45 protein-coding genes, 1 tRNA gene and 4 pseudogenes (2 of these 50 cut by a window edge) are annotated in these 57,671 nt (G+C 70.8%); 18 read left to right on the top strand and 32 right to left on the bottom strand.

Annotated elements, in window-relative coordinates; genetic code table 11:
• On the bottom strand, positions 1-245 hold the 5' portion of the coding sequence (locus tag QBL25_RS22910; protein ID WP_409058885.1) for a hypothetical protein. Its footprint begins 181 nt before the window's first position; only the first 245 of its 426 coding nucleotides appear in the window; its start codon is at positions 243-245; its stop codon lies beyond the left edge, outside the window.
• A 153-nt stretch (positions 246-398) separates the two neighbouring features.
• Here QBL25_RS22910 and QBL25_RS22905 point away from each other — a divergent pair, with 153 nt between their 5' ends.
• From QBL25_RS22905 to QBL25_RS22890, 4 genes are read left to right on the top strand one after another with little or no spacing between them, the layout of a single operon-like run.
• On the top strand, positions 399-1,499 hold the full coding sequence (locus QBL25_RS22905; protein ID WP_409058884.1) for a helix-turn-helix domain-containing protein: 1,101 nt from the start codon (positions 399-401) through the stop codon (positions 1,497-1,499).
• Positions 1,500-1,512: 13 nt separating this feature from the next.
• Positions 1,513-2,181: a YdcF family protein gene (locus QBL25_RS22900; protein WP_409058883.1), complete on the top strand. Its 669-nt coding sequence runs from the start codon at positions 1,513-1,515 to the stop codon at positions 2,179-2,181.
• Positions 2,123-2,560: a WbqC family protein gene (locus QBL25_RS22895; RefSeq protein ID WP_409058882.1), complete on the top strand. Its 438-nt coding sequence runs from the start codon at positions 2,123-2,125 to the stop codon at positions 2,558-2,560. The genes QBL25_RS22900 and QBL25_RS22895 overlap by 59 nt, the downstream gene beginning before the upstream one ends.
• A complete protein-coding gene (locus tag QBL25_RS22890; RefSeq protein ID WP_409062740.1) occupies positions 2,515-2,946 on the top strand; it encodes a WbqC family protein in 432 nt (143 codons plus the stop codon). The genes QBL25_RS22895 and QBL25_RS22890 overlap by 46 nt, the downstream gene beginning before the upstream one ends.
• 44 nt (positions 2,947-2,990) lie before the next feature.
• On the opposite strand, the gene QBL25_RS22885 is transcribed toward QBL25_RS22890, so the two are convergent.
• Positions 2,991-4,736 (bottom strand): relaxase/mobilization nuclease domain-containing protein, encoded by a 1,746-nt coding sequence (locus QBL25_RS22885; protein WP_409058881.1) that lies wholly within the window; start codon positions 4,734-4,736, stop codon positions 2,991-2,993.
• Positions 4,733-4,870, bottom strand: a pseudogene (locus QBL25_RS22880) (plasmid mobilization relaxosome protein MobC); the annotation flags it as partial. The pseudogene QBL25_RS22880 and the gene QBL25_RS22885, both read right to left, overlap by 4 nt.
• On the opposite strand from QBL25_RS22880, the pseudogene QBL25_RS22875 reads away from it, so the two are divergent.
• Positions 4,867-6,006 (top strand): annotated as a pseudogene (locus QBL25_RS22875) (tyrosine-type recombinase/integrase); the annotation flags it as partial. The pseudogenes QBL25_RS22880 and QBL25_RS22875 sit on opposite strands and share 4 nt — an antisense overlap.
• 128 nt (positions 6,007-6,134) lie before the next feature.
• On the opposite strand, the gene QBL25_RS22870 reads toward QBL25_RS22875, so the two are convergent.
• The 11 genes from QBL25_RS22870 to bldG all read right to left on the bottom strand — a co-directional run bounded on the left by QBL25_RS22870 (position 6,135) and on the right by bldG (position 22,418).
• Positions 6,135-6,208: transfer RNA gene (locus QBL25_RS22870), tRNA-Thr, on the bottom strand.
• Positions 6,209-6,311: 103 nt separating this feature from the next.
• The gene (locus QBL25_RS22865; RefSeq protein ID WP_409058880.1) at positions 6,312-7,865 is read right to left on the bottom strand and encodes an alpha/beta hydrolase; all 1,554 of its coding nucleotides are present in this window, start codon (positions 7,863-7,865) and stop codon (positions 6,312-6,314) included.
• Between the two features lie 141 nt (positions 7,866-8,006).
• On the bottom strand, positions 8,007-9,212 hold the full coding sequence (locus QBL25_RS22860; RefSeq protein WP_409058879.1) for a DNA polymerase III subunit delta': 1,206 nt from the start codon (positions 9,210-9,212) through the stop codon (positions 8,007-8,009).
• 176 nt (positions 9,213-9,388) lie between these two features.
• On the bottom strand, positions 9,389-12,658 hold the full coding sequence (gene tmk, locus QBL25_RS22855; RefSeq protein ID WP_409058878.1) for a dTMP kinase: 3,270 nt from the start codon (positions 12,656-12,658) through the stop codon (positions 9,389-9,391).
• A gap of 110 nt (positions 12,659-12,768) precedes the next feature.
• Positions 12,769-15,603: a type I DNA topoisomerase gene (gene topA / locus QBL25_RS22850; RefSeq protein WP_409058877.1), complete on the bottom strand. Its 2,835-nt coding sequence runs from the start codon at positions 15,601-15,603 to the stop codon at positions 12,769-12,771.
• Positions 15,604-15,890: 287 nt separating this feature from the next.
• The gene (locus QBL25_RS22845; RefSeq protein WP_409058876.1) at positions 15,891-16,088 is read right to left on the bottom strand and encodes a hypothetical protein; all 198 of its coding nucleotides are present in this window, start codon (positions 16,086-16,088) and stop codon (positions 15,891-15,893) included.
• Between the two features lie 284 nt (positions 16,089-16,372).
• A complete protein-coding gene (locus tag QBL25_RS22840) occupies positions 16,373-17,905 on the bottom strand; it encodes a methyltransferase (protein WP_409058875.1) in 1,533 nt (510 codons plus the stop codon).
• A 148-nt stretch (positions 17,906-18,053) separates the two neighbouring features.
• Positions 18,054-18,635 carry a small secreted protein gene (locus QBL25_RS22835; protein WP_409058874.1) on the bottom strand — a complete coding sequence of 194 codons (582 nt, stop codon included), beginning with the start codon at positions 18,633-18,635 and terminating at the stop codon, positions 18,054-18,056.
• 199 nt (positions 18,636-18,834) lie between these two features.
• Positions 18,835-21,243 (bottom strand): sodium-translocating pyrophosphatase, encoded by a 2,409-nt coding sequence (locus QBL25_RS22830; RefSeq protein WP_409058873.1) that lies wholly within the window; start codon positions 21,241-21,243, stop codon positions 18,835-18,837.
• Between the two features lie 282 nt (positions 21,244-21,525).
• Positions 21,526-21,963, bottom strand: coding sequence for an ATP-binding protein (locus QBL25_RS22825; RefSeq protein WP_409058872.1), 438 nt, complete (start codon positions 21,961-21,963; stop codon positions 21,526-21,528).
• 113 nt (positions 21,964-22,076) lie between these two features.
• Positions 22,077-22,418 (bottom strand): anti-sigma factor antagonist BldG, encoded by a 342-nt coding sequence (gene bldG, locus QBL25_RS22820; RefSeq protein ID WP_003975386.1) that lies wholly within the window; start codon positions 22,416-22,418, stop codon positions 22,077-22,079.
• Positions 22,419-22,498: 80 nt separating this feature from the next.
• On the opposite strand from bldG, the gene QBL25_RS22815 reads away from it, so the two are divergent.
• Positions 22,499-24,952: a DEAD/DEAH box helicase gene (locus tag QBL25_RS22815; protein ID WP_409058871.1), complete on the top strand. Its 2,454-nt coding sequence runs from the start codon at positions 22,499-22,501 to the stop codon at positions 24,950-24,952.
• 402 nt (positions 24,953-25,354) lie between these two features.
• On the opposite strand, the pseudogene QBL25_RS22810 reads toward QBL25_RS22815, so the two are convergent.
• The 7 genes and pseudogenes from QBL25_RS22810 to ssd form a co-directional block, all read right to left on the bottom strand.
• Positions 25,355-25,570: pseudogene (locus QBL25_RS22810) on the bottom strand (Rv3654c family TadE-like protein); the annotation flags it as partial.
• A gap of 62 nt (positions 25,571-25,632) precedes the next feature.
• Entirely contained in the window at positions 25,633-26,103 is a 471-nt protein-coding gene (locus tag QBL25_RS22805; protein WP_409058870.1) for a TadE family type IV pilus minor pilin, read from the bottom strand.
• Entirely contained in the window at positions 26,090-26,311 is a 222-nt protein-coding gene (locus tag QBL25_RS22800; protein ID WP_409058869.1) for a DUF4244 domain-containing protein, read from the bottom strand. Before QBL25_RS22800 ends, QBL25_RS22805 begins: the two co-directional genes overlap by 14 nt.
• A 77-nt stretch (positions 26,312-26,388) precedes the next feature.
• Positions 26,389-27,171, bottom strand: a complete 783-nt coding sequence (locus QBL25_RS22795) for a type II secretion system F family protein (protein ID WP_409058868.1) — start codon at positions 27,169-27,171, stop codon at positions 26,389-26,391.
• Positions 27,168-28,010 (bottom strand): type II secretion system F family protein, encoded by an 843-nt coding sequence (locus QBL25_RS22790; RefSeq protein ID WP_409058867.1) that lies wholly within the window; start codon positions 28,008-28,010, stop codon positions 27,168-27,170. Before QBL25_RS22790 ends, QBL25_RS22795 begins: the two co-directional genes overlap by 4 nt.
• Positions 28,007-29,182 carry a TadA family conjugal transfer-associated ATPase gene (locus QBL25_RS22785; RefSeq protein WP_409058866.1) on the bottom strand — a complete coding sequence of 392 codons (1,176 nt, stop codon included), beginning with the start codon at positions 29,180-29,182 and terminating at the stop codon, positions 28,007-28,009. The genes QBL25_RS22790 and QBL25_RS22785 overlap by 4 nt, the downstream gene beginning before the upstream one ends.
• Positions 29,179-30,327 carry a septum site-determining protein Ssd gene (ssd, locus tag QBL25_RS22780; RefSeq protein ID WP_409058865.1) on the bottom strand — a complete coding sequence of 383 codons (1,149 nt, stop codon included), beginning with the start codon at positions 30,325-30,327 and terminating at the stop codon, positions 29,179-29,181. The genes QBL25_RS22785 and ssd overlap by 4 nt, the downstream gene beginning before the upstream one ends.
• Positions 30,328-30,862: 535 nt before the next feature.
• Here ssd and QBL25_RS22775 point away from each other — a divergent pair.
• On the top strand, positions 30,863-31,702 hold the full coding sequence (locus QBL25_RS22775) for an HAD family hydrolase (protein WP_409058864.1): 840 nt from the start codon (positions 30,863-30,865) through the stop codon (positions 31,700-31,702).
• Between the two features lie 343 nt (positions 31,703-32,045).
• Here QBL25_RS22775 and QBL25_RS22770 read toward each other — a convergent pair whose 3' ends face one another.
• Positions 32,046-32,861, bottom strand: a complete 816-nt coding sequence (locus QBL25_RS22770) for an oxidoreductase (protein WP_409058863.1) — start codon at positions 32,859-32,861, stop codon at positions 32,046-32,048.
• Positions 32,862-32,962: 101 nt separating this feature from the next.
• Here QBL25_RS22770 and QBL25_RS22765 point away from each other — a divergent pair, with 101 nt between their 5' ends.
• On the top strand, positions 32,963-33,964 hold the full coding sequence (locus QBL25_RS22765; protein ID WP_409058862.1) for an ATP-binding protein: 1,002 nt from the start codon (positions 32,963-32,965) through the stop codon (positions 33,962-33,964).
• Between the two features lie 15 nt (positions 33,965-33,979).
• Here QBL25_RS22765 and QBL25_RS22760 read toward each other — a convergent pair whose 3' ends face one another.
• A complete protein-coding gene (locus QBL25_RS22760; RefSeq protein ID WP_409058861.1) occupies positions 33,980-35,260 on the bottom strand; it encodes a hypothetical protein in 1,281 nt (426 codons plus the stop codon).
• A 396-nt stretch (positions 35,261-35,656) separates the two neighbouring features.
• Between QBL25_RS22760 and QBL25_RS22755 the strand changes: the two genes are divergently transcribed.
• The 6 genes from QBL25_RS22755 (at position 35,657) to QBL25_RS22730 (ending at position 43,609) form a co-directional block, all read left to right on the top strand.
• Positions 35,657-38,020, top strand: a complete 2,364-nt coding sequence (locus tag QBL25_RS22755; protein WP_409058860.1) for a bifunctional SulP family inorganic anion transporter/carbonic anhydrase — start codon at positions 35,657-35,659, stop codon at positions 38,018-38,020.
• Positions 38,021-38,069: 49 nt separating this feature from the next.
• Positions 38,070-40,073 carry an acetate--CoA ligase gene (gene acs, locus QBL25_RS22750; protein WP_409058859.1) on the top strand — a complete coding sequence of 668 codons (2,004 nt, stop codon included), beginning with the start codon at positions 38,070-38,072 and terminating at the stop codon, positions 40,071-40,073.
• A 253-nt stretch (positions 40,074-40,326) separates the two neighbouring features.
• Positions 40,327-41,736, top strand: a complete 1,410-nt coding sequence (gene nhaA, locus QBL25_RS22745; RefSeq protein ID WP_409058858.1) for a Na+/H+ antiporter NhaA — start codon at positions 40,327-40,329, stop codon at positions 41,734-41,736.
• 108 nt (positions 41,737-41,844) lie between these two features.
• Positions 41,845-42,351: a phage holin family protein gene (locus QBL25_RS22740; protein WP_409058857.1), complete on the top strand. Its 507-nt coding sequence runs from the start codon at positions 41,845-41,847 to the stop codon at positions 42,349-42,351.
• On the top strand, positions 42,348-43,295 hold the full coding sequence (locus QBL25_RS22735) for an alpha/beta fold hydrolase (RefSeq protein ID WP_409058856.1): 948 nt from the start codon (positions 42,348-42,350) through the stop codon (positions 43,293-43,295). Before QBL25_RS22740 ends, QBL25_RS22735 begins: the two co-directional genes overlap by 4 nt.
• Before the next feature lie 125 nt (positions 43,296-43,420).
• Complete coding sequence (locus QBL25_RS22730; RefSeq protein ID WP_409058855.1) at positions 43,421-43,609, top strand: hypothetical protein; 189 nt, start codon at positions 43,421-43,423, stop codon at positions 43,607-43,609.
• A gap of 112 nt (positions 43,610-43,721) precedes the next feature.
• Here QBL25_RS22730 and QBL25_RS22725 read toward each other — a convergent pair whose 3' ends face one another.
• The 3 genes from QBL25_RS22725 to nth form a co-directional block, all read right to left on the bottom strand.
• Entirely contained in the window at positions 43,722-44,924 is a 1,203-nt protein-coding gene (locus QBL25_RS22725; RefSeq protein ID WP_409058854.1) for a MarP family serine protease, read from the bottom strand.
• 49 nt (positions 44,925-44,973) lie between these two features.
• Positions 44,974-45,828, bottom strand: coding sequence for an NUDIX domain-containing protein (locus QBL25_RS22720; protein ID WP_409058853.1), 855 nt, complete (start codon positions 45,826-45,828; stop codon positions 44,974-44,976).
• Positions 45,829-45,934: 106 nt separating this feature from the next.
• Complete coding sequence (gene nth / locus QBL25_RS22715; protein ID WP_409058852.1) at positions 45,935-46,990, bottom strand: endonuclease III; 1,056 nt, start codon at positions 46,988-46,990, stop codon at positions 45,935-45,937.
• Positions 46,991-47,301: 311 nt separating this feature from the next.
• Between nth and QBL25_RS22710 the strand changes: the two genes are divergently transcribed.
• Entirely contained in the window at positions 47,302-47,976 is a 675-nt protein-coding gene (locus tag QBL25_RS22710) for a Crp/Fnr family transcriptional regulator (protein ID WP_016642758.1), read from the top strand.
• Between the two features lie 233 nt (positions 47,977-48,209).
• Here QBL25_RS22710 and QBL25_RS22705 read toward each other — a convergent pair whose 3' ends face one another.
• From QBL25_RS22705 to QBL25_RS22690, 4 genes and pseudogenes are all read right to left on the bottom strand, one after another.
• Positions 48,210-49,040, bottom strand: coding sequence for an MBL fold metallo-hydrolase (locus QBL25_RS22705; protein ID WP_409058851.1), 831 nt, complete (start codon positions 49,038-49,040; stop codon positions 48,210-48,212).
• Positions 49,041-49,137: 97 nt separating this feature from the next.
• Positions 49,138-50,075, bottom strand: a pseudogene (locus QBL25_RS22700) (NUDIX hydrolase).
• 150 nt (positions 50,076-50,225) lie between these two features.
• Positions 50,226-50,696, bottom strand: a complete 471-nt coding sequence (locus QBL25_RS22695) for a RidA family protein (RefSeq protein WP_409058850.1) — start codon at positions 50,694-50,696, stop codon at positions 50,226-50,228.
• On the bottom strand, positions 50,693-50,854 hold the full coding sequence (locus QBL25_RS22690) for a DUF4177 domain-containing protein (protein WP_003975360.1): 162 nt from the start codon (positions 50,852-50,854) through the stop codon (positions 50,693-50,695). The genes QBL25_RS22695 and QBL25_RS22690 overlap by 4 nt, the downstream gene beginning before the upstream one ends.
• An 82-nt stretch (positions 50,855-50,936) precedes the next feature.
• Here QBL25_RS22690 and QBL25_RS22685 point away from each other — a divergent pair, with 82 nt between their 5' ends.
• Together QBL25_RS22685 and QBL25_RS22680 are read left to right on the top strand one after the other, a co-directional pair.
• A complete protein-coding gene (locus QBL25_RS22685; RefSeq protein ID WP_409058849.1) occupies positions 50,937-51,917 on the top strand; it encodes an ArsA-related P-loop ATPase in 981 nt (326 codons plus the stop codon).
• A gap of 182 nt (positions 51,918-52,099) precedes the next feature.
• Positions 52,100-53,581, top strand: coding sequence for an ArsA family ATPase (locus QBL25_RS22680; RefSeq protein ID WP_409058848.1), 1,482 nt, complete (start codon positions 52,100-52,102; stop codon positions 53,579-53,581).
• Positions 53,582-53,918: 337 nt separating this feature from the next.
• Here the strand turns inward: QBL25_RS22680 and QBL25_RS22675 are convergent, their stop codons facing one another.
• On the bottom strand, positions 53,919-54,263 hold the full coding sequence (locus QBL25_RS22675; protein ID WP_361829254.1) for a WhiB family transcriptional regulator: 345 nt from the start codon (positions 54,261-54,263) through the stop codon (positions 53,919-53,921).
• A 770-nt stretch (positions 54,264-55,033) separates the two neighbouring features.
• Between QBL25_RS22675 and QBL25_RS22670 the strand changes: the two genes are divergently transcribed.
• Positions 55,034-57,316, top strand: a complete 2,283-nt coding sequence (locus tag QBL25_RS22670) for a transglycosylase domain-containing protein (RefSeq protein WP_409058847.1) — start codon at positions 55,034-55,036, stop codon at positions 57,314-57,316.
• Positions 57,317-57,479: 163 nt separating this feature from the next.
• Here QBL25_RS22670 and QBL25_RS22665 read toward each other — a convergent pair whose 3' ends face one another.
• A protein-coding gene (locus QBL25_RS22665) for a GatB/YqeY domain-containing protein (protein ID WP_365825907.1) crosses the window boundary here: on the bottom strand, positions 57,480-57,671 show its final stretch. It continues 273 nt past the right edge of the window; only the last 192 of its 465 coding nucleotides appear in the window; its start codon lies beyond the right edge, outside the window; the stop codon is at positions 57,480-57,482.

Below are 57,671 nucleotides of genomic sequence, written 5' to 3'. Positions count from 1 at the left end.
GGGGCGACGACGCCGTAGACGTCCGGCAGCGCCAGCACATCGAGGAGACCGCTGAACGCCGCTGACGCCGGTCCGGCAGAGTCGCGGTCGGTGAAGAGGCCCGACAACTGCAGCTCGTGGCTACGGCAGTACTCGACCAGCGAGGCGGCCAGCGCTTCCTGCCGTGCTCGGGTTACGTGTGCCAGCCGCAGGAAGCCGTAGACGACCGGGCCGCTGACCAGGAGATGTTCCGTAAGAGGTTCCATGGTTGGGACCCTCCAAAGGCTCGACACGTGGTGACGTTCCGAGCATGGCGTCGGACCAACTCGCCTGAAATCACCGCCTGTTCTACTTACGTACCACTTCCGTCCCGCCGTCTCGTCAGGTCTGCTTCGATGGCTGGTGGAAGGGAGCGACGCGTGGCGACCGTGCACCACTGGACCGGGCTTGAGGCCAAGGCGCTACGGCTCGCCCTGCGGCTGAGCGTGCGGGCCTTTGCCGAGCGTCTGGGCCTGGCGGTCGCGACCGTGTCCAAGTGGGAGAGCAAGCTCGCCGCTACCGAGCCGAGACCCGATACCCAGGCCATCCTCGACACCGCCCTCGGACGAGCGGACGCCGCGGTCCACCTGCGCTTCGAGACGCTCCTGTCGGAGATGGCCGACACCGTGCCGACAGTCGGCAGACGTATCGTCGCGTCCGGCCCCAGGGCGTGGGAGTACGAGTCCTGGGCTGACGACCTCGACCGTGTCGTGGTCGGCCTGTCCCGGCAGAACTTCGCCTTCGCCGACAGCCTTCTCACCCGGTGGCTGAGCCGGTTTAAAGCCCATGAGCTGGACGAGAAGGGCCTGTACCTCTTTGCCCGCTCCACCGCTCTGCTCGGCGACCTCAAACGCGACCAAGGCGTCGTCCTGGGCCCGCTCTCGGCCCAGCACTCCTACGCCGGTGCCCGTACGGTCTTCAGCCAGCTCGACATCCCGCGCCGCGTCGCCCAGCTCGATCTGTCGCTCGCGGTCGTCACCGAGATGTCCGGCAAGCTAAAAGTGGCCGCCCGTAACTACGAGACCCTCGCCGTCGACGACCGGCTCTCCCGCCGCGACCGGGCTCGTGCACGGCTGTGGGTGGGGACGGCGCTGAGCAAAGACGGCGAGCACGACTACGCGACCCGCGTCATGCAGGCAGCGACCCGCGAGTTCGAAGACCTCACGGAACCGGACGACTGGTCGGTGGCCCACCAGAAGCTCGCCCTGGCCCGCCGTGGTGCCGGCGACCTTTCCCAAGCCCTGCACTTCATCGACATCGCCCGAAGCAGCGGGACAACCGACTCACCCATGCAACGCGTACGACTGGACACCGCTCACGGCCACATCCTGCTCTCCGATACGGCGACCCAGGATGATGGAATCCTCGTCCTCGACCAGGCCGCCAAGGTGGCCGCGCAGTACGGACTCGTGCACCAACTGCGCAGCATCGAGGGCGTCAAGGCCATGAGTGAGGGGCCGACCGGGCCCCGGCAACGGTGACCAGGGAGAACGCGTGCGCAACGACCATCAGGGCATCACCGAGGACCAGTGGCACCAGGCCAAGCTGATCTGGGACTACCACCAGATGCAGCACGAGCTGCGGCCCGTCGACGTGGCGATCGGACTGGGAAGCCACGATCTAGGCGTCGCAACCCGCTCCGCCGAGCTGTACCTCGCCGGACTGTTCCAGACGCTGGTGTTCACCGGCGGCAACAGCCCCACCACCGCCAAGGTCTTCCCCTGCGGGGAGGCGATCCACTTCCGTGAGCACGCCATCGAGCTCGGTGTCCCCGCCGACGCCATCCTGCTGGAGCCCCACGCGGCCAACACCGGACAGAACATCACGCTCTCCCGTGAGGTCCTTGCCGCCTCCGGTATCCACCCGACGACGGTGCTGCTGGTCTCCAAGCCGTACATGGAACGGCGATCGTTCGCGACCGCCCGCCAACTGTGGCCCGACATCGAGTTCCTCTGTGCGTCGGAGCCGCTGGAGTTCGACGACTATCTGAAGAGCATCGGGGAAGAGAAGCTCGTTCTCGACATGCTCGCCGGCGACCTTCAGCGGGTCATCGAGTATCCGAAGCTCGGATTCGCCATCGAGCAGGAAGTCCCCGAGGACGTACATGCAGCGTACGAATCTCTCATTCGCTCCGGCTTCACCAGCCGCCTCATCTCCTCGTGAGCAGCCTGCTCCCGGCGGGCTGTGCGCGATCCACCAGCCCAATCTGTTCCCGAGGCTGACAACGCTGGCCAAGCTGTTCGCGGCGGACTACTGGATCGTCCTGGACGATGTGCAGTTCACCCGCCGCGACTACCAGCACCGAGCGCGCCTCGCCGCCATCGACGCACCAGACCGCCAGCAGTGGCTCTCCATCCCCACCCATCTCCCGAGCGGGCGATCCACCCTCATCCGAGACGCGCTGATCGACGACGCCGATCTCGCCCGCCGCAGGATCGCCGGAATACGCGGCAGAACTTCGGAGCCAGCCCGCGCTGGCCCTCTCTCGCCCAGGCCCTGGAACCGGTGTTGGACGCCTTCGCCACCGGGCGGACCGCGGTGATAGCAGAGACCTCCACCCGCGTGCTGCTCGACCTGCTCGGCTGGCGCGGCCGGATCCTCAGGAGCAGCCTCCTGTCAGCCAGACCGGGCCGCTCCCTACGGCTCGCCGACCTGGCCGCCGCGACGGGTGCTCGCGCGTACCTGTGCGGGACCGGCGGCTTGACGTATCTCGACCCCGACCCGTTCGCTGCCAGGAACATCGCCGTGGCTTCCTTCCGGCCCCCGACCACCGGCATCTGGTCGACCGCACGCCGGCTCAGTGCCCTGTGGGCACTGGCGTCGCTCGGCCCGGACACCCTGGCTTCCCGTCTCCGTGCCGTTGCCGACGACCATGCCGTACTCCGGGCCACCGCGCCTGAACTGCGGTCATCGGAAACGTCTGTCTGAGGTGACAGCAGTCCGGAGCCACGAAGGGCTGCCTCCTGCGACCGCTATCGCCGCGGGCGGCTTCCTCGGCCTGGAGCGGGAACCGGCGATAGCGGATGCTGCTGGGCCGAGGCTGTAGTGCTGGTCGCTGGCATCGACCGTGTCGAGCGGATGCGTGCGGCTTCGGCTCGACTGATACGTACGGGGTTTCGGCCGGTGTGCTGGATACGCGTGATCAAGACCCGCGCCGGACGGCGGGCGGTGTCGAGTTCGCGTTGCTCGGCGGCCTCCTTGAGGAGCTGGTGCGGTTTGTGGCCACCGGCCTCCGCCTCTGCGAGGACTGCTGCGAGAGCAGGCCAGTTCTCGTCAGTAAGGATGCGTTCGGCGTGGTCGGGGACGGCAGCGCGGACGTCGCGGGCCAGGGTGCGACGGGCCTGTTCGCTCGGCTGGCGGCGCTCCAGGTCGGCGAGCGCTGGAACAAGGGCATTGTCGGCGACGGCTTGGAGGTGGCGGAGGGTCTGGCCGGCTGCGTCGGCCTGGTGAGCGTGGTTCCTCGCCTCGTGCCAACGCTGAGCGAGGATCGTTGCCCAGATCATGGCGGCGAGGAGGCCGGAGAGCGCGCTGCCGTCCGGGCCGGTGGCGGAGTGGATGATGTCGCGGGCCGCGATGCGTACCGCGTCGCCAGCGCGGTCTTCGGCACGAATCCGGGAGCGTTGGGCACGGACGAACGCCTTTGACGCCGACCGCAGTTCGGCGCGTAGATCCTCGGGGGCGTGCTGGGCGGTGGACTCGATCAGTTCGCCGAGTGCGGCTATGTGGGCTTGGATTCGCGCGTCCTTGCCGGAGTCGTCGCCGTCGCCGGTCCCGTTGGTCAGCTCGGAGTGGAGCGTGTCGAGGACGTCGGTGGCTCGGTGCCAGGGGCTGCTGGGACGGTCTCGGCGGGCGGTGGGGTGTTCCTCTGGCGCGGTGGATTCCAGGCGGGCCTTGAGCTTGGGGAGGGTGAGGTCGGAGGCGATCTTCCCGCCGGGGTGGAAGATCTGTTCGCCGTCCTTGTTGAGGTCGCCGGGGTGGCCGACGGCGTAACCGAGGAGGTCTCCGGACGGTCCGCGGCGCGGCTTGACCGCGATGCCGTTGGCTTCGAGGTAGGCGAGGAGTTCCTCGGCGCTGCCGGCGTGGGGGATGGCGGCGCGGATGTGCTCCTGGAGCCAGTCGCGGCTGGTCTGCTCCCAGCCCAGGCGTTCGGCCTTGTGCATCTCGGCCTGAGTGGGGCGGCGCCCAGCGGTGCGGTCCCCCTTCTTGAGTTGGCGCAGGCCGTAGTCGGACTCGATCTGGCGGCAGGCGTTGCCGACGCGGATACCGCTGTCGTGGAGTTTGGGGCGGCGGCCGTCTTCGCGAACGGTGGTGGCGAGGATGTGGATGTGGTCGTCCGCGTGACGTACGGCGATCCATCGGCACCCCAGATCGTCTCCAGGTGGAGCGATACCCGCTGCCTCGACGATCCGCTGGGCGATGTCGGCCCACTCGACATCGGAGAGGTGCTGGTCCTCGGGGGCCGCGCGGACGGGGCAGTGCCAGACGTGGTCGGTGGCCGTCCTTCCGAACTCGCTGTTGCGGAGCCGGACAGGCTCGTCGAGGTGGCGGGCGAGCTGGGTGAGTGTGGCATCGGGGTTCCGGCCGGGGTCTGGCATTCCGAGCATGGCGAAGCCCGCGACGATGTGCGGGTCGAGATGTTCGTCCTGACGGCCGGGACCGTAGAGGTAGGCGAGCAGACCGCGGGTGTTGGTTCCGGCCGGCTTGATGGCGGCTATCACGCGGTCTCGTCCTTCCTGGGGGCGGCGGGTTCACGCAGTGCCTCGGCGATCAGTTCCAACAGGTGGTGCAGCTCGTCGAGACGGTCACGTACGTCGGGTGGGGTCAGGTCGCTGTTCAGGGCACGGGCAAACCGAAATCCGCGACGCCAACGCCCAGATCCTGGAGGACAACGCCCAGCGGCGAGCCGCTCTCGACGAGCTGGCGACGGTGCCGTGGAAGGGCGTCGGGAACCGGGCTCGTCGCAAGGCCATGAAGGCCGCGATCGACGAGATGCCGCCCTTCCGGCGCGTCACCGGACCGGCCACGCGCCTGCACGTCAAGGCCACCCTCCAGGCCGCCCTGAACGACGCGATCGGGCAGCAGATCATCACGTTCAATCCGGCCGCTCACGTCGAGATCGACCCCGTGCGCAAGCCGAAGGCGCTCGTGTGGACCGACGAGCGGGTCGCCAAGTGGGAGCAGACCGGCGAGAAGCCATCCCCAGTGATGGTCTGGACGCCTCAACAGACTGGCGCCTTCCTGGACTTCGTCGCCGAGAACCGGCTGTACGCGATGTGGCACCTGATCGTCTTTCGTGGCCTGCGTCGCGGCGAGGCGTGCGGGCAGCCGTGGTCGGAGACAAACCCCGACACCCACTCCCTCACCGTCTCCTCCCAACTCGTCCAGGACGGGTGGGAGATCGAGACATCCGACCCCAAGACGGACAGCGGCTATCGCGTGGTCGCGCTCGACGACGACACCGTCGACGTCCTGAAGCGGCACCGCGAGCGGCAGGACGCGGCCCGCAAGGAGTGGGGATCGGCCTGGGTCGACACCGGCCACGTCTTCACGCAGGAAGACGGCTCCTGGCTCCATCCCGGCAAGGTGACCGACCTCTTCGAGCGCCTCGTCGCCGCCTCCGGCCTCCCGCCGATCCGGCTACACGATCTGCGCCACGGCGCGGCCACCCTCATGCTCGCCGACGACATCGACATCAAGATCGTGTCGGACACCCTCGGGCACAGCGACACCCGGATCACGCGTGACATCTACCAGAGCGTGCTCCCCCACGTGGGCAAGAGCGCCGCCGAGGCGACCGCGAAGCTCGTACCGCTCCAGCGCAAGGCCGAGGCCGAGAAGGCCGCGCGCAAGGCTGCGAAGAAGGAAAAGGCCAGGAAGGCTGCGGCCAAGGAGACCGGCGCTGGCAAGGGCTGCAAGCCGAAGAAGGACCAGGCGAAAGCCCAAGCCAAGGCCGCCAAGAAGGCGAAGCGCCAGAAGCCCAAGAAGTAGGTCCCCGAGCGGCTCCGCTCACGCACCGCTCACGCAAGCAAAGTCACGGCACCTGGGCCGTGTGACGCCGCATGCCCCAAGCAACAGAAAACCCCAGGTCACGGGCAATGTGACCTGGGATTTGACTGAGCCGCCTTCGGGATTCGAACCCGAGACCTACGCATTACGAGTGCGTTGCTCTGGCCATCTGAGCTAAGGCGGCGCACGCGTCCCGCACCTATGGTGCGATCAGCAGCGACGCCAAGTCTACACAGTTTCCGGGGGTGCTCCGCACACCCCCGGCGGGCGGGCCCGCGGGGCCCGGTTCACCCCTGCGAGCAGCGCTTTCCGTCGTCCGGGGCCTTGCCCTCCAGCAGGTACTCGTTGATCGCCGAGTCCACGCACGCGCTGCCGCGGCCGTACGCCGTGTGTCCGTCCCCCTCATAAGTGAGGAGCTTGCCCGAGGAGAGCTGGTCGGCCAAGGCCTCGGCCCAGCGGTAGGGGGTGGCCGGGTCGCGGGTGGTGCCGACCACGACGATCGGGTCGGCGCCGTCCGCCTCGATGCGGTGCGGCTCGCCCGTCGCCTTCACCGGCCAGTACGCGCAGTTCAGCGAGGCCCAGGCCAGGCCCTCGCCGAAGACCGGGGAGGCCTCCTCGAAGTCCGGGAGCGCCTTCTTCACGTCGTCGGCCGTGCCGAAGGCCGGGGGCAGGTCCAGGCAGTTCACGGCGGCGTTGGCGAACATCAGGTTCGCGTACGAACCGTCGGCCCCCCGCTCGTAGTAGCTGTCCGAGAGGGCGAGCAGGCCCGCGCCGTCCTTGTCCTTCATCGCGGCGGACAGCGCCGTGCGCAGTTGGGGCCAGGCCCCCTCGTCGTACATCGCCGCGATCACGCCCGTCGTGGCGAGCGCCTCGCCGAGCTTGCGGCCGTCGGAGTCGCCGGCGGGGATCGGCGTGCGGTCCAGGTCGTCGAAGAAGGACTTCAGGCGCTTGCCCGCGTCCGCCTCGCTCTCCGTGCCGAGCGGGCAGCCCGTCTGGCTCACGCAGTCCTTCGCGAACGACTGAAACGCCGTCTCGAAGCCCGCCGTCTGGTCACGGTTCATGCGGCGCGCGGGCAGCGACGGGTCCATCGCGCCGTCCAGGACGAGCCGGCCGACGCGGTCGGGATAGAGCCCGGCGTAGGTCGCCCCGAGGAACGTGCCGTACGAGGCGCCCACGTAACTCAGCTTCTCGTCACCGAGCGCCGCGCGCAGGAGGTCCATGTCGCGGGCGGCCTCGACCGTGGAGACGTGCGGCAGCACCTCGCCCGAGCGCTTCTCGCAGCCGGTCGCGAACTTTTTGAAGGAGTCCGACAGTTCGGCGGTCTCGCGCTCGTCGTCCGGCGTGATGTCCGTCTGCGTGTACGCGTCCATCTGCTTGCCGTCCAGGCAGGTGACGGGCTCGCTGCGGGCCACGCCGCGCGGGTCGACCGCCGCCATGTCGTACCGGGCGCGGACCTCCTCGGGGTAACCGAGTGCCGCGTACGACTGGAGGTAGCCGATCGCCGAGCCGCCGGGGCCGCCCGGGTTGACCAGGAGCGAGCCCAGGCGCTTGCCCGGGCCCGTGGCCTTCTTGCGGGAGACGGCGAGCTTGATCTCCTCGCCGTCCGGGTCGTCGTAATCCAGCGGTGCCTTCATCGTCGAGCACTCGAAGCCCGGGACGCCGCACTCGCGCCAGTTCAGCTTCTGCTCGTAGAACGGGGAGAGCTGCTGCGGGGTGGCGCGCGGCAGCGCGGCCATGGACGCGTCCGCCGTCGAGCTCCCGGCCGAGCATCCGACGCCGGAAATGAGCAGTCCGGCGGCCAGGAACACGGTCGCGGGGGTGCGGAGTCCTCTGATGCGCATCACGTGAGCGTAACGCCCCGTATTGAATCAGTGACGCAAGGTGCTCTTACGGGTTACTCCGTCAACCCCAGCCCACTCCCCCCAGCCACGCACCCCACCCCGACCACTGCCCCACCGCTACCCCCACCGCTGCCCCGACCACTACCCCGCCCGCAGCGCCACCGTCATCGCCTCCACCGCGAGCAGCGGCGCCACATTGCGGTCCAGTGCCGTGCGGCAGGCGCCGATCGCCTCGATGCGGCGCAGCGTGGACTCGGGCGAGGATTCGCGGGCCAGGCGCTCCAGCATGTCGAGCACCTCCGTGTTGGCCAGTGCCACGCGGGAGCCGAGCTGGAGGGTGAGCACGTCGCGGTAGACACCGGTCAGCTCGATCAGGGCGAGGTCGAGGCTGTCGCGCTGGGTGCGGGTCCTGCGGCGCTTCTGGCGGTCTTCGAGGTCCTTCATGACGCCCGCGGTCCCGCGCGGCATCCGGCCGCCCTTCTCCGCGCCGAGCGCCGCCTTCAGGTCGTCGGTCTCCTTGACGTCGACCTCCTCGGCGACCTGCTTGGCGTCGTCGCCGGCCGTGTCGATCAGCTCCTGCGCCGCCTTGAGGCAGCCGCCGATGTCCGCCACGCGCATGGGCAGCTTGAGCACGGCGGCCCGGCGCTCGCGGGCCCGCGGATCGGTCGCGAGGCGGCGGGCGCGGCCGATGTGCCCCTGGGTGGCCCGCGCGGCGGCGGCGGCGACGTCCGGCTCGATGCCGTCACGCCGGATCAGTACGTCCGCGACGGCGTCCACCGGGGGCGTGCGCAGCGTCAGGTGGCGGCAGCGCGAGCGGATGGTGGGCAGCACGTCTTCGAGCGAGGGTGCGCAGAGCAGCCACACCGTACGGGGAGCGGGCTCCTCGACGGCCTTCAGGAGGACGTTGCCCGCGCCCTCCGTGAGGCGGTCCGCGTCCTCCAGGACGATGACCTGCCAGCGGCCGCCCGCAGGGGAGAGCTGGGCCCGCCTGACGAGCTCGCGGGTCTCCTTGACGCCGATGGACAGCAGGTCCGTACGCACCACTTCCACGTCGGCGTGCGTGCCGACCAGGCTCGTGTGGCACCCGTCGCAGAAGCCGCAGCCGGGGGCGCCGCCCAGCGCGCGGTCCGGGCTGGTGCACTGGAGCGCGGCGGCGAAGGCGCGGGCGGCGGTGGACCGCCCGGAGCCGGGCGGTCCGGTGAACAGCCAGGCGTGCGTCATCTTGGACGCCTCGGGGCGCGGGGTGCCCGCGGCCACGGCGGTGACCAGCGTGTCGGCGTCCCGGGCGGCGGCACCGAGCTGCTCGCTCACCCGCTCCTGGCCCACCAGGTCATCCCATACGGTCATCGGTCACCGCCTCCGCCCTGCTCCCGCACCATCTGCGTCGCCCCATGCCGCGCGCTTCACGTCACGTGCTCCACGCGCCGTCGGTCTTCATTGTGGAGCACGCCACTGACAACGCTGACCCCCGCCCGACGGAGACGGGCTCCGTCGGACGGGGGTCAGCGGTCGTCAGGCGAGGCTCAGCGCCGCTTGCGGCCCCGGCCCCGGCCGCCGCCGTCCTCGTCCTCGTCCCGGTCGCCCAGCAACTCGTCCGCCAGGGAGGGCAGGTCGTCCAGCGGAGTCTCCTCCGCCCAGTCCGAGCGGGGCCGCTGCTTGGGCGCCCCGTGCTCGTCGACCTGGGGCAGCTCGCGGGTCCTGTCGTTCCCGCCGCCCGACGAACGCGCGGGCCCCTGCTCGGGCTCGGCCCCGGGCCGCTCGTCGCGGAAGTAGCCCGGCGGCACCTTGTCCTCCCGTACGGAAGGCAGCACGGCCGTCTCGTCGGCCGCGCCCGGCACGGGCGGCTGCGGCAGGACCTCGGTCTCCTCCGAAGCGGAGGTGTCCCGAACGGCGGGCAGCACCGCCGTCTCGTCGGCAGCTCCCGGCGCGGGCGCACCGGGCTTCACGATGGGCGTGGGCACGGTCGTCTCGTTGTCCGGCACGGCATCCGCGGGGGAGCCGGCCGGAGCGGGAGCCGGCGCCTTAGCCGGAGCCTGAGCCGGAGCCTTTTTCGAAACCGAAGCCGAGTCCGAAGCCTCCTTCGGAGCCGCAGCCGCCCCAGGTGCAGGCGAAGAAGCAGCCGCGGGCGCCGCCCCAGCCCCAGCCGCCGCCCCGGCAGGAGCCACCCCAGAAGGAGCCGCCGCAGCGGTAGTCGCCGCGGCCGCCGCCGCAGCCGCCGAAGCCGCCGCCAGCCGCCGTGCCTCCTCGGCCCGCAGCAGCGCCTCCTCGGCCTTGCGCTGCTTCTCGACGCGCCGCGCCTCGGCCTCGGCCCGCAGCCGCGCCTCTTCCTCGGCCTCCCGGCGGCGGCGCGCCTCCTCGGCGGCCCGCACCTTCTCCTCGGCGAGCAGGCGTGCCTGCTCCTCCTCGGCCCGGCGCTTGGCCTCCTCGGCGCGCTGCCTGGCCTCCTCGGCCTGGCGCTCGGCCTCGCGGCGCTGCGCCTCCTCCAGCTCGCGGCGCTTGCGCTCCTCCTCCTCGGCGCGGAGCTTGGCGAGCTGCTCCTGGCGCTCGCGCTCGATCCGCTCCTCCTCGGCCTTGCGCGCGGCTTCTTCCTCGGCCTTGCGGCGCGCCTCTTCCTCGGCGGCCTTGCGGGCCTCCTCCTGCGCCTTCACCTCGGCCTCGGAGAGCGGCAGCATCAGGTCGAGCCGGTGCCGGGCCACGGTCGTGACCGCCTCCGGCTCCTGGGCGGCGTCGATCACCAGGTAGCGCCCGGGGTCGGCCGCGGCGAGCGTCAGGAAACCGGACCGCACGCGTGCGTGGAACTCGGCGGGCTCCGACTCAAGGCGGTCGGGGGCCTCGGTGAAGCGCTCGCGGGCCGCCTCCGGGGACACGTCGAGCAGCACCGTCAGGTTCGGCACGAGCCCTGCCGTCGCCCAGCGCGAGATACGGGCGATCTCGGTCGGGGACAGGTCGCGGCCCGCGCCCTGGTAGGCCACGGACGAGTCGATGTACCGGTCGGAGATGACGACCGCGCCGCGCTCCAGGGCGGGGCGCACGACCGTGTCGACGTGCTCGGCGCGGTCGGCGGCGTACAGGAGTGCTTCGGCGCGGTGCGAGAGTCCGGCCGACGAGACGTCGAGGAGGATCGAGCGCAGCCGCTTGCCGACCGGGGTCGCGCCCGGCTCGCGCGTCACGACGACCTCGTGGCCCTTGGCCCGGATCCACTCGGCGAGCGCCTCGGCCTGCGTGGACTTGCCCGCGCCGTCGCCGCCCTCCAGGGCGATGAAGAAGCCCGTGGGGGCGATCCCCTGCTGCGGGTCGTCGCCGCCCCGCAGCGCGTCGCGCAGGTCGTGCCGCAGCGGCACGCCCTGCCGGTCGTCGATCTTGGCGAGGACCAGCGCGGCCACCGGCAGGAGCAGCGCGCCCACCAGCATCAGCGTGAAGGCGGCGCCGCCGTGGTCGAAGACGAACTTGCCGTTGACGAAGCGGTGCGGGCCGATCGCCGCCGCGACCACCGGGGCCACGAGGGCGCCGAGGGCGACGAAGAGGCGTACGACCGCCTGGAGGTGTTCCGTCGTGCGCGCCCTGCGGTACTCCTCGACCTCCTGGTCGAGCAGCGCGTGCCCGGTGTGCGCGGCGATGCCCGCGGCCACTCCGGCGAGCGCCAGGAGCAGCAGCACGGTCGTCAGGTCGGGCACGAGCCCGGCGGCGAGCAGCGCGACCCCGGTGAGGGCGATCGCGAGCGCGAGCAGCCGGCGGCGCGAGAGGGAGGGCAGCAGCGACGGCGAGGTACGGATGCCGACGACGGTGCCGCCGGTGAGGGCGAGGACGATCAGGCCGTACGTGACGGGTCCGCCATCGAGGTCCTTGGCGTGCAGCACGGCGACCGCGACGGAGGCCGCGACGGCCCCGGCGATCGCGGCGCAGGCGGCGACGAGCAGCGGGATCGCGCCGGTGCGGCCGCGGTCGGTGCCGCTGCCGGTGCGCGGCCTGCGCAGTCCTTCGAGGGGGCTACGCGCGCGTGGCGTCTGCGTGGCGGGAAGTTCGAGGAAGTAGACGATCGACAGCGAGGCGGCGAAGAGCCCGGCGGCGACGAACGAGCCGAGCCCCGCCTGGTGCACCTCGAACCAGTCGAGCCCGGCGCCGAGGAGGTTGCCGACCAGCGTGACGACGACGAGCGCGGCGGCCGCGAGGGGCAGCGCCACGAATCCCGTACGCAGCGACAGGCGCCGCAGTGCGTCCATGTGGTCCGGCAGCGGCCGCACCGTCGCGCCCTCCAGGGGCGGCGCGGGCAGCAGCGCGGGCGCCGCGCTCTCCCGGCACACCGTCCAGAAGCGCTCGGCGACGCCGATCACGAAGGCGGTGACGAGCAGCATCGCGAGCGCGTTGTCCGGGGTCCAGTCGATCCACAGCGGCGCGACGATCAGGAGTCCGGCCCGCAGACCGTCCGCCACGACCATCGTCCAGCGCCGGTCCAGCGGCCCGTCCGGTGACGTGATGGAGCTCAGCGGCCCGAGAAGGACCGCTCCGAAGAGCAGCGTCGCGAGGATGCGTGCTCCGAAGACGGCGGTGACCGCGAACGCGACCCCTCGATAGCCGCCCCCGAACGCTCCTTCGGCGATGGCCGCTTGCAGCGCAAGGACCACCAGGACAAGGAGGGCGAGGGCATCGCCGACACCGCCGACGAGCTGGGCGCTCCAGAGCCTCTTCAGCTGCGGTACCCGCAGCAAGGCGCGGACAGCACGCTCTCGGGAATCTGCGACCAGGGCGTCGTCGGGGGCCGGGTTTCCGACCGTTGGCTGCTCGGCACGCGTCATCCGTCCAGCCTATCTGGCGGGTGCGACACACCGAAGGGGCGCCCGAACAAACGGGCGCCCCTTTGGTTCACACCTTCACAGCGCCGTACACATACGACGCATACCGCCGGTCACTCGGCGTCGGACGCCTTGGCGGCCGAGGCCGCGGTCTTCTTGGCGGCGGCCGTCTTGGTGGTGGTCTTCTTCGCGGCGGTCGTCTTCTTGGCGGCCGTCGTCTTCTTGGCAGCCGTCTTCTTCGCCGCGGTCTTCTTGGCCGGAGCCTTCTTCGCCGCCTTCTTGGCGGTCTTCTTGGCCGGACCCTTGGCCCGCTTCTCGGCGAGCAGTTCGTAGCCCCGCTCGGGCGTGATGTCCTCGACGCTGTCGGCGGCCCGCAGGGTGGCGTTCGTCTCGCCGTCCGTGACGTACGCCCCGAAGCGGCCGTCCTTGACGACGACCGGCTTCCCGCTGACCGGGTCCTCGCCGAGCTCCTTGAGCGGCGGCTTGGCGGCGGCCCGCCCGCGCTGCTTGGGCTGGGCGTAGATCGCCAGGGCCTCGTCCAGCGTGATGGTGAAGAGCTGCTCCTCGGTCTCGATGGACCGCGAGTCGGTGCCCTTCTTCAGATACGGGCCGTACCGGCCGTTCTGCGCGGTGATCTCCACGCCTTCGGCGTCCGTGCCGACCACGCGCGGCAGGGACATCAGCTTGAGGGCGTCCTCGAGCGTCACCGTGTCCAGGGACATGGACTTGAAGAGCGAGGCCGTCCGCGGCTTGACCGCGTTCTTGCCGGTCTTCGGGGTGCCCTCGGGGAGCACCTCGGTGACGTACGGGCCGTAGCGGCCGTCCTTGGCGATGATCTCGTGACCCGACGTGGGGTCGGTGCCGAGCGCGAAGTCGCCGCTCGGCTTGGCGAGCAGCTCCTCGGCGTACTCGACGGTCAGCTCGTCCGGCGGCAGGTCGTCGGGCACGTCGGCGCGCTGGTGGCCCTCCGCGTCCTTCTCGCCGCGCTCGATGTACGGGCCGTACCGGCCCACGCGCAGCAGGATGCCGTCGCCGACGGGGAAGGAGGAGATCTCGCGGGCGTCGATCGCGCCCAGGTCGGTCACCAGCTCCTTGAGGCCGCCGAGGTGGTCGCCGTCGCCGTTGCCCGCGTTCGAGGCGGCCCCGGCGTCGTCGCCCTCGCCGAAGTAGAAGCGCCGCAGCCACGGCACGGCCTGGGCCTCGCCCCGCGCGATGCGGTCGAGGTCGTCCTCCATGCGCGCCGTGAAGTCGTAGTCGACGAGCCGGCCGAAGTGCTTCTCCAGGAGGTTGACCACGGCGAAGGACAAGAAGGACGGCACCAGGGCCGTGCCCTTCTTGAAGACGTAGCCGCGGTCGAGGATCGTGCCGATGATCGACGCGTACGTCGACGGGCGGCCGATCTCGCGCTCTTCGAGCTCCTTGACCAGCGAGGCCTCGGTGTAGCGGGCCGGCGGCTTGGTCGCGTGGCCGTCGACCGAGATCTCGTCGGCGGACAGCGCGTCGCCCTCGCTGACCTGCGGGAGCCTGCGCTCACGGTCGTCGAGCTCGGCATTCGGGTCGTCCGCGCCTTCGACGTAGGCCTTCATGAAGCCGTGGAAGGTGATGGTCTTGCCGGACGCGCTGAACTCGGCGTCGCGGCCGTCGGCGGCCGTGCCGCCGATCTTCACCGTGACGGAGTTTCCGACCGCGTCCTTCATCTGGGAGGCGACGGTCCGCTTCCAGATCAGCTCGTAGAGCCGGAACTGATCACCGGTCAGACCGGTCTCGGCGGGCGTGCGGAAACGATCACCCGAAGGGCGGATCGCCTCGTGCGCCTCCTGCGCGTTCTTGACCTTCCCGGCGTACGTGCGGGGCTTGTCCGGCAGGTAGTCGCTGCCGTACAGCTGCGTGACCTGCGCGCGGGCCGCGGTGACCGCGGTGTCGGACAGCGTCGTGGAGTCCGTACGCATGTAGGTGATGAAGCCGTTCTCGTACAGCTTCTGGGCCACCTGCATCGTGGCCTTCGCGCCGAAGCCGAGCTTGCGGCTGGCCTCCTGCTGCATCGTCGTCGTACGGAACGGCGCGTACGGAGAGCGGCGGTAGGGCTTGGACTCGACGGAGCGGACCGCGAACCGGGTGTTCTCCAGGGCCGCGGCGAGCGAACGGGCGTTGGCCTCGTCCAGGTGCAGCGTGTCGGACTTGAGCTGGCCGACCGAGTTGAAGTCGCGGCCCTGCGCGATGCGCTTGCCGTCGACCGCGGTGAGGCGGGCGACGAGCTGCGAGGGGTCGGACGCGTCACCGGTGCGGCCGGTGCCGAAGGTGCCCGTCAGGTCCCAGTACTCGGCGGAGCGGAAGGCGATGCGCTCGCGCTCACGCTCGACGACGAGGCGGGTCGCCACGGACTGGACGCGGCCGGCCGACAGGCGCGGCATGACCTTCTTCCACAGGACCGGCGAGACCTCGTAGCCGTAGAGGCGGTCGAGGATGCGGCGGGTCTCCTGGGCGTCGACCATGCGCTTGTTGAGCTCGCGCGGGTTGGCGACGGCGCCCTGGATCGCGGCCTTGGTGATCTCGTGGAACACCATGCGCTTGACCGGGACCTTGGGCTTCAGGACCTCCAGGAGGTGCCACGCGATGGCTTCGCCCTCGCGGTCCTCATCGGTGGCGAGGAAGAGTTCGTCGGAGTCCTTCAGCAGGTCCTTGAGCTTCTTGACCTGGGCCTTCTTGTCGGCGTTGACGACATAGATGGGCTCGAAGTCGTTCTCGACGTCCACGCCGAGCCGGCGCACCTCGCCGGTGTACTTGTCGGGGACCTCCGCGGCGCCGCTGGGGAGGTCGCGGATGTGCCCGACGCTCGCCTCGACTACGTAGCCGGGGCCGAGGTAACCCTTGATCGTCTTCGCCTTGGCAGGCGACTCGACGATGACGAGTCGGCGGCCGCCCTTTGCGGTCTCGCTGGTCGGGGACAACTTCGCTCTTCTCTCCGGTCGGTACTCGGTGGCCGTGCTGCGTGGCCTCGCTCGGTGCGCTTGAGTTGCGCTGACGCTGCGGAGTGTGACGGTACATCCCGCCCCCGTGTCAAACGGGAAAAGCCCGCAACGGCCACTCGAACGGTAACCCGACTACCGCCATTCCTGCCGCCCGGAGTGGCGACGTGCCCTTTCACCACCGGGTTCGCGACCCGGTTCACGACCGGCGCGGCACGGGCGCCGGGCCTACGGCCCGTACGCGCCCCGCGACCACCGGCAGCTTTCGGTCAGAGACGAGTGAAACACCACACTCCGAGCACCAGTGCGGCTGCTCCCGCGACCGCCGCGAGGGTCGCCGATGCGACGGGGTTCACACCCTGGGCGACCGGTGCCCGGTGCGCCACGCGTGCCCCCGTCCACAGCAGTAGCCCCGCTCCGAACAGCGCGAATACCGTGCCCGCGAAGATCGCTGGTCCGCTCTCCATGGCCTTGCCTCCCCGTACCGAGTTCCCTGGTCCTGGAAACTTGCACGCCCGGGAAGCCGGGGCGCGAACCCCGGGTAAACGGAGGGCGCACGGCCCGGATCACCACCCGCCGACCGGCCCTGGCCGACCGGATCCGGCCGCCGGGACCGTCGCGCACAGTCCACCTTCTCGATGTACGCCCGGCGGTCGCGGACGTCCATCCATCCCACCCAGAACGAGGGGCCGATGTCCCCGAAACGTACGAGACACGCCGTACGCGTACCGCCAACGGACCGGTGCGGCCCTTACGCGTCGACCGGCTCCAGGAAGCCCTGCTCGACCAGGAGCCTGATCTGCGCGGGCGTGCGGTCCCGCAGCAGGACGGGGTCGTCCCCGACCAGTTGGGCGATGGCGTCGAGGATCCGCCCGGCGCTCAGCGTGCCGTCGCACACCCCGGCGAAACCGGCGCCCACCGTGTCCACCTTGGTGGCCCGCCGCATCCCGCGGTGCTGGCGCAGCACGACGTGCTCGGGGTCCTCGGCACCGGGCAGCCCGACCTGCTCCTGCACGACCTCGTCCGCGAGCCTGAAGTGCCCCGCGAGCAGCGCGGCGTCGTCGTGCGTGCGCAGGTAGTCCTGGCGCGCGAAGAACTCCCGCACGGTCTCGCCCAGCGGCTGCTCGACGGGGTGCGGCCACTCCTCCACGGTCACCGACGGCTCGGCGGCCCCGGCACCCGCGCCGGACTTGCGCAGCGTGATCCAGCCGAACCCGACCGCGCGCGTCTTGCGGGCCTCGAACTCGTCGAGCCACGCGTCGTACCGCGCCGCGTACTCCTCCGGGTCCGTCCGGTGGTCGCCGGCGTCGCGCAGCCACAGCTCGGCGTACTGCGTGACGTCCTGCACCTCGCGCTGCACGATCCACGCGTCGCAGCCGCGCGGCACCCAGGAACGGAGCCGCTCGGTCCACTCCTCGCCCTCCACGTGCTGCCAGTTGGCGAGGAAGTGCGCGAACCCCCCTTCGTTCAACCGCTCTCCCGCCTGCTGAACGAGCGACCGGCACAGATCGTCCCCGCCCATCCCGCCGTCGCGGTAGGTGAGCCGCGCTCCGGGAGAGATCACGAAGGGTGGATTGGACACGATCAGGTCGTACATATCCTCGCCCACGGGTTCGAAGAGGGAGCCTTCCCGCAGGTCCGCCTCGGGAGCACCGGACAGGGCGAGGGTGAGCCGGGTGATGCGCAGGGCCCGGGGGTTGAGGTCGGTCGCCGTGACCCGGGTCGCGTGGTGCGCGGCGTGCAGCGCCTGGATCCCGGAGCCGGTTCCGAGGTCGAGAGCGCTGGCCACGGGCGTACGCACGGTGAGGCCGGCGAGGGTCGTCGAGGCCCCGCCGACACCGAGCACGACCCCTTCGTCGTGGCTGCCGATGCCTCCGGCGCCGCCGACCGCGCAGCCCAGGTCCGAGACGATGAACCAGTCCTCGCCGTCCGGCCCGCCATACGGCCGCACGTCCACGGTCGCCTTCAGCGCGCCCTCGCCGTCCGCCGCGGACAGCCAACCGGCCTCCTGGAGGGGGCCGACGGGCAGAACGGCCGCCACGCGCGCGTGCGGCACCGAACGCTGCAACAGGAAGAGGCGTACGAGCGTCTCCAGCGGCCCGTCGCCGCGGGTGGCCCGCAGCGCGGGCACGGTCTCGCTGCGGGCGAGCGCCGTGTAGGCGGGCGCCCCGAGCAGCTCGAGCAGCCCGTCAGCGGTGAAGTCGGCCTCCAGCAGGGCTTCCCGCAACTGGGCGGAGACGTCGGCACGATCGGACGAGGGCAGGGGGGCGCTAGCAGTACTCACCCCTTCATTGTGACCCGCATCGGCCCAGATCCACCGCCGCGAACACCCGCCCCTCCCTCCGGCTACCGGTGAACGCAGCGCTGCCCCGGCCGTCGGGGGGGGTATCCCCAGGCGGCCGGGGCAGCAGGTCGAAGAAGGGGGGCAACCCCTAGGCGGCAGAAGGCGTAGCGCTAGCCGACTTGCAGCTGTCCTGCTTGCTCATCGCCTGGCCCACCTCGCCCTCCTGCAGCTTCTCCAACGCCTTGTTGCCGCTCTTGCTCAGCTTGTCCAGCTCTCCGGCGACGCTCTTGAGGCCGTCCGCGAAGTCCGCCTGGTTCTTGGTGTCCAGGCCGTCGACCTTCTTCTTCAGGTCGCCGTACGACTTGGAGATGGCGTTCAGTTCCTTGACCGCGTCATCGGTCTTCTTCTGGCCGCCGTCGACCGGCGGGGCGCCCGCGTCCTTCACGGCGGCACCCATCGCCTTGTAGGCGTCGGACATGTCCTGGAACGCCTTGGAGTCGGTCTTCTGGACGTCCTCCGGCGAGCTGTTGTCCGAGGTCTCCTTCTGGATCGCGGCGTTGGCGGAAGCGATCTTCTTCGACTGCGGCTGGACCGAGTCACAGACGTCCTTGGCCCAGGAGTCCAGCTTCTCGTTGCCGTCATCGCTGCAGCCCGACAGCGCCAGTACCAGTACCGCACCGCCGGACAGTGCGGCTGCAAGCTTCTTGTTCACCGGATTGGTCCCTTCCATGGCTCTCGGCCCCGGAACTTACACGCCAACTGGGCTACAACCGCATGCCGGGGGTCCGGTACCACCCCTATTGAAGCCATTTGCACCAAGCAGAGAGCGCGAGAGAAGGCTCACCAGCCGGCTCCCCGGACGCACGAAGGGCGGACGCCGCGTCAAAACGCGCCGTCCGCCCTCGTGTTGGGCAGAGTCTGACCCGGCGTTACGAAACCACGGCCGGGTCGGTGGGCTTACTTACCCGCTCAGCACCACCTTCTCCCTCGTCGCCCACGGCGATGCCGCGGCGCTTGGAGATGTAGACCGCGCCGATGATGACCAGGATCGACAGCACCGCGATCAGTGCCCGCACCCCGGCGCTCGCGTCGTCCCCGTAGCTGAACTGGACGACCGCGGGCGCGATGAGCAGCGCCACCAGGTTCATCACCTTCAGCAGGGGGTTGATCGCGGGCCCCGCGGTGTCCTTGAACGGGTCACCGACGGTGTCTCCGATGACCACCGCGGCGTGGGCTTCACTGCCCTTGCCGCCGTGATGGCCGTCCTCGACGAGCTTCTTCGCGTTGTCCCAGGCACCGCCCGAGTTGGCGAGGAAGACCGCCATCAGCGTGCCGGTGCCGATCGCACCCGCCAGGAACGAGCCGAGCGCGCCGACGCCGAGCGAGAAGCCGACGGCGATCGGCGTGAGCACGGCGAGCAGACCCGGTGTGGCCAGCTCCCGCAGCGCGTCCTTGGTGCAGATGTCGACCACGCGCCCGTACTCCGGTTCCTCGGAGTAATCCATGATCCCGGGGTGCTCGCGGAACTGCCGCCGCACCTCGTAGACCACCGATCCGGCCGACCTCGACACCGCGTTGATCGCCAGCCCCGAGAAGAGGAAGACGACCGCGGCGCCCAGGATCAGGCCGACGAGGTTGTTGGGCTGGGAGATGTCCATGACCAGGTTCATCGGAGCGCCGTCGCCCATTTTCTCGCCGACGTCCTTGGCCGCGCTCGCGATGGCGTCGCGATACGAGCCGAAGAGCGCCGAGGCCGCGAGAACGGCGGTGGCGATGGCGATGCCCTTGGTGATGGCCTTGGTGGTGTTGCCGACCGCGTCCAGGTCGGTGAGCACCTGCGCGCCGGCGCCCTCGACGTCACCGGACATCTCGGCGATGCCCTGCGCGTTGTCGGAGACCGGACCGAAGGTGTCCATGGCGACGATCACGCCGACCGTGGTGAGCAGGCCGGTACCGGCGAGCGCCACCGCGAACAGGGCGAGCATGATCGACGTGCCGCCGAGCAGGAACGCCCCGTACACGCCGAGCCCGATCAGGAGCGCGGTGTAGACGGCCGATTCGAGGCCGATCGAGATGCCGGCCAGGACCACGGTGGCCGGTCCCGTGAGGGACGTCTTGCCGATGTCCCTCACCGGGCGCCGGTTGGTCTCCGTGAAGTAGCCGGTGAGCTGCTGGATGAGCGCGGCCATGACGATGCCGATCGCGACGGCGACGACCGCGAGGATCCGCGGGTCTCCGTCATGACCGGCGATCGCCGCGTCCGTGACACCGTCCAGGTCGGCGTACGACGACGGCAGGTAGACGAAGACCGCCGCGGCCACCAGCGCCAGCGAGATGATCGCGGAGATGAAGAACCCGCGGTTGATGGCGGACATCCCGCTGCGGTCGGCGCGCCGTGGCGCCACCGCGAAGATGCCGATCATCGCCGTCACGACGCCGATCGCCGGAACGATCAGCGGGAAGGCGAGACCGGAGTCGCCGAACGCGACCTTGCCGAGGATCAGCGCGGCGACCAGGGTCACCGCGTAGGACTCGAAGAGGTCGGCGGCCATTCCCGCGCAGTCGCCGACGTTGTCGCCCACGTTGTCGGCGATGGTCGCGGCATTCCTCGGGTCGTCCTCCGGAATGCCCTGCTCGACCTTGCCGACCAGGTCGGCGCCGACGTCGGCGGCCTTGGTGAAGATGCCGCCGCCCACACGCATGAACATCGCGATCAGCGCCGCCCCGAGGCCGAAGCCTTCGAGGACCTTCGGCGCGTCGGCCGCGTAGACGAGCACCACACAGGAGGCGCCCAGAAGACCGAGCCCCACCGTGAACATGCCGACAACGCCGCCCGTGCGGAAAGCGATCTTCATGGCCTTGTGCGAAACAGCGGTGAGATCCTTTTCGGGTTCTCCTTCCGCGGGGGTGGCCTCTCGGGCGGCTGCCGCCACACGAACATTGCTGCGTACGGCGAGCCACATGCCGATATAGCCGGTGGTCGCCGAGAACACCGCACCGATCAAGAAGAAGATCGATCGGCCGGCACGCTGATTCCAGTCGTCTGCGGGCAGCAGCATGAGCAGGAAGAACACCACGACGGCGAAAACGCCGAGAGTGCGCAACTGCCTGCCTAGGTAGGCATTGGCGCCCTCCTGGATCGCCTTCGCGATCTTCTTCATGCTGTCGGTGCCCTCGTCGGCCGCGAGAACCTGGCGTACGAGGACCCAGGCGACCACGAGAGCCGCCACCGCGACGGCCGCGATGACCATCACGATGAGGCGGTTGTCGTCGGTCAGTACTGCGGCTGCGAAGGTTGAGGGATGGTCAAACTGATGAGGGGTAGAAAGCCCCGCCATTCGTCCTCCTTGACGCTTGGGCTGAGCTCAAGATGTGGACGGATTGTAGGGAGCGGAACCTGATCAAAACAGAGCGCCGCAAACGGAATTGGCGCAAGATTGCTACCCAGCAAATGATCGCGACCACAGATCGGCCCCGAAAGCGGTAATGCCCCAAAAGCGTTGACGGCGACCGGCAGTCCTGAGGCAATTGACCGAGGCAATGATCCACAAAAGAAAAAGGCCCTGCTCCCGGGTCGGGAGCAAGACCTTGATGTTGCAGGTCGGACGAGGAGCGGAAGCTCAGACGAGCGGCACCGGGGCCGTCGGCCACGTCATACGAATGAGGCCGCCGTTCTCGCCGGAAGTGACCTCGACGTCGTCCACGAGCCCGCTGATGACGGCGAGACCCATCTCGTCCTCGCCCTCGGCGTCCGGCTCGTCGGAGGCACCGGACCCGGAACCGGATGCCCGGTCACCCGCCGGAGCGTGGGGGACCTCGTCGCCGACCTCAATGGAGAACTGCTTCTCGTCCTCGATCAGGGCGACCCGCACCGGCGCCGAGACGCCGCTGCTCTGATGCAGCCCGACGGCTCGGGTGCAGGCCTCGCCGACGGCGAGCCTGACCTCGTCGAGGACGGCCTCGTCGACCCCGGCCCTGCGCGCGACCGCCGCCGCCACGAGCCGAGCGGTCCTGACGTGCTCGGGCAGCGCGCTGAAGCGGAGTTCAACGGTGGCCATGCATCCCCCTCGGACATACGCGCGTGCTGTCAGGGGGCCGGGCCGAGGGCCCGGTCCCCTGCTGTTCTGCCACCCCCGGGCCGCGCAAGCAGCCGGCCCGGGACATCCGGCTCTCAGTCGGTGGCCGCGACCGCTTCCTCGACCGAGGTGTGAATGGGGAACACCTTGGTCAGACCGGTGATGCGGAAGATCTTCAAAATACGCTCCTGGTTGCAGACCAGGCGCAGCGAGCCCTCATGGGCACGCACCCGCTTCAGGCCGCCGACCAGCACGCCGAGCCCGGTGGAGTCGAGGAAGTCCACGCCCTCCATGTCGACGACCAGGTGGAAACTGCCGTCGTTCACCAACTCGACCAACTGTTCGCGCAGCTTGGGCGCGGTATAAACATCGATTTCGCCACCGACCTCGACGACCGTACGATCGCCGACGGTACGGGTCGACAGGGACAGGTCCACGGATCCTCCAGCACCTTGCTATCGAGCGGTCATCCCTCGGGACACCTCGGCAGAGCCCCCAGGACGGATCGCCAGCCGCGATGGCATTCAATCACTTACCGGCAGGCGTGCACGACGCCTTGGGACCATTGTCCATCCCGCCAGTGACACACTCGGTGCCGATGGCCAACTTTTCTCCGCCCGGCGGACCCTCCACGGGCGCCCCGGTACGCACGTCTCCTCGGACGGTCCTGGACCGGCTCACCGCGGGACCGAGCCGTGCTTCGCGCGTCACTCATACGGAGCACTTGCCCCCGCGCGCGGCCCGATATGCAGTCTGGCCTGATCGCATCCGTTCGGAAGTCGTCGCGGCGGTCCGGTCGGCCGGGATCGAGCACCCCTGGGCCCACCAGGCACTCGCCGCCGAGCACGCCTTGGACGGCGAGTCGGTCATCGTCGCCACCGGAACCGCGTCGGGAAAGTCGCTGGCGTACCTCACGCCCGTGCTCTCGGCCCTCCTGGACGGCTCCGAGGCCCCCAACGGGCGCGGCGCGACCGCGCTCTACCTCGCCCCGACCAAGGCCCTGGCCGCCGACCAGCGCCGCGCCGTACGCGAGCTCGCGGCGCCCCTCGGCAACGCGGTCCGCCCCGCCGTGTACGACGGCGACACCCCCGTCGAAGAACGCGAATGGGTGCGTCAGTACGCGAACTACGTCCTGACCAACCCCGACATGCTGCACCGCGGGATACTCCCGTCCCACCCCCGCTGGGCCTCCTTCTTGCGCGCCCTGCGCTATGTCGTCATCGACGAGTGCCACACCTACCGCGGCGTCTTCGGCTCGCACGTCGCCCAGGTGATCCGCCGCCTGCGCCGCCTCTGCGCCCGGTACGGCTCCGAGCCCGTCTTCCTCCTCGCCTCCGCCACCTCCGCCGAGCCGGCCGTCGCCGCGGAACGCCTGACGGGACTTCCCGTGAAGGAGGTCGCCGACGACGCCTCGCCCCGCGGCGACCTCGTCTTCGCCCTCTGGGAGCCCCCGCTCACCGAACTCCACGGCGAACGGGGCGCCCCCGTCCGCCGCACCGCCACCGCCGAGACGGCCGACCTGCTGACCGACCTGACGGTCCAGGGCGTCCGCTCGGTCGCCTTCGTACGGTCCCGGCGCGGCGCCGAGCTGATCGCGGTGATCGCCCAGGAACGCCTCGCCGAGGTCGACCGCTCCTTGGCCCGCCGCGTGGCCGCCTACCGCGGCGGCTATCTCCCCGAGGAACGCCGCGCCCTGGAGCGCGCCCTGCACTCCGGGGAACTCCTCGGCCTCGCGGCCACCACCGCCCTCGAACTCGGCGTGGACGTCTCCGGCCTCGACGCCGTGATCATCTCCGGCTATCCGGGAACCCGCGCCTCGCTCTGGCAGCAGGCGGGCCGCGCCGGGCGCTCCGGACAGGGCGCGCTGGCCGTCCTCGTCGCCCGCGACGACCCGCTGGACACGTATCTCGTCCACCACCCCGAAGCGCTGTTCCGGCAGCCGGTGGAGTCGACGGTCCTCGACCCCGACAACCCGTACGTCCTCGCGCCCCACCTCTGCGCCGCCGCCGCGGAGCTCCCGCTCACCGACGACGACGTGCTGCTCTTCGGCCCGGCCACCGAGGACCTGCTCCCGCAGCTGGAGGCCGCGAAACTGCTGCGCCGCCGCACGAAGGCCTGGCACTGGACCCGCAGGGAGCGGGCCGCCGACCTCGCCGACATTCGCGGCGAGGGCGGGAAGCCCGTGCAGATCGTCGAGGAGGGCACGGGCAGGCTGCTCGGCACCGTCGACGCGGCCGCGGCGCACACCTCCGTCCACGAGGGCGCGGTCCACCTCCACCAGGGCCTCACGTATCTGGTGCGCCACCTGGACCTGGAGGATTCGGTGGCCCTGGTCGAAGAGGCCCAGCCGCCCTACTCCACGACCGCCCGGGACACCACGGCCATCTCCATCCTGGAGACGGACACCGAGATCCCGTGGGGCTCCGGCCGCCTCTGCTACGGCTCCGTCGAGGTCACCAACCAGGTCGTATCCTTCCTGCGCCGCAAGCTGATCACCGGCGAGGTCCTCGGCGAGACCAAGCTGGACCTGCCGCCCCGCACCCTGCGCACCCGCGCGGTCTGGTGGACGGTCACCGAGGACCAGCTGGACGCGGCCCGCATCAACCCGGAGATCCTCGGCGGCGCCCTGCACGCCGCCGAGCACGCCTCCATCGGCATGCTGCCGCTCTTCGCGACCTGCGACCGCTGGGACATCGGCGGTGTCTCCGTGCCGCTGCACCCGGACACGCTCCTGCCGACGGTCTTCGTGTACGACGGCCACCCCGGCGGCGCGGGCTTCGCCGAGCGGGCCTTCCACACGGCCCGGGAGTGGCTGACCGCGACCCGCCAGGCCATCGCCTCCTGCGAGTGCGAGGCCGGCTGCCCCTCCTGCATCCAGTCCCCGAAGTGCGGCAACGGCAACGATCCCCTGCACAAGCGCGGCGCGGTCCGTCTCCTCACCACCCTCCTCAAGGACGCACCTGCCCCCTGAGGGGCCCCGGGGGCAGGTGGCGGCCCCCGCCCTCACCAACGGGCTGGTCGCCCTCGCAAGGCCGACTCCCGCCCCCACAGGGCCCCCTCCCGACCCACCGACGCCGCGCGCGGACACGACGGCATCCGAAACTGCCCCGACAGGATCCGGAGCGCGCCTGACAGGATCGGGAGCGAGCTCTCCGCCGTCCGGAGCGGGCCCGGCAGGATCCGGAGCAAGCCCTTCGAGGACCTGAGCGTCCCCTGCCGCCTCCCGAGCCGGAGACGGAGCCCGAGTCGGTGACGAAGGCGGAACCTCCGGGCCCAGTGGAGCCGCCAGCCCTACCGCACCCGCCGCCCCCGCCGGCCCCGCCCGGGATCTGACCTCCGTCACGAACGGGCCGAAGCTCGCCTTCGCCGTGACGTCCGCGATGTCGCCCCGCACCGCGCACCGCGCAAGGCGTGTCCCCTGGGCCTCGGCCACCCGGTCGGCCCTGGCGCACGCCCCGGAGCGTCCCTCCGCCCAGTGATCAGCGGCCGCCAGCGCCGCCAAGTCGGCCGCGCCGCCTGCCCGATGGCGAGCGACGATCACCTGACTCATCGCGAGGACCGCCCCGCAGATCACGCACAGCACGGCCATCACCACGACGACCCACACCGTCGCGGCCCCCCGGTCCACCCCTCCCCCAGTAGTCCGCCCCCTCACGCGCCCACCCCCACCGACTCCTCCGCCAACGCCACCGCCTCCGACCGCAACCGCAGCCCGAGCCCCAGCGCTCCGGGCCCCGGCGAGTCGGCCACGACCTCCACCCGCACCAGGTCCCCGTCACGCCGCACGGCCACCGCCGCACCCCGCGGCGCCGCCTGCCGAGCCGCCGCCACCGCCGCGCTCTCGGGGTCCTGCCGGGCCATCGCCCGCGCCCCCGCCCGCGCCGCGTCCACGCACTGGATCTGCGCGGACGCGGTCAACAGCGCCCAGACCAAAGCCATCGTGAACAACACCAGCGTGGGCAGCACCACGGCCGCCTCCGCCGTCACGAACCCCCGATCCCCGCCAAGACCCCGGCCATCCCGGCCACTTCGATCACCTCGGCCACCGTCTCGCGCCCGCTCAGAACTGACCTCAGACCTGGACTCAGCCCTGAACTCCGCCCTGGACTCAGAACTGAACATCGAGCGCCTTCTCCACGACCCCCTGCAACGCCGCCCTGACCTGTCCGCTCGTCACGACCTTGTAGAGCAGTCCCGCGAACCCCACCGCCGCGATCAGCCCCATCGCGTACTCCGAAGTGACCATCCCCGCGTCCCCTCGCACCGCACGCGCCTTGCGCCGCCAGGCCCGTGCCCAGGCCCGTGCCCGTGCACACAGCTGTCCCCACATCTCAACCCCCGTGAAATCTCGATCTGTTCAGTTCGTCTCGGGCCGGGCGTTCCCGGCCCCGCGGGCCACCGAGCCGCTCAGACCCCGCCCAACAACCCACCCGCCAACCCGATCACCACAGGCAGCACCCCCACCGCGATGAACGCGGGCAAGAAGCACAGCCCCACCGGCGCCGTCATCAGCACGCCGGCCCTGCGCGCGGCCGCCGTCGCCGCGCGGTTCCGTTCCGCCCGGCAGTCCGCGGCGAGGCGCGCCACCGCCTCCGCGGCCGGGGCGCCCGTGTCGCCCGCCCGCTCCAGCAGCCGGGCCAGCGGCCCCGCGCCCGGTATCGCGGCCAACCTCCGCCACGCGTCGGCTGGTTCACCCCCGAGCCGTACCTCCGCGGCCCCCTGAGCGAGCCTCTCCCCGACCGGCCCCCTCAGCGCGTCGCCGACAGCCTGAGCCGCCACGACCGGCCCCGCCCCCGCGGCCACGCAGGCCGCCAGCAGATCCGCCGCCAGGGGGAGCTGCCGGGACGCCTCCGCAGCGTCGTAATCCGAGTCGGGTGCCTGGCGCCCCCGCAGCCAACGCCAGGCCCCGTAACCAGCCCCCAGCCCCACCAAGCACCCCGGAACACCGCCCACCAGAACCCACCCGGCGCTCACCGCCCCGGCCACCACCACCCACCCCCGCACCGCGCCCCGAAACCGGGACACCTGCCTCTCCGGTCCTCCTGGCAGCCGCTCCCCCGCCCCCAGGACGAGCCCCGACCGCCCCCGCGCCGCCCGTTCGCGCCGCGCCGCGAGCGCGGCCGACACCAGCCACAGCACGGCCGCCGCACCCCACACGGCCACCCCCAGCCTGTGGACGAGAAGGCTCATCGCTCCTCCGCCCCTCGCACGATCCGCAGCGCCCACCACACGCCGGTCCCCTCCAACGCCCCGCCCACCGCAAGGCATCCGAGCCCCGCCCCGGTGTGCAGGAGCACCCGCAAGGGAGCCGCCCCGAGCGCACTTCCCATGAGCAGCCCGAGGACCGGCAGCCCCGTGAGCATCACCGCCGTCGACCGGGCCCCGGCCAACTGGGCCCGCAGATCGGACCGTTGATCCCGCTCCGCCCGCAGCGCGCCCTCCAGCCGTTCGAGCCCCGCCGCGAGCCCGGCGCCGCGGTCCACCGCCACCCGCCAGCACGCCGCGAGGCCCAGCAGGCCCTCCGCCCCCGGCTCCCGCGCGGCCTCGTCCAGCGCCCCCGGCACATCCCCGCCGAACCGAGCCGCCGCAAGGACCCCGGCCCGCCCCGCACCGAGCCCGCCCCCGTCCACGGCCCGCAACGCCTCCCCTGGCTGCCGTCCAGCCCGCACCTCCCCGGCGAGCACTCCGCACAGCGCGATCACCGCGGTGGCCCGGCGCTCCCGGTCGAGCCGTGCCCGCCTGCCTCGCCGCACACGCCGCGCCAGCGGCACCCCGGCCGCGCCCAGGACCAGGGGCACCATCGACTCGCCGAGCAACGCGACCAAGGCCCCGGCCGCCAGGACCCACCATTCCGACCGCCCCCGCCAGCCGACGCGCGCCACCGCCCGTCGCCACGCCGGAGCACCCGAGACGCCCTCTCCGCCGTCCGCCAGGACCACCCGGGCCCGCTGCCGCCCCCGGTCCCGTCCAAACGCCAGCCAGGCCGCGCCTCCCGCGCACACAGCCCCGGCCATCCCCGTCACGCTCATCCCCCACCACCACGATCCCCGCTCACCAGAAGCACGTTCAGCCGCTCCCAGCCCCTCTCCCTGACGAACTCCGTCTCGCCCCACCGCAGCGCCGGCACCGTCACCACGAGGCCGGACGCATCGCGCTCCAGGACGTGCACCTCCGCGATCCGCCGCCGCCCCGCCCGATCCCGTACGAGATGGAGGACCACGGACAGCGCGGCCGCCAGCTGGCTGTGGAGGGCCGCGCGGTCGAGCCCCGCCGCCGTGCCCAGCGCTTCCAGGCGGGCGGGCACATCCCCGGCGGCGTTGGCGTGGACCGTGCCCACGCCGCCCTCATGGCCCGTATTGAGAGCGGCCAGGAGGTGGACCACCTCCGCGCCCCGCACCTCGCCCACGACCAGCCGGTCGGGGCGCATCCGCAGCGCCTGGCGCACCAGGTCGTCCAGGCCGACCTGCCCGGCCCCTTCCTGGTTCGCGGGTCTGGCTTCGAGGCGTACGACATGGGGGTGGTCCGGGCGCAGCTCCGCCGAGTCCTCGGCGAGCACGATCCGCTCCCCCGGTCCGACGAGACCGAGGAGCGCGCTCAGCAGCGTCGTCTTGCCCGATCCCGTCCCGCCGCTGATCAAGAAGGACAGCCGCGCGTCGAGCAATGCCCGGAGCACCCGGTCACCGCCCGGCGGCACCGTCCCCGCCGCGGTCAGTTCCGCGAGGGTGAAGGCGCGGGGCCGGACGACACGCAAGGAGAGGCAGGTCGAGCCGACGGCGACCGGAGGCAGCACCGCGTGCAGACGGGTGCCGTCCGGGAGGCGTGCGTCCACCCAGGGCCTGGCGTCGTCGAGGCGGCGTCCCGCGACGGCCGCGAGCCGCTGGGCGAGCCGCCGCACCGCTGCCGCGTCCTCAAAGGTCACCCCGGTCAGCTCCAGGCCTCCGCCGCGGTCCACCCACACCCGGTCGGGGGCGGACACCAGCACATCGGTGACGGCGTCGTCCGCGAGCAAGGCCTCCAGTGGGCCCGCGCCCACCAGCTCGGATCGCAGCCGGGTCGCCGCGCCCAGGACCTCCGCGTCGCCGAGCACCCTGCCCTGGGCCCGCAGCGCCTCGGCGACGCGTGCCGGGGTCGGTTCCGTGCCGTTCTCCGCGAGCCACTGGCGCACCCCGTCCAGCATCCGGGCCCCGACCACGGCGCTCATGAGCCGCCTCCGGTGGCGTCGGCCGGGACCCGGTCCCAGAAGGCCGTGCAGAACCGCGCCAGCGGGCCCCGCGCGACGCCTCCGGGCGGAGTTCCCCCGGCCTGTGCGGCCAGCAGCCCGGCCTCCCGGGGCAGTTCGCCGACGAGCGGCAGCCCGAGCAGGCGCGCGACCTCCTCCGCGTCGAACCCGCCGAGGCCGTCGGAGCCGTCGCGGCCGTCGAACCCGCTGCCGCAGGCCCGGCCGGAGCCGCCCCTGCCGACCACCACCCGCAGGTCCCGCAGCACCATCCCGGCCGCCGAAGCGACCCGGCGGGCCCCGGCCACGGCGCGCAGCTCGGCGGGCACCACCAGGAGCCCCAGATCCACCTGGGCCAGCGCCTCGGCCACGCCTTCGTCCACGCGGCGCGGCAGGTCGACGACCACCACACCGCCCCGCCTGCGGGCCGCCGCGATCACCGCCCGCATGGCCTCGGGCGGGATGACCACCGCGTCACCCCGGTCCCAGCTCAGGACCCGCAGGGAGTGCAGCTCGGGCAGCGACTCCTCCAGGGCGCCTCCGCCGACCCGGCCCCTGGACTGCGCGAAGGCGGGCCAGCGCAGTCCGTCGGCCGCCTCGCCGCCCAGCAGTACGTCGAGCCCGCCGCCGAGCGGGTCCGCGTCCACGAGCATCGTGCGCCGGCCCGCGCGGGCCGCCGTGACGGCGAGGGCGCACGCCAGCGTCGAGGCGCCTGCTCCGCCGCTGCCGCCGATCACCCCCACCGTGAGCGCGGGCCGCCCCACGCCCTCGGCGACATCGGCGATGCGGTCCACCAGCCATCGCTCGCCGTCGGGCAGCACCAGCACGTGGTCGGCGCCGATCTCCACGGCGCGCCGCCAGACCCCGGAATCGTCCTGGTCCCGTCCGACGAGGACCACCCCGCGCCGGCGCGCGGCGCCCCGCACCCGGTCCACCGCGTCGTCCCCGACCAGGACCAGCGGGGCCGCGTCCCAGCCGCCTCCGCGCTCCGGTACGCCGTGCCGCACCTCGGGCCGTGCTCCCGCCGCGGCGCACAGCCGCAGCAGGTCGTCCAGCAGGTCCACGTCCTCCGTGACGATCAGCGGTCCGCCCTGCCGTCCGTCGGACGACGGCCCCCCGTCACGTGTCATCACTCCAGCCACGATCCTCAGCCCCCTCTCACTGCAAGCCCGTTGAATGCCGCGCTCCACATCAGCGATGAGGTGGCCAAAGCAATCCGGCCATGAACTTCGCGTGCAGAACGAGCGGAATCAGCGTGCAGCGGTCCGGGAAAACGTGTGGATCTTGGTCAATAACTGTGGACAAGGCGGGGGCTGTGAATATCCCCTTCACCCATACCGGTGACAACTCGGAGACTTCCACAGTGCAGCCTGACAACTACGCACAGTGACGGATCATGGGCATGCGAAAAGATCGCCACAACGGCTGCCAGCAGGCGTCGGGCGATCGAATCAGGGTCGGAAGAGGTCCGGAAAACCCATCCGGACATGCGACGACCCCCGCCGGGGGGGAGAGCGGGGGTCGTCCCCACGGTCCGACTCGGGGGGGGGGGAGGAGCCAGACCGGGTTAGCACGGTCGCGAACGATCCGTGACTTCCATGGTGTACCCGAGAGCCTTCTCAGGCAAACCCACGCGCCTCACCTTACGCCGAATGGTGGGCGCCTATGCTCGGGCTCGTGGAAAACCACTCCTTGCCCCGCACAGCCGCCTTCTTTGACCTGGACAAGACGGTCATTGCGAAGTCGAGCACTCTCACCTTCAGCAAGTCGTTCTACCAAGGCGGCCTGATCAACCGTCGGGCGGTTCTGCGAACCGCATATGCACAGTTCGTCTTCCTCGCGGGCGGAGCCGATCACGACCAGATGGAGCGGATGCGCGAGTACCTGTCCGCGCTCTGCCGCGGGTGGAACGTGCAGCAGGTCAAGGAGATCGTCGCCGAGACGCTGCACGACCTGATCGACCCGATCATCTACGACGAGGCCGCCTCCCTCATCGAGGAGCACCACACCGCGGGCCGCGACGTCGTCATCGTGTCCACGTCGGGCGCCGAGGTCGTCGAGCCGATCGGCGAACTGCTCGGCGCGGACCGGGTGGTGGCGACCCGGATGGTGGTCGGCGCGGACGGCTGCTTCACCGGCGAGGTGGAGTACTACGCCTACGGCCCCACCAAGGCGGCCGCGATCAAGGAGCTCGCGGAGTCCGAGGGGTACGACCTCGACCGCTGCCACGCCTACAGCGACTCGGCGACCGACCTGCCGATGCTCGAGTCCGTGGGGTATCCGCACGCCGTCAACCCCGATCGCACCCTGCGCCGCGAGGCTCTCGCGCGCGGGTGGCCGATTCTCGACTTCCACCGCCCGGTCCGGCTCAAGGAACGGCGCCGGACGCCGTCCCGGCCCGCGCTCGTGGCGGTGGCCGCGGTGGGTGCGGCGGCGGCCACGGCGGGGCTGGTGTGGTTCGTGAGCCGCCGTCGCACGACGCGCGCCCGATTCACCCTTGTTTGAACCTAAAAGTAAAGAAGTACTGCCAGGACTTCCGCTTACCCCAGGACAGGAGTACAAAGGAGTCAACGGCCCGCGAGACCAAGGACATCCGAGAGGATTACCTTTAAACGCAACCAAGGCCCCACGGACCGAAGCATGGACATCGAGCACCCACGCGACGTCGACCCGTCGATTACGGGCCAGCCGCACCAGGTGACGGGCCACGTTCCCGACCTGATGGGCATCCTTCGAGGACGCTTGGTAACCCGGTGAACATGCCAGCGGCGGTACGAGTCCTCGTACCGCCGCATCCCTGTGTCAGGGCCTTCGAAGCCGCCTCAAGTGCCCAGCGTCGACAGGCGCCTCAGGCCGCACCGCGCTGCATCGCCTCGCAGACCGCGGTCGACTCCCTGGCCCCCAGCTCGACCGCGCGCCCGCAGTGGGCGATCCAGGCCGCCATGCCCTCCGGCGTCCCGGACGCGTAGCCGTCGAGCGCGCCCACGTAGGCCGCCCGCCCCTGTTCCGCGTGGCCCGCCTCGGCCGGGCAGACGGACTTCGGGTCGAGGCCGCTGCCCACCAGGACGATGCGCTCGGCCGCCCGCGCGACCAGGCCGTTGTGCGAGCCGAAGGGGCGCAGGCTGAGCAGCTCGCCGTGGACCACGGCCGCCGTCACCAGGGCCGGCGCCGAGCCGCCCGCGATGATCAGCCGCGAGAGGCCCTCCAGGCGCCCCGCCACCTCGTCGGAGTCCGGTACGGGCAGCTCCACCAGCGGCTCGTCGACGGGTTCGCCGGCCAGGCGCGGACGCCCCGCCGCCTCGTCGTTCTCCGCGGCGGCCACCAGGTGCAGGCGCGCGAGGACCCGGAGCGGCGACTGCCGCCAGATGGAGAGCAGCTGACCGGCTTCCGCGGTCAGCCGCAGGGCCGCGCCGATCGTGCGGGCCTCGGCGTCGACGCTGAAGTCGCTGCGGCGGCGCACCTCTTCGAGCGCCCAGTCGGCGCCGGAGAGCGCCCCCGAGCCGTGTGCGCCGCGCAGCGCCGCCTCGGAGGTGATCTCGTTGCTGCGGCGCCGCATGATCCGGTGGCCGTAGACGCGGTCCACGGCCTTGCGCACGGAGTCCACGGAGTCGGCCACGCCGGGCAGTGCGCCCAGGGCCGCGAGCGGATCGGCTGTCGTACTCATGAGTACGACCCTACGCACCCCGGGGCTCCGCCCCACGAAGGAGTGGTCTTCTTCACGCCGCATCGATACTGCACGTGATCGTGAAGCTACCCTTGGTGAACATGAAGATCGCTTTCGTAGGGAAGGGCGGCAGCGGCAAGACCACGCTGTCCTCCCTCTTCATCCGACACCTCGCCGCCACCGGAGCACCGGTCCTCGCGGTGGACGCCGACATCAACCAGCACCTGGGCCCCGCGCTCGGCCTCGACGAGGCGGACGCGGCCGCCCTGCCCGCCATGGGCGCGCGCCTGCCCCTGATCAAGGACTACCTCCGGGGCTCCAATCCGCGGATCGCCTCCGTCGACACGATGATCAAGACGACACCGCCCGGCGAGGGCTCGCGGATCCTGCGGGTGCGCGAGGACAACCCTGTCTACGACGCGTGCGCGCGGCCGGTGGAACTCGACGACACGGCCGTGCGTTTGATGGTCACCGGGCCGTTCACCGAAGCCGACCTCGGAGTCGCCTGCTACCACTCCAAAACCGGTGCGGTGGAGCTGTTCCTGAACCACCTGGTCGACGGACGCGACGAGTACGCGGTCGTGGACATGACCGCGGGTTCGGACTCCTTCGCGTCCGGCATGTTCACCCGCTTCGACATGACGTTCCTGGTGGCCGAGCCGACCCGGAAGGGAGTCTCCGTCTATCGCCAGTACAAGGAGTACGCACGGGACTTTGGCGTCGACCTCAAGGTCGTCGGCAACAAGGTGCAGGGCCAGGACGACGTCGACTTCCTGCGCGAGCAGGTCGGCGACGACCTCCTGGTGACGGTCGGGCACTCGGACTGGGTGCGCGCCATGGAGAAGGGCCGCCCGCCCCGGTTCGCGTTCCTGGAGGACGACAACCGCCGCTCCCTGCAAGCACTTCAGGATGCCGTCGACGCCTCGTACGAGCGCAGAGACTGGGACCGCTACACCCGTCAGATGGTCCACTTCCACCTGAAGAACGCACAGAGCTGGGGGAACGAACGCACGGGCGCCGACCTGGCCGCGCAGGTCGACCCCGGCTTCGTGCTGCGTGAGCGGGCCGCCGCGGCCATGACCTCCCCGCAGGTCATGGCCTGAACCGCACCCGGGGCGCTACGGCTTGGCGGCCGGAGCGCCCGGTACGCCCTTCGGGGCCGGTGCGGGCCGGGCGGAGAGGAACGACGCCCAGCCCTCCTTGGGGGCCTTGCCGACCGGGAGCGTGGTCAGGCGCTCCACGGTCTGCGGGTCCTGGGCGTCGAGCCAGTCGGCGAGCTGGCGGAAGGAGACACAGCGCACGTCGCGCTTGGTGCAGACCGACTCGATCGTCTCCTCGATGGCGCGCATGTACGTGCCGCCGTTCCAGGACTCGAAGTGGTTGCCGATGATCAGCGGGGCGCGGTTGCCCTGGTAGGCGCGGTCGAAGCCCTGGAGCAGGCCGTCGCGCATCTGGTCGCCCCAGTACTCGTGCTTGGCGGGGTCGCCCTGGGAGGTCGTGCCCGACTGGTTCACCATGAAGTTGTAGTCCATGGTCAGCGTCTCGAACTTGCGGCCGGGGACGGGGACCAGCTGCATGGACAGGTCCCAGAGGCCTTCCTTCTTCTTGGGCCAGATCTGGTTGTTGACGCCGCTGGTGTCATAGCGGAAGCCCAGGTCGCGGGCGGCCCGCATGAAGTTCTTCTGGCCTTCGAGGCAGGGCGTGCGGGCGCCGACGAGTTCCTTGTCGTAGTCGAAGGGCAGCGGCTGCGCCTTCTTCATGCCCGTGTTCGTCTTCCAGGCCTTCACGAAGGACTTGGCCTGGTTGATCTCGCTCTTCCAGTCGGCGACCGACCATTGGCCCACACCGCCGCTCGTGCCGCAGAAGTGGCCGTTGAAGTGGGTGCCGACCTCGTTGCCCTCGAGCCAGGCGCCGCGGAGCTGGTCCACGGTGTCCTTGATCCCCTTGCGGTCGTTGAAGCCGATGTCCGAGCTGCCGGACAGGTGCTGCGGCGGGTCGTAGAGCTTCCGCTTGGCCTCGGGCAGCATGTACACGCCGCTGAGGAAGTACGTCATGGTGGCGTTGTTCCGCTTGGCCACCTTGCGGAAGTGCGAGAAGAGCTTCTGGCTGTCCTCGCCGGCGCCGTCCCAGGAGAAGACCACGAACTGGGGCGGCTTCTGGCCGGGTCTCAGGCGGGCGGGCTTCGGCAGGTGCGGCTGCCGCCCCGTGAAGGCGGTGGAGCCGTCGCCGATCAGGCGGACCGCGCTCTTGGGGGCCGGCGCGGGGGACGCCTTCTTGGCGCCCGGCGCGCCCGTCTTGGTGCCGGTGTCGCCGATCGAGCAACCGGCCAGTGCGGCGGCGCACGCCACGAGGGCGGTGATGCCCGCGGCGATCCGTTGGATCCTCTGGGTGGCGGCCATCTTCCGCCCACCTTCTTCCTACAGTCGGCTTCGAATCGGGTCACCGGCTGCACGGGGCAGCAGGGGCCCACGGGGGCGTTTTCCGGGGTCACCACCGGCGGCGATTGGGCAGCATTTGCCCGTAATGACCCACAGCCCCGCCAACGTCGCACGGAGTGACCGGACCGATGTTCCGACAAGCCGATGAATAGCTTTAATCACTCTTCGGAGTGATCTAGTGCCCCATTTGCCCCGCTTGTCTATCCGAGACCTTTACTCTCCATTACGATTCGTTTACCGAGAGTTGAGATATCCCGCCGCTGCAATGCCGTGACCCACGGCCGCGACCCGCCCTCCGGAGACCTCCGGAGGACCCCTTGTCCCGCGACCGCGCTGCCCCGGAGGAGACGGGAAACCATGTCTGCCTGCGTCCCCACCCATGCCACCGACTCGGCCCACGCCTCACGCGACCACGAGCCCCACGGGCCGCCGCCCGGCAAGTTCCGCAAGTTCCGAAAGTTCCGCATCGCCGGCGCCGACGTGTCCGCGTCGATCGCCGTCTTCCTGATCGCCCTGCCCCTGTCCCTCGGCATCGCGCTCGCCACCGGAGCACCGCTCCAGGCGGGCCTCGTCGCCGCCGCCGTCGGCGGTCTGATCGCCGGATGGGTCGGCGGATCACCGCTCCAGGTCAGCGGCCCGGCCGCAGGGCTCACGGTCGTCACGGCCGACCTCATCCACCAGTACGGCTGGCGGACCACCTGCGCCATCACCGTCCTGGCCGGCATCGCCCAACTGGGCCTCGGATGCCTGCGCGTGGCCCGCTCCGCGCTCGCCGTCAGCCCCGCCGTCGTGCACGGCATGCTGGCCGGCATCGGCGTCACCATCGCCGTCGCCCAGCTGCACATCGTGCTCGGCGGCACCCCGCAGAGCGCCGTGCTCGACAACCTCCGCGCGCTGCCCGCCCAGTTGGCCGAACTCCAGCCGGCCGCGCTGTCCATCAGCGTGCTGACCCTGGCGGTGCTGCTGCTCTGGCCGCGCATCCCGGGCCGCGCGGGCAAAGCCCTCCGGATCGTGCCGGCCCCCCTGGTCTCCGTGGCCGTGGCGACGGCCGTCGCCGCGCTCTGCGGGCTGAGCGTGGCCAAGGTCGACCTGCCGTCGTGGAGCAGCCACGCGCTGGCAGGGCTGCCCCAGGGGCCCGTCCTCGGGCTCGTCGCCGCCGTCCTGACCACCACGCTGGTGTGCAGCGTGCAGTCCCTGCTCGGCGCCGTCGCCGTGGACAAGCTGGTCTCCGCGCGGCGCGATCCGGCCGCCGGCGGCATCCGCTCGAACCTCGACCGCGAACTGCTCGGCCAGGGCGCCGCCAACGCCGTGTCCGGAGCGCTCGGCGGCCTCCCCGTCGCCGGAGTGGCGGTGCGCAGCGTGGCGAACTCACGGGCCGGTGCCGTCAGCCGGAACTCCACGATGCTGCACGGCGTCTGGGTGCTGGTGGCCGCCGCCCTGCTGGTCCCCCTCCTGGAGCTGATCCCGCTCGCCGCGCTCGCCGCCCTGGTGATGGCCGTCGGCATCCAGATGGTGAACCTGAACCACATCCGGACCATCACCCGCCACCGCGAGATCCTCGTGTACACCGTCACGACCCTCGGCGTCGTCTGCTTCGGAGTGCTCGAAGGCGTGACGCTCGGCGTCGCCGTCGCCGTGGCCGTCGCGCTGCACCGCCTCGCCCGCACCCGGATCACCCACACCGAGGACGCCGGGACCCACCACGTGCGCGTGCGGGGCCAGTTGACCTTCCTCGCCGTGCCGCGCCTCAGCAGGGCGCTGCATCTCGTGCCGCACGGCGCCCCCACCATCGTCGAGCTGGACGGATCATTCATGGACCACGCGGCGTACGAAGCGCTGCAGTGCTGGCAGGACGCGCACACCGGACAAGGCGGCACCGTCGAGGTGACGGGACGCGCCGGGACGCGGATCGCCGAGCCCGCGAGCGCCTCGCACTCCTGCTGCCGGCCCTGGACGGCCTGGCGCAACCACCACTGCGACCGGCCCCAGGAAGCCTTCGAGGGCGAGGCGCGGCCGAGCGGGCACCAACTGGCCAGCGGCATCAGCGCGTTCCAGCGGAACACCGCGCCGCACGTGCGCGGAGAGCTGGCGCGGCTCGCCCGCGAAGGGCAGCAGCCCTCACAGCTCTTCCTGACCTGCGCCGACTCCCGGCTCGTCACGTCGATGATCACGTCGAGCGGCCCGGGCGACCTCTTCGTGGTCCGCAACGTCGGCAATCTCGTGCCGCTGCCGGGCGCCGAGAGCACCGACGACTCGGTGGCCGCCGCGATCGAGTACGCCGTGGACGTCCTCCAGGTGCGCTCCATCACCGTGTGCGGGCACTCCGGATGCGGGGCGATGCAGGCGCTGCTCAACACCCCGCCCGACGGCGCCCAGACGCCTCTGAAGCGGTGGCTGCGCCACGGGGTGCCGAGCCTGGAGCGTATGGCTGCCCACGAGGAGCAGGGCTGGGCGCGGCTCGCGGGGCGGGCCCCCGCCGACGCGGTCGAGCAGCTCTGCCTGACGAACGTCGTCCAGCAGCTGGAGCACCTGCGCGGCCACGAGTCCGTGGCGCGGCGCATGGCCGAGGGCACCCTCGAACTGCATGGCATGTACTTCCATGTCGGCGAGGCACAGGCCTATCTCCTGACGGAGAGCCCGGACGACGTGTTCGACCAGGTGACGCCGTCGCCGCACCAGGGAACCCCGCGGGAGGAGCCGCCGGCCCGAGTAAAGGTCTAAACCAATTTACGGCAGCCTCTTGTCACCAGGGGTTCGGGTCTGATGAGCTGTGGCTTTGGACACAACGGACACCCTGGGAATGGGAGATGTCGTGAGCAACGAAAGCCTGGCCAACCTTCTTAAAGAAGAGCGAAGGTTCGCGCCGCCGGCCGACCTGGCGGCCAACGCCAACGTCACCGCGGAGGCGTACGAACAGGCCAAGGCTGACCGGCTCGGCTTCTGGGCCGAGCAGGCCCGCCGGCTGACCTGGGCCACCGAGCCGACCGAGACGCTCGACTGGACGAACCCTCCGTTCGCGAAGTGGTTCGCCGACGGCAAGCTGAACGTCGCGTACAACTGCGTGGACCGTCACGTCGAGGCGGGCCACGGCGACCGTGTGGCGATCCACTTCGAGGGTGAGCCCGGCGACAGCCGGGCCATCACCTACGCCGAGCTCAAGGACGAGGTGAGCCGGGCCGCCAACGCGCTCACCGAGCTCGGCGTCCGGCAGGGCGACCGCGTCGCCGTCTATCTGCCGATGATCCCCGAGGCCGTCGTGTCGATGCTGGCCTGTGCCCGCATCGGCGCCGCGCACTCCGTGGTCTTCGGCGGCTTCTCCGCCGACGCCATCGCCACGCGCGTGAAGGACGCCGACGCCAAGGTCGTCATCACCTCCGACGGCGGCTACCGCAGGGGCAAGCCGGCCGCCCTGAAGCCCGCCGTCGACGACGCCGTGTCGCGCGAGGGCAGCTCCGTCGAGCACGTCCTCGTCGTGCGCCGCACCGGCCAGGACGTGGCGTGGACCGAGGGCCGCGACGTGTGGTGGCACGAGCTCACCGAGCGCCAGTCCGCCGAGCACACCCCCGAGGCGTTCGACGCCGAGAACCCGCTCTTCATCCTCTACACGTCGGGCACGACGGGTAAGCCGAAGGGCATCCTCCACACCTCCGGCGGCTACCTCACACAGGCCGCCTACACCCACCACGCCGTCTTCGACCTCAAGCCGGAGACCGACGTCTACTGGTGCACGGCCGACATCGGCTGGGTCACCGGGCACTCGTACATCACGTACGGCCCGCTGGCGAACGGCGCGACGCAGGTCATGTACGAGGGCACGCCCGACACCCCGCACCAAGGGCGCTTCTGGGAGATCGTCCAGAAGTACGGCGTGACGATCCTCTACACCGCGCCGACGGCGATCCGGACGTTCATGAAGTGGGGCGACGACATCCCCGCGAAGTTCGACCTCAGCAGCCTGCGGGTCCTCGGTTCGGTCGGTGAGCCGATCAACCCCGAGGCCTGGATGTGGTACCGCAAGAACATCGGCGCCGACAAGTGCCCCATCGTGGACACCTGGTGGCAGACCGAGACCGGCGCCATGATGATCTCGCCGCTGCCGGGCGTGACCGAGACCAAGCCGGGCAGCGCGCAGCGCGCCCTGCCGGGCATCTCCGCGACCGTCGTCGACGACGAGGCGCGCGAGGTGCCGGACGGCGGTGGCGGCTACCTCGTCCTGACCGAGCCGTGGCCCTCGATGCTGCGGACCATCTGGGGCGACGACCAGCGCTTCCTCGACACGTACTGGTCGCGTTTCGAGGGCAAGTACTTCGCCGGCGACGGCGCCAAGAAGGACGAGGACGGCGACGTCTGGCTCCTGGGCCGCGTGGACGACGTGATGCTCGTGTCCGGGCACAACATCTCGACCACAGAGGTCGAGTCGGCGCTCGTCTCGCACCCGTCGGTCGCCGAGGCGGCGGTCGTGGGCGCGGCGGACGAGACCACCGGCCAGGCCATCGTCGCGTTCGTGATCCTGCGGGGCACGGCGAACGCCGACGACGAGGGCCTCGTGGCGGACCTGCGCAACCACGTGGGCACGACGCTCGGCCCGATCGCCAAGCCGAAGCGGATCCTGCCGGTCGCCGAGCTGCCGAAGACGCGGTCCGGGAAGATCATGCGGCGTCTGCTGCGCGACGTCGCCGAGAACCGCGAGCTGGGTGACGTCACCACGCTCACGGACTCCTCCGTGATGGATCTGATCCAGACCAAGCTGCCGGCCGCGCCGAGCGAGGACTGATCTCCGGGGCACCTCGTGCCCCGTACGCCGAAGGGCCGCCCGGTATCGCGCCGGGTGGCCCTTTTGCACGTAAAGTGAAGATCACCGGATAGGCCTCGCGCATGCCGAGCACGCTTAGGTACGCTAAGGACCGCGTCAACAACGCGACAAGAAGCACGCGACAAGAGAAGTACGCGACAAGAAGCATCTGGGTGCGCCGGGAAGTCTGGTCGGCAAGTGATTCGTCCTGCCTACCGACCGGAGGTCGACCCCCGTGGCCGCGCCCGCACCCCATGAGACACCCAGCAAGAACCGCAAGGTCCTCGGACGGCTCTCGCTGCCCGAACGGAACTTCGTCGCGAACGCGCTGCGCACCGAGACCGTCGGCGGTGTCCTCCTCCTCGTGGCCGCCGTCACCGCGCTGATCTGGGCGAACACCGCCAACGGCTCGTACGAGTCGGTGAGCGGCTTCCATCTGGGACCCGGCGCCATCGGCCTCGACCTCTCCGTCGAGCACTGGGCGGCCGACGGGCTGCTCGCCGTCTTCTTCTTCGTCGCCGGCATCGAACTCAAGCGTGAGCTCGTCGCGGGCGATCTGCGCGACCCGAAGGCCGCCGCCCTGCCCGTCGTCGCCGCGCTCTGCGGCATGGCCGTACCCGCCCTCGTGTACGTCCTGGTCAACACCGTCGGCGGCGGATCCCTGGACGGCTGGGCGGTGCCGACCGCCACGGACATCGCCTTCGCGCTCGCCGTCCTCGCGGTCATCGGCACCTCGCTGCCGTCCGCGCTGCGCGCCTTCCTGCTCACGCTCGCCGTCGTCGACGACCTCTTCGCGATCCTGATCATCGCGGTCTTCTTCACCAGCGAGCTGAACTTCGCGGCCCTCGGCGGCGCGGTCATCGGCCTCGCGGTCTTCTGGCTCCTGCTCCGCAAGGGCGTACGCGGCTGGTACGTCTACGTTCCGCTCGCCCTGGTCATCTGGGGCCTGATGTACAACAGCGGCATCCACGCCACGATCGCCGGTGTCGCGATGGGCCTGATGCTGCGCTGCACCCGCCGCGAGGACGAGGAGCACTCGCCGGGCGAGCACATCGAGCACCTGGTGCGCCCGCTCTCCGCAGGGCTGGCCGTGCCGCTGTTCGCGCTGTTCAGCGCGGGTGTCGCGGTGTCGGGCGGCGCACTGGGGGACGTCTTCCGGAGGCCGGAGACGCTCGGTGTCGTGCTCGGTCTCGTCATCGGCAAGGCGGTCGGCATCTTCGGCGGCACCTGGCTCGCCGCACGGTTCACCAAGGCCGAGCTCAACGAGGAACTCGCCTGGCCGGACGTGTTCGCGGTCGCCTCGCTGGCCGGCATCGGCTTCACCGTCTCGCTCCTGATCGGCGAACTCGCCTTCGCCGAGGACCCGCTGCTCACCGACGAGATCAAGGCGGCCGTCCTGACGGGCTCTCTCGTCGCGGCCGTGTTTTCCGGGATCCTGCTCAAGGTGCGCAACGCCCGCTACCGCGCGCTGTACGACGAGGAGGAGCGTGACGACGACCTCGACGGCATCCCGGACGTATACGAAAAGGACAAGCCGGAGTACCACTTGCGGATGGCCGCGATCTACGAAAAGAAAGCAGCCGAGCACCGCAGGCTTGCCGAAGTGTCGGCCGGGGCACGCGCCGAGGACGAGGGTCCGGCATGATCTGAGCAGACTTGACTGCGCAGACTGAGCTGAGCGGTCGTACCGGAACAGACGTTTGTGAGCACGCTTAGGCAGGCTTACGCACATTTACGGAGAAGGGGAGAAGCGATGAGCGCACCCGACGGGCCCGTCGGCACCGAACGCAGCCTCGGACAACTGGTCTCCACCGCGACCAGCGAAATGTCCGCGCTGGTGCACGACGAGATCGCGCTGGCCAAGGCCCAGCTGCGGCAGGACGTCAAGCGGGGTGCGGTCGGCGGCGGCGCCTTCGCCGCCGCCGGGATGGTGCTGCTCTTCTCGCTGCCGATGCTGAGCTTCGCCCTGGCGTACGGCATCCGCACGTGGAGCGGCTGGAACATGGCCGTCTGCTTCCTGCTCTCCTTCGCGGCGAACGTGCTGGTCGCCGGGGTGCTCGCGCTGATCGGCGTCGTCTTCGCGAAGAAGGCCAAGAAGGGCAAGGGCCCGCAGAAGGCCGCCGCCTCGGCCAAGGAGACGGCCGCCGTGCTGCAGAACGTCAAGCCGCACCCCCGTTCGGTCGGCCCCGCGCCCCTCGCCGGTGCCACTCTCGACCGTGGCGGTGACAAGGCTGCGGCTGTGGCACGCTCGTCTTCATGACGGACCCAGCCACGCCCGCCCCCCATCCGGCCCAACCGACGTCACTCGTACGCATCGAAGGACCGTGGACCCACCGGGACGTCGCCGCCAACGGCGCCCGCTTCCACATCGCCGAGATGGGCGACGGGCCGCTCGTGCTGCTCCTGCACGGTTTTCCGCAGTTCTGGTGGACCTGGCGGCATCAAATGGTGGCGCTCGCCGACGCGGGCTTCCGGGCGGTCGCGATGGACCTGCGGGGCGTGGGCGGCAGCGACCGTACGCCGCGCGGTTACGACCCGGCGAACCTCGCGCTCGACATCACGGGCGTGGTCCGGTCGCTCGGCGAGCCGGACGCGGCGCTCGTCGGGCACGACCTGGGCGGGTACCTCGCGTGGACGGCGGCCGTGATGCGGCCCAAGCTGGTGCGCCGCCTCGCGGTCTCCTCGATGCCGCACCCACGGCGCTGGCGCTCGGCGATGCTGTCGGACCGCAGGCAGACCGCCGCGGCCTCGTACGTGTGGGGCTTCCAGCGGCCGTGGGTGCCGGAGCGTCAACTCGTCGCGGACGACGCGGCTCTGGTGGGGCGTCTGGTGCGGGACTGGTCGGGGCCGCGGCTGCCGGACGACGAGGCCGTGGAGACGTACCGCAGGGCCATGACGATCCCGTCGACGGCGCACTGCTCGGTCGAGCCGTACCGCTGGATGGTGCGGTCGATGGCCCGCCCCGACGGCATCCAGTTCAACCGGCGCATGAAGCGGCCCGTACGGGTGCCGACGCTGCATCTGCACGGCTCGCTCGACCCCGTGATGCGTACGCGCAGCGCGGCCGGCTCGGGCGAGTACGTCGAGGCGCCCTACCGGTGGCGGCTCTTCGACGGCCTCGGGCACTTCCCGCAGGAGGAGGACCCGGTCGCCTTCTCCACCGAGCTGGTGAACTGGCTGAAGGATCCCGAGCCGGACCGGTAGACGCGGGGCCGCCGACCGGGGTCAAACGAACACCTGTCCTTCGAACGGCCAATTGCCTCCCGCATAGGCCAATTGGGGCCCGTGGGCGCGATTACCGACCTTGGGGCGGGGGCACACGTCCGGGTATGGGCTGGACGCACGACTACAGTGACGCAGCACGCAATCGCCGCTCGGCCACAGCGCTGAACAGCCGTGAGAGGGGCGGTTCGCATGATCCGGGCCATGATGGCCCTGTTCAAGCCATCGGTATTCCCCACATCCTGCGCCGCAGGGCCCGCTGGGTCTCGGCGCGGCTGAGGCATACGCGCGACTGACCGACTGATCCGCCCGGACGGACCCTTCAAGGCCGAACCCTCCGGGCCGATCCCTCGGGACCGATCCTTCCGGACCGATCCCTCCGGCTGCTCCCCCGACCGCGCGCCCCCTCTAGAGCGCGCAGCCCTCGCTGTCGACCTCTTGGTTGGCGGTGCGGCCTGCCTCGATGTCCTTGCGGACCTCGTCGGCGGTCAGGGCGTAGCCGGTGTCCGGGTCGTCGAGCGACTTCGCGAACACCACGCCGTAGACCTTGCCTTCGGGCGTGAGCAGCGGGCCGCCGGAGTTGCCCTGGCGGACGGTCGCGAAGAGCGAGTACACGTCACGGCGCACCGTGCCCCGGTGGTAGATGTCCGGGCCATTGGCCGTGATGCGACCGCGCACGCGCGCGGGGCGGACGTCGTACGGGCCGTTCTCCGGGAAGCCCGCCACGATCGCGTTGTCACCGCTGGCCGCGTCCTTCGACGTGAACTGCAGCGCGGGCGCGTCGAGGGTCGGCACGTCCAGGACGGCGATGTCGCGCTCCCAGTCGTAGAGCACGACCTTCGCGTCGTACGTCCTGCCGTCTCCGCCTATCTGCACCGTCGGCTCGTCCACGCCTCCGACCACGTGCGCGTTCGTCATGACGCGACGGTCGGAGAAGACGAATCCGGTGCCTTCCAGGACCTTGCCGCAGCCGCGCGCCTCGCCCTGCACCTTCACGATGGAGCGCTTGGCCTTCGTGGCGACCGCGCTCTTGGCGAGCTTGGGGTCGGGGGCCTGGACCTCGGTGATGGGCTCGTTCGAGAACGGGCTGAAGACCTGCGGGAAGCCGTTGCGCGCGAGGACCGAGGAGAAGTCGGCGAACCAGGTGTCGGCCTGGTCGGGCAGCGTGCGCGAGACGCCGAGCAGGATCTTGGAGTTGCGCACCTCCTTGCCGACCGTCGGCAGCGTCGTGCCCGCGAGGGCGGAGCCGATGAGCCAGGCGACGAGGAGCATCGCCAGTACGTTCACCAGGGCGCCGCCCGTGGCGTCCAGGGCGCGGGCCGGCTGCCAAGTGATGTACCGGCGGAGCTTGTTGCCCAAGTGGGTGGTGAAGGCCTGGCCGATGGAGGCACAGACGATCACGATGACCACGGCGACGACGGCGGCCGTCGTACTCACCGCTCCCTCGTCGTCCGTCAGGGCGCCCCAGATGACGGGCAGCAGGTACACCGCGACGAGTCCGCCGCCCAGGAAGCCGATCACCGACAGGATGCCGACGACGAAACCCTGGCGATAACCGACGACCGCGAACCATACGGCGGCGACCACCAACAGGATGTCCAGCACGTTCACCGATTCAATCCTCGCCTCGCATCGCGGTCGCCACGTCCCCGCAACCTTGTCATGCGCGCCAGTCGAGCGGCACCTGCTTGGTGCGGTCCCAGGGGCGCTCCCAGCCCGCGAAGTGCAGAATCCTGTCGATCACTCCGGCCGTAAAACCCCAGACCAGAGCGGATTCGACGAGGAAGGCCGGGCCTTGGTGGCCGCTCGGATGGATCGTCGTCGCGCGGTTGCCGGGATCCGTGAGATCGGACACGGGGACCGTGAAGACCCGGGCCGTCTCGGCCGGATCGACGACGCCGACGGGGGTGGGCGTACGCCACCAGCCGAGCACCGGGGTCACCACGAAGTCGCTCACCGGGATGAAGAGCTTGGGCAGCACGCCGAAGAGCTGGACGCCCCGCGGGTCGAGCCCGGTCTCCTCCTCGGCCTCGCGCAGGGCGGCGCGCAAGGGGCCGTCCGTCAGCGGGTCGCCGTCCTCGGGGTCGAGCGAGCCGCCGGGGAAGGAAGGCTGTCCGGCGTGCGAGCGGAGGTTCCCCGAACGCTCCATCAGAAGCAGCTCGGGGCCGCGAGCGCCCTCTCCGAAGAGGATCAGCACGGCCGACTGGCGTCCGGCACCGCTCTCCGGCGGCAGGAAGCGGCTGAGCTGGGTCGGCCGGACCGTCTTGGCCGCGCGTACGACGGGATCCAGCCAGGCGGGGAGCCCTTGGGCGCTGAGGCTTACGTGGCTGTTGGGGCTGTTGGGGCCGGTGGGGTTGGTGGGGCCGGTCGGGATATTCGGGCTGTTCGGGCCGTCGGGTTCTCTGACGCCGTCGGGTGCGTCGGGGCCGTGGGACCCGTTGAGGCCGTCAGGTGCGTTGAGGCCGTGGGGCCTGCTCGGGCCGCCGGGCCTCTGGAAGCCGTTCCCATCAGTCATGTGCGTATCGCTCGTGTCGGTCGTCTCGCTCGTGTCGCTCGCGTGCGTCATCGGCACCCCCGTCCAACTGTGGACAACGCCCTTGGACCCTCGGTTGGTTCCTCGCTCATGCGGCGCCCAGCGGGGGCGCGGCCTTTCCCGGGTAGTCCGGCGGGGGCTTGAGACGCTGGCCCGGCAGGCCGCCCATCTCGTACTTCAGGAGCTTCTTGGCCTTCTCCGGGTCGGTCTCGCCCTCCCCGTACGACGGGCAGAGGTCGGCGATCGGGCAGGCGCCGCAGGCGGGCTTGCGGGAGTGGCAGATTCGGCGGCCGTGGAAGATCACGCGGTGCGAGAGCATCGTCCACTCGCTCTTCGGGAAGAGGTCCGCGACGGCGGCCTCGACCTTCACCGGATCGGTCTCCTCGGTCCACTTCCAGCGCCGGACGAGCCGCCCGAAGTGGGTGTCCACGGTGATGCCGGGAACCCCGAAGGCGTTCCCCAGCACGACGAACGCGGTTTTGCGGCCCACGCCGGGCAGTTTGACCAGGTCCTCCAGGCGGCCGGGCACCTCGCCGCCGTACTCGTCCCGCAGCGCCGTGGCGAGGCCCATGATCGACTTCGTCTTCGCCCGGAAGAACCCGGTCGGCCGGATCAACTCCTCGACCTCTTCGGGGTTCGCTGCGGCGAGGTCCTCCGGGGTCGGGTACGCGGCGAAGAGGCGCGGGGTCGTCTGGTTCACCCGCAGGTCGGTGGTCTGCGCGGAGAGGACCGTGGCGACGAGCAGCTCGAAGGGGTTCTCGAAGTCCAACTCGGGGTGCGCGTACGAGTACACCTCGGCGAGCTCGCGGTTGATGCGGCGGGCCCGGCGGACGAGGGCCGTGTGGGACTCGGGTTTGCCTGCTTTGGGGGTGGGCTTGGAGCTGGGGGTGGGCTTGGAGCTGGGGGTGGGCTTGGAGCTGGGGGCGGCTTTCTTGGCGGCCGGGGTGGTCTTCTTGGCTGCGGTGGTCTTCTTGGGCGGAGCGCTCTGCCGTGCCGGGGCCGCCGTCTTCGTTGTCCCGGTGGTCTTCTTGGCCGGCGTGGTCCTCTTGGCCGAGGCGGACTTCTTGGCCGGGGCGCTCTTCTTGGGCGGGGTGGATTTCGCCGCGCCCGTGGTGGCCTGAATTCGCTCCGACGGCTCGCTCACCGGTGGCACCCTTGTCCCTTTTGTCGCATTCTCTGGCTCAGTGGAAGTATGTTCGCCCACAGCGGAATCCGGGTGGGCTGTAGGCTTCCCAGCACTCCTGGCCTGTGTTCTCACCGGCTTTTTGGACACCCGGCCAGCCTAGAGCCCGACACTGACATCCGCCCTGGACCCTATGGATCGGCCCCCAATTGGCCCCCTCCCGCACAGCATGGGACGCCAGTGCGGCAGACTTGTGACTGATCACACTGTTTGGACCGTCCGGCAAACTGGGGAGCACGGTCCCCTGATGCAGGTCGACAAGGAGAGAACTCGTGGACGACGTTCTGCGGCGCGCCCCGCTCTTCGCGGCGCTCGATGACGAGCAGGCCGCGGAGCTCCGCGCCTCCATGAGTGAGGTGACGCTCGCGCGCGGGGATGCGCTTTTCCATGAGGGCGACCCCGGAGACCGCCTTTACGTGGTCACCGAGGGCAAGGTGAAGCTTCACCGCACCTCACCCGACGGCCGCGAGAACATGCTCGCGGTGCTCGGCCCCGGCGAGCTCATCGGTGAGCTCTCGCTGTTCGACCCGGGCCCGCGTACGGCAACCGCCTCCGCACTCACCGAGGTCAAGCTGCTCGGCCTCGGCCACGGCGACCTCCAGCCGTGGCTGAACGCACGGCCCGAGGTGGCCGCGGCGCTGCTGCGCGCGGTCGCGCGGCGGCTGCGCAAGACCAACGACCAGATGTCCGACCTGGTCTTCTCCGACGTGCCCGGGCGTGTGGCCCGCGCCCTGCTCGACCTGTCGCGCCGCTTCGGCGTGCAGTCCGAAGAGGGCATCCACGTCGTGCACGACCTCACGCAGGAGGAGCTGGCCCAGCTGGTCGGCGCGTCCCGCGAGACGGTCAACAAGGCGCTGGCGGACTTCGCCGGGCGCGGCTGGCTCCGGCTCGAGGCCCGCGCGGTGATCTTGCTGGACGTGGAGCGGCTGGCCAAGCGGTCGCGCTGACCGACTTCGCCGATCGGTTTCACTGACCGGTCTCGCTGACCGGTCTCGCTGACCGGTTTCCGCTGACCGGTCTCGCTGACCGGTTTCGCTGACGCCGACTTCCTTTTACGTGGACGGGTCCCGCCTCGGGTGAGGCGGGACCCGTTCGCGTTTCCGCTTTCCGCTTTCCGCACAAGCCGTTTCAGCCTCCCCGCCCGCCCCTACTCGATCGCTTCGAGGGCGGGAAGTTGCGGCTAGATCAAGCCGTGTTCCCGCAAGTAGTCCAGTTGCGCCCTCACCGACAGTTCCGCCGCCGGCCACAAGGAGCGGTCCACGTCCGCGTAGACGTGGGCGACCACGTCCGACGGAGCCGCGTGCCCGTTCTCCACGGCCGTCTCGACCTGCGCCAAGCGATTGGCGCGGTGGGCCAGGTAGAACTCGACGGCGCCCTGGGCGTCCTCCAGGACCGGGCCGTGGCCCGGCAGGACCGTGTGCACGCCGTCGTCGACCGCCAGGGACCTCAGACGCCGCAGAGAGTCCAGATAGTCCCCCAGGCGGCCGTCAGGGTGCGCCACGACCGTCGTACCGCGGCCCAGGACCGTGTCTCCCGTCAGGACCGCCTGATCGGCCGGGAGATGGAAGCAGAGGGAGTCCGCGGTGTGGCCCGGCGTCGGGACCACGCGGAGCTCCAGGCCGCCGGTGGTGATCACGTCCCCCGCGCCCAGGCCCTCGTCGCCGAGCCGCAGCGCGGGGTCGAGCGCCCGCACCTTGGTTCCGGTCAGCTCGGCGAAGCGCGCGGCGCCCTCCGCGTGGTCCGGGTGGCCGTGGGTGAGGAGCGTGAGCGCGACCCGCTGGCCGGCGCGCTCGGCGGTGGCGATGACCTGCTGGAGGTGTACGTCGTCCAGGGGCCCCGGGTCGACGACGACCGCGAGCCCGGAGCCCGGCTCGGACACGATCCACGTGTTGGTCCCGTCCAGCGTCATCGCGGACGCGTTGGGGGCCAGGACGTTGACCGCGCGAGCGGTGGCGGGCCCGCTGAGGACTCCGCCCCGGGGCTGGCCGGGAAGAGCGGCGGCTTCGGTCATGCGGGGAGGACTCCCGTCCGATTCGTGTCAGGCGTGGCCTTGGTGGCGGGCGGGGCGGTCGTACGACGTGTCGTCAGGGCATTCCCCATACGCGGCGTCACGCGTGATTTCCCGTGGCGCCCGCAGAGCCCGCCGGGCTTGTACCGCCCGTAGGCCCCGAAGGCCTCGTAGGCCCCGTAGGCCCCGTAGGGATGTGCTTGGTGAATTCGGCGTGGCCCGGCCAGGACAGGATCAACTCGCCGTCCTCGAAGCGGGCCCGGGCCAGGACCGGGGTGAGGTCGCGCTCCGGGGCGGCGGCCAGGGTGTCGGCGGCCGACCTGTAGGCGCTCAGTTGGCGCAGGGTCGCGATCGTGGGCGGCATCATCAGGAGGTCGCCCTTGTCGTACCCGGCCGTGGCCTCCTCCGGAGCGATCCACACCGTACGGTCGGCCTCGGTGGAGGCGTTGCGGGTGCGCTGCCCCTCCGGGAGGCCGCCACGAAGAAGAACGTGTCGTAGCGCTTCGGCTCGAACTCCGGGGTGATCCACCGCGCCCAGGCGGCCAGCAGGTCACTGCGCAGGACCAGGCTGCGGCGGTCGAGGAACTCCGCGAAGGAGAACGCGCGGGCCACCAGTGCCTCGCGGTCCGCCTCCCAGTCGTCGCCCGTGGTGTCGCCCACCACGGTCGACGGGGTCGGCCCGGCGAGCAGCACGCCCGCCTCCTCGAACGTCTCGCGGACGGCGGCGCACACGATCGCCTGGGCCCCGGGCTCGTCCACGCCGAGCCGCGCCGCCCAGGTGGCGAGCGAGGGGCCCGCCCAGCGCACGAGACGGTCGTCGTCACGCGGGTCCACGCCACCGCCCGGATACGCGTACGCGCCTCCGGCGAAGGCCATGGAGGCGCGTCTGCGCAGCATGTGTACGGCGGGGCCGGTCACGGAGTCCCGCAGGAGCATGACCGTGGCCGCCCGGCGCGGAGTCGCCGGCGTCAGTTCGCCGCTGCTCAGCGCACGGATACGGTCGGGCCACTCCGGGGGGTACCACTGCCCATTAGCCATGGGCGGAGGCTATCCCCAACTGGGCTGATGTTCGAGAGGCGACCTTCGGGCCGTCTGCGGACGGCCGCCGCACTGGGGCCGGACGGCCGCCGGACGGTTTTCGGGTCGCCGTCGGATGACCTCGGACGGCCGTTTGGCACGGGTCGGGGCTTACGCCTCGGTGAGCTCCACCTGGATCTCGACCTCGACCGGCGCGTCCAGCGGCAGGACCGCCACACCCACGGCGCTGCGGGCATGCACGCCCTTGTCGCCGAGCACCTCGCCGAGCAGCTCGCTCGTGCCGTTGATCACCGCGGGCTGGCCCGTGAAGTCCGGGGCCGAGGCCACGAAGCCGACGACCTTCACGACGCGGGCGATCCGGTCCAGGTCACCGGCGACGGACTTCACCGCGGCGAGCGCGTTCAGGGCGCACGTGCGGGCCAGGTCCTTGGCCTCCTCGGGGGTCACTTCCCCGCCGACCTTGCCGGTCACCGGAAGTTTGCCCTCCACCATGGGGAGCTGGCCCGAGGTGTAGACGTACACGCCGGACTGGATCGCCGGCTGGTAGGCGGCGATCGGCGGCACGACCTCGGGCAGGGTCAGCCCGAGCTCGGCCAGCTTCGCCTCGACGGCGCCGCTCATGCCTGCTTCTCCCGCTTCAGGTAGGCCACGAGCTGCTCAGGGTTGTTCGGCCCGGGCACGACCTGGACAAGCTCCCAGCCGTCCTCGCCCCAGGTGTCCAGAATCTGCTTCGTGGCATGGACGAGCAGCGGCACGGTTGCGTATTCCCACTTGGTCATGTGGCCGACTGTAGCCGTTGTGAGGCGCTGCTCACGGTGGCCTCCTGCTTAGTCCGCACGGCGACTGGTTAGGCTCGGAAGTGTGAGCAGGCTCCAGGTCGTCAGCGGCAAGGGCGGTACCGGCAAGACCACGGTGGCCGCCGCACTCGCGCTCGCCCTCGCGACGGAGGGAAAGCGCACCCTTCTCGTGGAGGTCGAGGGCAGACAGGGCATCGCGCAGCTCTTCGAAACCGAAGCGCTGCCGTATGAGGAGCGGAAGATCGCCGTCGCTCCCGGGGGCGGGGAGGTGTATGCCCTCGCCATTGATCCCGAGCTCGCGTTGCTCGACTACCTCCAGATGTTCTACAAGCTGGGGGGCGCCGGACGCGCGCTCAAGAAACTCGGCGCCATCGACTTCGCCACCACCGTCGCGCCCGGTCTGCGGGACGTCCTGCTGACCGGCAAGGCCTGCGAGGCCGTGCGGCGCAAGGACAAGAACGGGCGTTTCGCGTACGACTGCGTGGTGATGGACGCGCCGCCCACGGGCCGCATCACGCGCTTCCTGAACGTGAACGACGAGGTGGCGGGCCTGGCCAAGATCGGCCCCATACACAATCAGGCGCAGGCCGTGATGCGCGTCCTGAAGTCTCCGGAGACAGCGGTCCACTTGGTGACGCTCCTCGAAGAGATGCCCGTCCAGGAGACCGCCGACGGGATCCGCGAGCTGCGCGCCGCCAAGCTGCCCGTGGGGCGCGTCATCGTGAACATGGTGCGGCCCGCGCTGCTCGACGAGGCCGCGCTTGAGCTGGGGCTCGGCGAGACACCGCGTACGGCCATCGCCAAGTCCCTGTCCGCCGCCGGGCTCGGAGGGGCCCGCCGGGGCGGAGTCGCCGAGCGGCTCGTGGACCCGCTCCTGGAGCAGGCCGCCGAGTACGCCGAGCGGTACGCCCTGGAAGGCTCTCAGCGGGCCGTTCTGGGCGATCTCGACCTCCCCCTGCACGAACTTCCCCTGCTGTCCGGGGGAATGGACCTGGCGGGGCTCTACGACCTCGCCACGGAACTGCGGAAGCAAGGGATCGCATGACCAGGGACCGCACGATCTCGGACCCGGCACAGGACACCGATACGGACACGGATACGGGTACGGGTACGGGTACGGGTACGGGTACGGGTACGGGTACGGGTACGGGTATCCGTACGGGGGCAGGTAGGGGCGCGGGTACGGATGCGGACCGGGGCGCGGCGCGTCCGCTGGACCCGGACCGCATGCTCGACGTGGACACCCTGCTCGACGACCCGAAGACCCGCATCGTGGTGTGCTGCGGCTCCGGAGGCGTCGGCAAGACGACCACGGCCGCCGCGCTCGGCCTGCGCGCCGCCGAACGGGGCCGCAAGGTCGTCGTCCTGACCATCGACCCCGCGCGCCGGCTCGCTCAGTCGATGGGGATCGACTCGCTCGACAACATCCCGCGCCGGGTCAAGGACATCGAGAGCGCGTCCGGCGAGGGCGAGCTGCACGCCATGATGCTCGACATGAAGCGCACCTTCGACGAGATCGTCGAGGCGCACGCGGACAAGGAGCGGGCGAGCGCGATCCTCAACAACCCCTTCTACCAGTCGCTTTCGGCGGGCTTCGCGGGCACGCAGGAGTACATGGCGATGGAGAAGCTGGGGCAGTTGCGCTCCCGCGACGAGTGGGACCTGATCGTCGTCGACACGCCGCCCTCGCGCTCGGCCCTCGACTTCCTCGACGCCCCCAAGCGCCTGGGCTCCTTCCTGGACGGGAAGCTGATCCGGGTGCTCATGGCTCCGGCGAAGGTGGGCGGCCGGGCCGGCATGAAGTTCCTGAACGTCGGGATGTCGATGATGACGGGGGCCCTGGGCAAGCTGCTCGGCGGTCAACTGCTCCGGGACGTCCAGACGTTCGTGGCCGCCATGGACACGATGTTCGGCGGTTTCCGCACCCGCGCGGACGCGACGTACCGGCTGCTCCAGGCGCCCGGCACGGCGTTCATCGTGGTGGCGTCGCCGGAGCGGGACGCGCTCAGGGAGGCGGCGTACTTCGTGGAGCGGCTGGCGGCCGACGACATGCCGCTCGCCGGTCTCGTCCTGAACAGGGTGCACCGCAGCGGCGCCGCTCAGCTCTCGGCCGAGCGGGCGCTGGCCGCCGCGGAAAATCTTGACGAGAGCCGCATTGTGGATCAGGAGGACGGGAAGGTTCGACTGCGTAACTCCCGCGAGGCTTCCCCCGAGGCAACCCACGAAGCTCCCGGCAACTCCAGTGAAGCCCCCGGCGACCTTGGCGACTCCGACAACTCCGGCAACTCCGGCGAGGACCCCGATCATCCCAGCGGGGCCATCGGTCACTCCAGCGAAACCACCGAGGCCGCCGGGTCCACCGAGTCCACCGAGGCCGCCGAGTCCACCGAGGCCGCCGAGTCCACCGGCGGTTCCAAGACTTCTACGACCGGCGGTTCCGAGACTCCTACGACCTCAGCGACCCCTGCACCTTCCGAACTCCACGACACGCATCAGCCCGTGGCGCAGCTGACCGCCGGCCTGCTGCGACTGCACGCGGAGCGCATGCAGCTCCTCGCGCGCGAGCAGCGCACGCGCGACCGCTTCACCGCGCTTCACCCCGAGGTGGCCGTGGCCGAAGTGACGGCGCTGCCGGGTGATGTGCACGACCTGGCAGGTCTTCGGGCCATCGGGGACCGGCTCGCGGCCGGTGGTGACGGTGATGAGTGATGCACGTGGGCCGGGATGCCTGATCGGGCCGGAGCTTTCCGAGCAGCAGCTTTGCTGAGCCGCAGCCTTCTGGGCAGCGGGCATCGCCCACGGGCCCATGGACTCACGGAGCCACGGAGCCACAGATCGATAGACCCATGCCAGCGGACTGCCGTCTGAGCAGCGGAAGCTGCCTGCCGTCCGGGCACACGGTGCCTGACCGGCGGGCTCGCCGCCTGAGCGCATGGCACGGCGCCCGAGCAGCGGAACTCGTCCGCTCCTGCTAGCGGGGCTCGTCCGCTCCTGCTGCCACGCGGTCGGCGGGGGCCCTACCCCGCCGCCACGCGGCGGGCGGGCGCTAACCCACTGCCGCGTAGCTCTCGTACGTCTCGTCGTCCTCCAAGTCCACGGGCAGCAAGCCCGCGCCACGCTCGTACTCGGAGCGCGCCGTCTCCAGCAGATGGCGCCACGAGGTGACCGTGGGGCGCCTGCGCAGCAATGCGCGACGCTCCCGCTCAGTCATGCCACCCCACACGCCGAATTCGACGCGGTTGTCCAGCGCATCGGCCAGGCACTCCGTGCGCACCGGGCAGCCGGTGCACACCGCCTTGGCCCTGTTCTGCGCTGCTCCTTGAACGAACAGTTCATCTGGATCGGTAGTGCGGCAGGCCGCCTGCGCACTCCAGTCGGTTACCCAGCCCATACCGGCGCCGTCCTCTCCCGAATCGAGGCTCCCCCACGGCGGCAGCGGCATATTCACCGCCGCCAGTTGAGGACGTTACGGAAGGTGGGCACAGCGCAACACCCCCTTCGGGCCCAATCTTGAATGGCCCGAACGGACTATGCGTAAGCGGCAGATCACCCGACGGAGTGAGCTGACGACATGCGTGATTATCCCGGCAAATGCGGGCACTTCAGCTGAGTCACAACGGGCATCGAATGCCGCATGAGGCGAATTCGGGCACTTCCCCGAGCTCGTGCCGAGCCGACTCCGCGCCGGCTCCGGGCTGGTCACGGGCTCGTCCCACGGGCTCACTCGAAGCTCACCGGGAGCTCCTGAGGGGCAGGGGGACCCCATGTCGGGATTCGGGACCGACGGAGGGGTTGTTGCCGAACCGCACTGCTGTGACAGTTGAGAGCAGCTTAGGCCAAGGCATTGCCGCCTGTCCGGCGAATCGGAACGTAGACAGCTCATGTTGTTGCGCCGTCAAGTTCTCATGTCGATGCACCGCCGCGTTCCCGGGCCCACTCCAGGCGCGGGCCCGGCCGGCCGCCGCCGGGCCGTACGCCGGTACGCCCACGGCCGGGGACGTACCACCCGATCTACCGACTGGTCCACCACCCGATATAGCGACCGGTCCACCGCCCGACTCACCGCCCGATCCACCGCCGGATGTCACGATCCAGCACTCGAACATCCCGTGGAACCTTCGCTCCATCGGATTGCCCCTGGCAACGGATTAGGCTGCCCCCATGGGAAAGAAGCGCTCGGGCGGTGGTCTGTCACCAACTCAGCAGGCAGCGAAGTTCCTAGGTGTCAGCGTGCTCGCGGGAGCCGTGCTGGCAGGCATCGCTCTGCCCGCGGCCGGTGCGCTCGGCCTCGCGGCGAAGGGCTCGGTGGAGGGGTTCGACGAAATCCCGTCCAACTTGAAGCAGCCGCCGCTGAGTCAGCGCACCACGATCCTCGACCGTGAGGGCGGCGCGATCGCCACGGTCTACTCACGCGACCGCACGGTGGTCCCCCTCAAGGAGATCTCGCCGTACATGCAGAAGGCGATCGTCGCGATCGAGGACTCGCGCTTCTACGAGCACGGCGCGGTCGACGCGAAGGGCATCCTGCGCGCGCTGAACCAGAACGCGCAGAGCGGCGGCGTCTCCCAGGGCGCCTCCACGCTCACGCAGCAGTACGTGAAGAACGTCTTCGTCGAGGAGGCGGGCGACGACCCGACCAAGGTCGCCGAAGCCACCCAGCAGACCCTCGGGCGCAAGATCCGCGAGCTGAAGTACGCGATCCAGGTCGAGGAGAAGCTCGGCAAGAAGCGCATCCTCAGCAACTACCTGAACATCACCTACTTCGGCCAGCAGGCGTACGGAGTCGAGGCCGCGGCCCAGCGCTACTTCTCCAAGCCGGCCAAGAAGCTCCAGGTCCAGGAGGCCGCGCTGCTGGCCGGCATCGTGCAGTCCCCGAGCCGGTACGACCCGGTCAACGACACCGAGGAAGCCACCAAGCGCCGCAACGTCGTCCTCCAGCGCATGGCGGAGACGCACGACATCACGCAGGCGGAGGCCGAGGCGGCGAAGGAGAAGCCGCTCGGCCTCAAGGTGAGCACGCCCAGGAACGGCTGCATCACGGCGGTCAGCGGCGCCGGGTTCTTCTGCGACTACGTACGCGAGGTCTTCCTCTCCGACCCGGTCTTCGGCAAGACCAAGGAAGCCCGGGCCAAGGTCTGGAACCAGGGCGGTCTGCGGGTCAAGACCACCCTCGACCCCAAGGCCCAGCAGTCCGTGCAGGCCTCGATAAAGGATCACGTCAACCAGACCGACGACGTGGCGACCGCGGCCACCATCGTCGAGCCCGGCACCGGCAAGATCCTGGGCATGGGCCAGTCGCGCCCCTACGGTTTCAAGAAGGACGAGACGACGATCAACCTGTCCGTGGACGACTCCATGGGCGGCGGCGCGGGCTACCAGCCGGGATCGACGTTCAAGCCGATCGTGGCGGCGGCCGCCCTGGAGGGCGGAATGCCGCCGACCAAGAGCTATGACTCGCCGTACGAGATGCCGTATCCCAGCAGCGTCGCGGCGTGCGACGGCAAGAAGTGGCTGAACTCCGGCAACGCGAAGCTGACCAACGAGAACGAGGCCGAGGTCGGCCCGTACGACATGCGGGAAGCGACCGCGAAGTCGGTCAACACCTACTACGTGGAGATGATCGGCGACATCGGGATCTGCCCGGTGACGCAGATGGCCGAGAAGATGGGCGTGGAGCGCGCCGACGGCAGGAAGATCGACCAGGCGCCGTCGATCGCGCTCGGCACCCAGGAGATGTCGCCGCTGACGATGGCCGGCGCGTACGCCACGTTCGCGGCGCGCGGCAAGCACTGCACGCCCGTCGCGATCGAGTCGATCGCCGGCCCGGGCGGCAAGTCGCTGCCGGTGCCGAAGTCGACGTGCACGCGCGCGATGTCGGTGAAAACGGCCGACACCATCAACACCCTCCTGAAGGGCGTGGTCGAGGACGGAACCGGCAAGCAGGCCGGTCTCGGTTCCCGCGCGAGCGCGGGCAAGACGGGTACGACCGACTACCGCTACGCCGCCTGGTTCGTGGGCTACACCCCGAACATGTCGGGCGCGGTCTGGGTCGGCGACCCGCAGCACAAGAGGCGGATGGTCAACATCACCATCGGCGGAGTCCCGTACGGCAAGGTCTTCGGTGGTGAGGTGCCGGGTCCGATCTGGCGGGACGCGATGAGCGGCGCGCTCGCGGGCAAGCCGGCGCCGGGCTTCCACACCGTCCACATCCCGGGCGGCGACAAGGACAAGGACAAGGACAGGCCGCACGAGGACAACAAGCCGGGCGGCGGCGGTGGCGGCGACAACGGTGGCGGCGGGAACGACGGCGGAGGCGGTGGCGGCGGCAACGATGACCCGTGGCCGGACATCTCCCTGCCGCCGGACGTCATCGGCGGCGGCGGAAACGGCGGAAACGGCAACGGCGGCGGCAATGGGGGCGGGATCGGCGGCTGGGGCCGGTAGGCGGGGCTCGGGCGCGGTGGTTGGCCCCTGGCTCGGTAGGTGAGGTTCGGTAGGTGAGGTTCGGTACGTGAGGTTCAGTATGTGAGTGAGGGCGCTCCCTGGCTTCGGGGGGCGCCCTCAGTCGCGTATGCGCGTTACTCGTGACTGCTGTGAGTGGTGCGGCTCAGCCCGCGAGCAGCTTCTTCACGACGGCGGCGACGCGGCCGCCCTCGGCCAGGCCCGCGACCTTCGGGTTCACGATCTTCATGACCTGGCCCATGGCACGCGGCCCCTCGGCGCCGGCGGCCTTGGCCTCCTCGACGGCCTGGGCGACGATCGCCTGGAGCTCGTCCTCGGAGAGCTGCTTGGGCAGGTA

The sequence above is a fragment of the Streptomyces sp. SYP-A7185 genome (assembly GCF_046103685.1).
In the GTDB taxonomy this organism is placed as follows: Bacteria; Actinomycetota; Actinomycetes; order Streptomycetales; family Streptomycetaceae; genus Streptomyces.
The sequence above is the reverse complement of the archived record's forward strand: the minus strand, read 5'-3'. Positions and strand labels throughout refer to the sequence as shown.

Excerpts from the sequence above, each read along its gene's own strand:
- QBL25_RS22705 (WP_409058851.1), bottom strand. The coding sequence starts at position 49,040 with ATGACCGAAGCCGCCGCTCTTCCCGGCCAGCCCCGGGGCGGAGTCCTC.
- QBL25_RS22825 (WP_409058872.1), bottom strand. The coding sequence starts at position 21,963 with ATGGCCACCGTTGAACTCCGCTTCAGCGCGCTGCCCGAGCACGTCAGG.
- QBL25_RS22795 (WP_409058868.1), bottom strand. The coding sequence starts at position 27,171 with ATGAGCCTTCTCGTCCACAGGCTGGGGGTGGCCGTGTGGGGTGCGGCG.
- QBL25_RS22740 (WP_409058857.1), top strand. The coding sequence starts at position 41,845 with ATGAGCGCACCCGACGGGCCCGTCGGCACCGAACGCAGCCTCGGACAA.
- QBL25_RS22845 (WP_409058876.1), bottom strand. The coding sequence starts at position 16,088 with ATGGAGAGCGGACCAGCGATCTTCGCGGGCACGGTATTCGCGCTGTTC.
- QBL25_RS22815 (WP_409058871.1), top strand. The coding sequence starts at position 22,499 with ATGGCATTCAATCACTTACCGGCAGGCGTGCACGACGCCTTGGGACCA.
- ssd (WP_409058865.1), bottom strand. The coding sequence starts at position 30,327 with ATGACACGTGACGGGGGGCCGTCGTCCGACGGACGGCAGGGCGGACCG.
- QBL25_RS22670 (WP_409058847.1), top strand. The coding sequence starts at position 55,034 with ATGGGAAAGAAGCGCTCGGGCGGTGGTCTGTCACCAACTCAGCAGGCA.
- QBL25_RS22775 (WP_409058864.1), top strand. The coding sequence starts at position 30,863 with ATGCTCGGGCTCGTGGAAAACCACTCCTTGCCCCGCACAGCCGCCTTC.
- QBL25_RS22680 (WP_409058848.1), top strand. The coding sequence starts at position 52,100 with ATGCTCGACGTGGACACCCTGCTCGACGACCCGAAGACCCGCATCGTG.
- QBL25_RS22760 (WP_409058861.1), bottom strand. The coding sequence starts at position 35,260 with ATGGCCGCCACCCAGAGGATCCAACGGATCGCCGCGGGCATCACCGCC.
- QBL25_RS22755 (WP_409058860.1), top strand. The coding sequence starts at position 35,657 with ATGTCTGCCTGCGTCCCCACCCATGCCACCGACTCGGCCCACGCCTCA.
- QBL25_RS22770 (WP_409058863.1), bottom strand. The coding sequence starts at position 32,861 with ATGAGTACGACAGCCGATCCGCTCGCGGCCCTGGGCGCACTGCCCGGC.
- QBL25_RS22765 (WP_409058862.1), top strand. The coding sequence starts at position 32,963 with ATGAAGATCGCTTTCGTAGGGAAGGGCGGCAGCGGCAAGACCACGCTG.
- QBL25_RS22860 (WP_409058879.1), bottom strand. The coding sequence starts at position 9,212 with ATGACCGTATGGGATGACCTGGTGGGCCAGGAGCGGGTGAGCGAGCAG.
- QBL25_RS22895 (WP_409058882.1), top strand. The coding sequence starts at position 2,123 with ATGCAGCGTACGAATCTCTCATTCGCTCCGGCTTCACCAGCCGCCTCA.
- QBL25_RS22790 (WP_409058867.1), bottom strand. The coding sequence starts at position 28,010 with ATGAGCGTGACGGGGATGGCCGGGGCTGTGTGCGCGGGAGGCGCGGCC.
- QBL25_RS22730 (WP_409058855.1), top strand. The coding sequence starts at position 43,421 with ATGGGCTGGACGCACGACTACAGTGACGCAGCACGCAATCGCCGCTCG.
- QBL25_RS22805 (WP_409058870.1), bottom strand. The coding sequence starts at position 26,103 with ATGTTCAGTTCTGAGTCCAGGGCGGAGTTCAGGGCTGAGTCCAGGTCT.
- QBL25_RS22690 (WP_003975360.1), bottom strand. The coding sequence starts at position 50,854 with ATGACCAAGTGGGAATACGCAACCGTGCCGCTGCTCGTCCATGCCACG.
- QBL25_RS22830 (WP_409058873.1), bottom strand. The coding sequence starts at position 21,243 with ATGGCGGGGCTTTCTACCCCTCATCAGTTTGACCATCCCTCAACCTTC.
- QBL25_RS22675 (WP_361829254.1), bottom strand. The coding sequence starts at position 54,263 with ATGGGCTGGGTAACCGACTGGAGTGCGCAGGCGGCCTGCCGCACTACC.
- QBL25_RS22735 (WP_409058856.1), top strand. The coding sequence starts at position 42,348 with ATGACGGACCCAGCCACGCCCGCCCCCCATCCGGCCCAACCGACGTCA.
- QBL25_RS22865 (WP_409058880.1), bottom strand. The coding sequence starts at position 7,865 with ATGCGCATCAGAGGACTCCGCACCCCCGCGACCGTGTTCCTGGCCGCC.
- QBL25_RS22695 (WP_409058850.1), bottom strand. The coding sequence starts at position 50,696 with ATGAGCGGCGCCGTCGAGGCGAAGCTGGCCGAGCTCGGGCTGACCCTG.
- tmk (WP_409058878.1), bottom strand. The coding sequence starts at position 12,658 with ATGACGCGTGCCGAGCAGCCAACGGTCGGAAACCCGGCCCCCGACGAC.
- QBL25_RS22800 (WP_409058869.1), bottom strand. The coding sequence starts at position 26,311 with ATGTGGGGACAGCTGTGTGCACGGGCACGGGCCTGGGCACGGGCCTGG.
- QBL25_RS22835 (WP_409058874.1), bottom strand. The coding sequence starts at position 18,635 with ATGGAAGGGACCAATCCGGTGAACAAGAAGCTTGCAGCCGCACTGTCC.
- QBL25_RS22785 (WP_409058866.1), bottom strand. The coding sequence starts at position 29,182 with ATGAGCGCCGTGGTCGGGGCCCGGATGCTGGACGGGGTGCGCCAGTGG.
- QBL25_RS22720 (WP_409058853.1), bottom strand. The coding sequence starts at position 45,828 with ATGACTGATGGGAACGGCTTCCAGAGGCCCGGCGGCCCGAGCAGGCCC.